Raw genomic sequence first — 55,875 nt, 5'->3', positions numbered from 1 at the left:
AAGTCGTCCTCGCTGACCCAAGTGGTCGAGCCCCAAGGGTTGTACACCTGAAGCATGTCGCCCTCCTGAGCGATGATGGTCATCGCGTGGGCGCCCTTCTCGCTGGAGACGTCGACCGGCACCGGCCGTCCCTGCGCCACCGACTTCTCGACTTCGGTGAGGACCGCCCTGCGGTCGGCGGCGCTGTCCAGATCCCGGCGCTCGTAGTCACTGCCGGTGGCACTGCCGACGGCGTCGTCGTTGATCCGTTCCTGCCCCTCCGGCCCCATGCCGCCCCAGTTCTCGCCGCCGTCCCCTTCGGTGTGCAGCCGGTGCTGTTCGGCCACCAGCCGCTGCTCGAAGGCGTCCGGGTCGTCCTGCTGACCGTCGGGGCCACCGGTGAGACCGAGCGCGTACAGGGGGTCGACCATGGCGCGGGACGTGACGGTGGACGAGGCCACGCAGGTGCCCTCGGAGCCGTCGCCGCCCTGGATCCACGCCTGGCCGTCGAACATGGCGTAGTCCTTGTTGTTGTTCGAGCCGTCCGGCGCCAGGCCCTCGTCCTTCATGCTGTCCGCGGCGGTGACCACCGGAGTGAGGTGCCTGCGCAGCCAATCGGGGTCCTTGCCATGGATCTTGTCCTGGAACTCTCCGATCTCGGCGACGCTGTGACCGGCGGCCAGGGCCTTCATCAGATAGGCCCGCTCCTGCGGGTTGTCCGACTTCGCCAGCATCCGCTCCATGGCCGTCTCGTCGTCGAGGCCCAGCAGGTCCATACGCGCCGACGCCCGCTCCAGGTCACCGGCCTTGAGGATCTCGTTCAGCTCGGGGTCGGCGCCCGCGACGCCGGTGTCGGCGAGCATCAGCTTGTCGACGGCGGTGAGTTCGCTGGTCTCCATCTTCCCGGCCCGTGCCTCGGCGGCCCACTTGTTCAGGTCCCGGGCCGCGACGCGGGTGGCCTCCTGCGCGTCGGAGACGGCGGCGTGCATCAAGTCGACCGCGTAGGAGCCGAAATGGGCGGCGTTCTTGCGGTCCCACTCCTCCTCGTCGTTCTCGTGCAGGTTGTCGAAGAACCCGTCCTTGCCGCCGAGTATCTTTTTCTGCTCCAGCAGCTGTCCGCGACCCTGCTCGTCCTTGCGCCGTGCGGCGCCGATCGCGTCGGCCAGCGTCAGCAGCACCGTCGCGCCGCCATGGAACGCCTCGGTCATCCGGGTCGCGGCCCGCCCGGCGGCGTTCACCGCGTCGGAGGCGAGGACGCTCGTGTCGCCGGCCCATACCTCCGGAAGGCTTTTGCGGCCCACCCGGTCGACCTGGCCGAAGACGCTGTCGACGGGGCCGACCTGGCCGCGGTAGAGCCGTGCCAGGCCCTCCAGCACGCCCTGGTCGCCGCCTGGTTCGGGCACCGAGAGGGCGTTGTCCATCAGGTCGATGAGCTCGTTCTTGCTCCCGGCGCCGAGCATCTTCTTGGACAGACCGGCGAGCCACGAGAGGCGGAAGGAGGGGGAATCGAGAGGAGACGAGAAGAACGACAACGGCCCGGCCTCAGTAGCTCGACAGGGCGGAGCTGCGACCGCCCTGCGCCGATGTGCCGGTGATGCCGCTCATGCGGCCGACGGAGACGCCGTCCACTTGCGTCTCCACCAGGCCGTCGGTGCCGTGGTAGATCTTCTCGGCCAACTGCACCTTGCCGCCCAGCTCGTGCAACGCCGACGCCAGTGTCCTGGCCTCCGCCTCCCACGCCTCGGCGAACGCGTTCAGCGCCGACGCGGCGTCATCGCCGCCGACCTCGTGGTACGAGTATTTCGTGCGGGAGTTGACGGCCGAACCGACACGGTCCATATCCGTTCCGGCGGCGTCGAGTTGCTGGGCCTGGCCGGTCATACCTGCCGTGATCTGGTAGCCGTCGAAGCCCACCGCGTCTCCCCCGTATGTGTTCGATTATGACCGCAGGCACGCTAACACTCACGGCACGTCACAAGGTCACCCGTCACCTGCCGCGCACATCTCCTCGACATCACCCACCCACGGCACGCCCGGGCACTCGTCCCGGCATGGCGATCGGGCTCAACACACCGCAGGCGTACGGCGCGTACGAGCTGACGCAGCCGCCCACCCGGCTCTTCCCCGAACCCCGCGCCGGCGTCTCCACGGTGCGGCTCAGTCACCCAGGACGAGCCGTTCCAGAGCGCTGCGCGCCCGCGCGTCCGAGCGGGCGCGCAGCGCGACGGCCGCCGCCAGCTTCCGCGTCCACTCGTCCACCGGCACCGGCGTACGGGACAGCACGACGCCGCGTACCACCTTCGTGACCTCGGCGCGCGGCGATCCGTGCGCCAGGCTCAGGATCAACTGCTCGTCACCGAGCGAGACTTCGACCCGCTCGACCCGGCCCTCGCGCCCCGCGAGCCGGTCGCTCATGCTCCGCCTGCGTTCCAGCGCGACGGACCCGGGCGGCAGCGCCTCGGCGAGTGATCCGCCCAACACCTGCGCGTAGACCTCCAGATCGGCCGCGTCCCGGCGCAGCGCCGCCGCCAGCGCGTCGACCGACGCGACCGAACCGGCCTCCTCGTCCGCCGGCTCCAGCTCGCCGTCGCTCATCGGTGCTCACCCGTCCAGGCTGAGCACCATCGTCGGACGCTGGATCTCGTGGTCGGCGCGCAGCGGACGTACCGCTGTACCGATCGAGAAGAACTCCGTGGTGTGCGCGCCCCAGCGGTGGTTGTGCGCGTTCAGCTGCACACCGACGACGCCCTCCGCGTCCAGTTCCTCGGCCTCCGACTGCATCCGGGCCATGGCCAGTTCACGTGCGTCGTAGAGCGCCTGCGTGAACTGCTCGATCTCCACGTTCTTGCCGAAGTTCGAGAGCGAGGCGCCCATCCGCTGATGCGCGATGTGGTAGACGCAGTTGCCCATGACCATGCCGAGCGGCGCGTACCCCGCCCGGATCAGCGTCCAGAAGTCCTGCCCCGACAGGTCCGACGTGAACGGCTGGCCCTTGTTGTTGCGCCAGCCCGTGCCGCCGGGCGCCGGATGGTCGGCCTTCACCGCCGTGCCGATGGCGATGAACTCGGCGATGTCGTTGCCGAACTCCCGCGCCTCCACGCTCAGTCGTACGCCGACGATGCCGTCCCCGCCCAGCTGCGCCGCCTCGGCCTCCATCCGGGTCATCGCCAGCTCGCGGGCGTGGTACATCGCCTGGCTGAGCGTGTCGAGCTCCTGGTTCTTGTTCCAGCGGCCGATCTGGATGCCGACGTGATAGATCGAGGTGCCGAGCACCAGCCCGATGGGCCGGAAGCCGGCCTCCTTGACCAGCAGGAACTCGTTCACCGACAGATCGCTGGTGAAGATCGAACCGGTCCTGCCCGGTTGAAGCTCCGTCAGCCGCTGCATGGCGTCGGCGGGAACTCCCTCGTCGGCGGGCACTCCGTCGTCGTTCGGCACTTCCGCGTCACCGTTCACGTCGCCACCTCCGCTTGCGCTGCCTGGAATGCCTGCGGTGTCTGCCCCGGGTGCCCGCCGTATCCGCCGTGCCCGCGCCCGGACGCATCGGGGAGATCTGAACCCGGGCTCACCCCTGGTCGCCCAGTTCGGCCAGCTCCTCGGCGACCTTGCGGCGCTCCGCCGGGTCTCCGTACGGACTGGAATCCATCGCCGCGAGCCGGGTACGAAGCCGCTCGCCGCGTTTGCCCAGCGGCAGGACGGCGAGCGTGGGCGGGCGCCGGGAGCGGGTCGCGAAGCGGGCGATCGTCGTGCCCACCATCGTCGCCTCGGACACGTGGTCCTCGCCCTCCGCGGCCAGCCGGGACGCCCGCATGCACGGCTCCCGCCAGATCCGCAGATCGCCGCTGGCCAGGATCACCCCGTCGCCGCCCCTGCGCTGCCCCTGGAGCTCCAGCTGGTGGCGGGCGTCCGCCCGGACGTCCCCGACCAGCTCGCTCCACGCCTCGACCTCCGTATTGCCCCAGGACAGCGCCTGCGAACGGGTGCCGAAGTCGTCGTGCCGTACGCCGATCGACATGCCGACCAGCAGTTCCACCGGCACCCACCCGGCCGAGACGAGCTTGGCGAACCCCTGGCCGTCCAGATGGCAGGTGAACGGCTGCGGCGCCCGTACGTCTCCACGGGCCCGCACCGCCGTGCCGATCACCCGGAACTCCAGGCAGTTCGGCTGCGAGGGAAAGGGCGCCATGGTCAGCTGCGCCGCCACTACCCCGTCGCCGCCCAGCGCCGAGCACTCGGCGGCCAGCCGGGAGAGCGCGGTACGGCGTGCGTCATCGAATACCTGTACGAGACCGGCCGAGGGTGCGTCCTCGCCGGAGAGTGCGACCGGGCCCGGCGCGCTGGAGAAGGTGAAACCCGCGCCCAGGTAGAGGCAGTCGTAATAGCCCCAGTACCTGCCCACGCGCCCCACGTGATAGACGGCGGAGCCCATCGCCTGGCCGACCGGCTCGAAGCCCACCGAGCGGATCGCCGCGAACTCGCCGGTCGACAGCGCCGACGACCACGTGCCGTGCCGCTGCGCGTCCGCGATGCGCTGCTCCGCGGCGGGCGGCAGACCGCTGCCACTCCACAGCACCGACACCGGTCCCACCCCCTGTCACGAGGATCGTCCGAAAACCTTCCTTTCGTACCCTAATCGACCTGTGTCGGACCCGCGCTTCAGCGCCGTGGCCGCGCTTCAGCGCCTGGGCCGCGCGTAGTGCTTCGCCACGGCGAGTGTGATGGCGAGAGAGACGAGTGAGCTGACGATGCCGTACGTGTTGCCCTGCCCGATCCAGAAGATCGTGAGCCCGGCCAGCAGGTACGCCCCGAGCAGGGCGGGGTTCTCGAAGGCCGATTCCGAGGCGGAGGTGAAGCCGTGGCGGACCCGGTCGAGGAACGTGACGTGTTCGGTGTCCATACCCCCATTCTCCTCCTCGGAGCCGAGAACGAGCCTGGTCCGCGCCTGTTTCATCCGGAGCCCGGGGCATCCTTCCCTCCGAGCCCGGAGAAAGGTGCGTAATACTCTCCGTATGACTTCGCGCGTTACGGCGCTGCCCGCGGTCGCCATCAGGCGGGCCACCGCCCGCGACGCCAGGCGGCTCACCAGGATCGTGCGGCGCTCCGGTGCCTACGAGGGCCCGTACGCGCCGATGGTCGACGGCTACCGGATGGGGCCCGACTACATCGAGGCCCACGAGGTCCACCTCGCCGAAGGCGCCGACCAGCGGGTCCTCGGCTTCTACGCCCTGGTGCTCGCCCCGCCGGAACTCGACCTCATGTTCGTCGCCGACGACCTCCAGGGCCGCGGCATCGGCCGCCTGCTCGTCGCGCACATGGCGGACCGGGCGCGCGCGGCCGGGCTCGACAGCGTCCCGGTGATCGCGCATCCGCCCGCGGAGGGCTTCTACCGCAGCGTCGGCGCCCACCGCACCGGCACCAGGGCCGCGAACCCGCCGGCCGTGATGTGGGACCGCCCGGAGATGGTCATCCCCGTCGCCTAGCGGGTGTACATCGCCGGACCGCGCGTACGACGAAGGCCCCGGCGAGGTCAGGTCACGAACCCCGCCGGGGCCTCCGGCGCACAGCGGCCTCAAACGCTCATGCTCAGCCGCGCGGTGCCAGAACCTGCTTCAGCACCTCGTGCACGTACGTGTTGGGGTGCTCTCCCGAGAAGCTCTCCGCCAGCGGGCCGCTCGCCGTCACCGGCACGTTCACGCTGGTGTGGCCGCCCGTCGTCCAGTCGATGTAGAACTTCTTGTCGCTGCCGCGCACGGTGAAGGGGCCGTCCTCGGCGGAGACACCGTCGCCGGACTCGTCCGTCGCGTCCTCCTCCTCGACCGCGAGACCACCGGTCTCGTGGTCACCGGTGACGACCAGCAGGGTGTCGGGGTGCGACGCGACGAACGCGCGCGCGACCGCGACGGTCTTCTCCAGCTGCTGCATGGACTGAAGGACCCGGGTGCCGTTGTTCGCGTGGGCGAACTCGTCGACGCCTTCTTCCTCGACCATGAGGAAGAAGCCCTTCTTGTTCTGCTCCAGGGTGCTGAGCGCCTTCGTGGTCATGGTGGCCAGGTCGACGACCGGGTCGTAGATGTCGCCCTCGCCCTCACCGCGCTGCTGGAACATCTCCTCGTTGGCGAAGAGACCGAGGAGCTTGCCGTCCTTGGCCTTGTCGAGCTGCTTCGCGTTGGAGACGTACGTGTAACCGGCCTGCTTGGCCTTGTTGATCAGGTTGCCCTTGGTGCCGACGCTGCCCTCGGACGGGTCCTCGGCGGGCTGGTCGGGGAAGGCGCCCGGCTTGCCCTTGGGCAGCCACCAGTCCTCGCCGCCGCCCAGGATCACGTCGGGCTTGCTGACCTCGAGGTACTGACGGGCGATGTCGTCCTGCTTGGTCCGCTCGGCGGAGTTGGCGAAGAACGCCGCCGGGGACGCGTCGGTGACCTGAGCGGTCGTCACCAGACCGGTGGCCTTGCCCGCGGCCTTGGCCTGCTGGCCCAGGGTCGCCAGCGGGTTGCCGTCGACGTCGACGCTGACCGCGCCGTTGTACGTCCTCTCACCCGTGGCCCACGCGGTGGCCGCGGCGGCGGAGTCCGTGATGATGGACTTCGGGTCGTGCGGGCTCGTGGTGAGCTGGCCGGAAGCGTCGAGCTTGTCCATGGCCAGCTGGCCGTCGGGGCCCGCCAGGTTCAGCCGGGCGGCCTCGCGAGCGGCCGCGCCCATGCCGTCACCGTTGATGAAGATGACGTTCTTCGCGGTGGGGGCCTTCGCCTTGGCGGCGGCCTCCGGGGCACTCGCGGAGGCGCCGAGCGTCGGGTTGATCACCATCGTCGCCACGGCGGCGGCAGCGGCGGCCGCAACGGGCGCCGCCCACTTGCGAGTTGTGCCCATGCGTCGGTTCACAGACTGCTCCTAGTGAGTCTTTGCCAAGCCTTCGCCCGGACCATAGGTGACCGTGGGGTCCGATCTGTGAACGGAAAATGACCAGCGCCGTAACCGTGTGGCTGCCGAGCGCGGAGGGGCGTATACGGGAAGGTGGCCAGGGTCCGGCAGGCCGCTGCCCGCGGCAGTCCCGTACGAGAAGAGGCCCCCTTGACCCAGCGGACGTCACGGAGACAGTGGCCGGCGATCGTCACCGGCTTCGCCCTCGCGGCAGGGTGCCTCACGCTCCTGCCCCAGCCCGCGCGCGCACTCACGCCCGCCGCCGCGCGCGCACTCACGCCCGCCGTCCTGTCGTACGGGAGCGCCACGGCACGGCAGTCCGACTTCGAGGCCGCGGCGGCCGAGTTCCACGTCCCCCTCCCGGTGCTGCTCGGCGTCGCCCATCAGGAATCCCTGTGGGACGCGCACGCCGGCGCGTACAACACCGGCGGCGGCTACGGCCCGATGAACCTCACCGACGTGACCCCGGAGATGGTGGCCGACGGCGCGCCGGGCGCGGCCGGCCGCGGCGATCTCGGCGCGCTGGCCGCCGATCCCGCACTGCACACCCTGACCGCCGCCGCGAAGCTCGCCGGGGCCCCCGCGTCCCGGCTGCGCGAGGGCGGACGGGACAACATCCGGGGCGGGGCCGCGCTGCTCGCCTCCTACCAGCAGGCGCTGACCGGCGGCCGTACGCCGGAGGACCCGGCACACTGGTATGGCGCGGTCGCCCGCTACAGCGGCTCGCCGGACGAGAAGGCGGCCGGGATCTTCGCCGACGGGGTGTACGCCACGCTGCGGAGCGGCGCCGACCGCCGGACCGCCGACGGGCAGCGCGTGCGCCTGGCCGCCGAGCCGGCCGTACGCCCGGACACCGCGCAGCTGAGCCGGCTGGGCCTGCGGACGGCGGTGGCCGCGCAGACGGAGTGCCCGGCCACGGTCGACTGCGTGTTCCTCGCGGCGGCGGCCTCGAACGGGCAGGTCGCGAACCGTCCCACCGACGGCATGGACGTCGACTACCTCGTCATCCACGACACGGAGTCGTCGTACGAATCCGCCATCGCCACCTTCCAGAAGGCCGGCGGCTCCGCCGCGCACTACGTGATGCGCGCGTCCGACGGCGCGGTGACGCAGATGCTGCCCGGCAAGGACATCGGATTCCACGCGGGCAACTACTGGTTCAACATGCACTCCATCGGCATCGAGCACGAGGGCTTCGCCGCCCAGGGCGCGGGCTGGTACACGGAGACGCAGTACCGGGCGACCGCCGACCTGGTGCGGTACCTGGCGGAGCGCTACGACATTCCGCTCGACCGGCAGCACGTGCTCGGCCACGACAACGTGCCCGGCCCGCAGAGCAGTTCGGTCTCCGGCATGCACTGGGACCCTGGCCCCTACTGGGACTGGTCGCACTTCATGGAGATGCTCAACTCCGCTACTCCTCAAGGCCCTAGCGGGGGCGGCCAGGTCGGCCCGGTCGGCTCCGCGGTGACGATCACGCCCACTTTCGCGGACAACAGCCAGACGGTCGGCGTCTGCCCGTCCGACGACCCGACCGGCGACACCACCGCCTGCACGGACAAGACCGCGCCGTCGAACTTCCTCTACGTACGAACCGAACCCCGCGCGGACGCCCCGCTCTTCGGCGACCAGGCACTGCACCCGGGCGCGGCCGGCACCGACCGGGTCAACGACTGGGGCAGCAAGGTCTCGGCGGGACAGCAGTTCGTGGTGGCGGGGAGCAGCGGCGACTGGACGGCGATCTGGTTCAGCGGCCAGAAGGTGTGGTTCCTGAACCCCGGCGGCAAGAACACCACTCCCGCCACCGGTGTGCAGGTGATCAAACCGGCGGGCACGTCGGCCGCGCCCGTCTTCGGTCAGGGCTACCCACAGCCGTCGGAATACCCGTCAGGCCTCAATCCGTCGAGGCAGGCACCCCTGGACATCTATTCGCTCCCGGCGGGCCAGGCGTACGTGTCCACCCAACCCCCGGTCCACACGGACGACTTCTTCGTCACCGGCGACACGGTGGTGAAGGGCGCGGGCTCGGTCTACACGATCCAGTACAACTACCGGGTGGCGCTGGTGAACGCCTCGGACGTCACCTGAACGAACGACCGGCGGCGGCGCGGTATCGGGCCGAACGGCTCTGATGTGAAAGCAAGTTGATGGGCGCGGCGCGGAGGGATAGTTGACCGGATGTCCGAGCTGCCGGTAATCCTGGCCGGTCCGGTGAGCGCGTGCAGCCGGGCGAGCGATTCGGCCGGTGAGTCCACGATGCCGTTATGCCAGACGATCCACTCGTCGTCCTCGCCGAGGACTCCGGCGGATCGACGGTAGCGGAGCAGTGAGTTCGGCTCAGTTTCCAGAGGCAACCACGTCATCGTCGTCGCTCCGAACTCCGGAGCAGATAGACCTCCAGCGCGACCATTCCTCCTCTGGTTCCAGCACTTGGGCCGGAAGCTACGCCGGAAGCAAGAAATGGGAGTAGCAGGCTCTGACGTGTTCACATCGAAGGGCATTTTCCGGGGCCGGACAACCGCTCCATCGTTGTCCGGGAGACTTCGCGCAATGACGAAATCGCCTCTGAACCTGGTGAGGTCGAGCAGATGCGCCGTCGATTCGATGAATTGGCGGCGGCCGCCTGCGACCCGGAGACGTCCATGCGATTCGTAGAAGAGATACGGAGGGAACTGGAACATGCCAGTCCAGACCTCCGGCGTAGTCTCGCCCCGGGCATGTGCCGGCCGCCGCACGGGTCGACCGGCCGGACGAGCGCACTCGGTCGATGTCCCGGGGCACCTCCAAGGCCACGTTCCGTCACAGTCCGGTCCGCTGGGGGCGCTCGTCGTAAACGGACGAGCGCCCCCGTAGTGTCACGGGCCCCCTGTCTCCGGGTGTGACGGCAGAGTCAGTTCGGGAGCCGCTCCATGATCCAGTCGCACAGTTCGGCGGTGATCTGCGTGTGCCCGGTGGTGGTGGAGGAGCAAAGGAACTCGTCCAGCTCGCTCTCGTCCGGGCTCAGTACGTCGATCTTGGTGTAGAGGTCGTCCTGGTTACCGATGTCGCGGATGGCCACGGCGCTGACCGAAGGGACGAAGCAGACCGTGGGGTGCCGCAGGTCGGTCTTGCCGCCCTTGTCCTCCAGGGCCTTGGCGATGATTCCGTAGGAGTCGAGGGTGCCGCCGGGGGCGCCGTCGAACTCGGGAAGACCGTCCGTCTTGACGGTCTTCGAGGCGGGCGGCAGCAGCCGCCGCAACTCGGCGACCGTGACGCCGTCGCCCGTGGCCTGGGTGTGGAAGGTGGAGCCTGGGAAGGCGATCGCGCCGGTGGACTTCAGAGCCATCTGGCCGGGGGCGACATTGAGGCCGGTACCGTCACCGGTGCCGTTGGCCACAGCGATCAGGCGAGGGATCCGGGGCCAGCCGCCGAGCTCTTCCAGCTTGCGCAGGAACTCCGTACGCAGCAGGTCCTCTCCGACGGAGCCGTCTTCGCTGCCGTAGTGCCGGTAGAGCATCTGCCGTGCCGCGGGGCTGTCGATCTGGCGGGCGAAGTCGTTCTCCTTGCCCGGCAGGGTGGGGATGAAGTGGGCGAACGCCTGGATCCCGATGGGGATCACGGCGCCGCGGTGCGGCGTGTCGTAGGAGAAGTAGAGCGCGGTCTGATGGTCCACGCGCTGCGTTTCCAGCTCGGCGAGGGCATAGCGGGTTACCAGGCCGCCCATGCTGAAACCGCCGACAGCCAGCAGGCTGTCGTCGGCTCGCTCGTCGACAGTCCGCAGGATCGCCTCTTTCGCGGCCGCGGCGTTGTCGTAGATGGAGGCGGTGCGCTCCTGGAAGCCGAGCAGGATGACGGTCCTGCCCTGCTGACGCAGCTTGGTGATCAGCGGGTAGTCCCGGTCGAGGCCCGCGTAGAGCACGGACAGGTCGCTCTTGCCGAGATTGAACCCGTCGGCCATGACGACCGGACGTTCGATGCCGCTTGAGCCTTCGCCGTAGTAGATCCACGCGAAACCGTTCCGCAGGTCCCACTTCCGGTCCGGTTCCGGCACCGGATACGGCAGGGGAGTGGGGGACGTGACCGGAGCCGCGAGCGTGAGGCCGCCGATCTGCTGTTCGGTGTTCTGCTCTGTAGTCAAAGGGACTCCTGCGTTCGCGCGCGTATGTGGGCTGGGAGTGTGTGACCCCGCCCTGATCCTTCGCGGTGCGCGGCGAGACGCGGGCAGTTCGCCGCGCCTTTCACCTGTACGGATGATTTCAGTTTGTTTGCGGTGATATCTACCTATCCGGGGCGCATGCCTACGGTGTCGCGTTGGCCGGCCGCCCTCCGACTCACCGAGCCGGATCACCGGCTCCAACAGCGTTCCCCATCGGCGGCGTTCGCCGTCGGGATCGGGGACAGAGCGCCCCGGCCGCATGCCGGCGGCCGGGGCGCTCTGGTTCTGTCAGCCCTCCGCGCCGGGGGACGCCTCGACGGTGACCGTGGCCCTCCGGGTGAACGTGGCGTCGGGCATGACTAAAGGCCCAGGGCCTGGGCGGCCAGCTCGGTGCCCCGAAGGCGGGCCTCGATCTTGGCGAAGGCCAACTCCCGTGAGGTGGAGGTGTCGTCGGCGAAGGGGGCGAAGCCGGCATCGTCGCAGGTGCCCAGCTGGTCGACCGGGATGTGGCGGGCGGCCTCAAGGACGCGGTCGCGTACCTCCTCGGGGCTTTCGACTCTCGGGTCGATCGGGTCGATGACGCCGACGAACACCCGGATTCCGGGACGCAGTTGGTCGGCAATGATCCGCAGGACCCGCTCGCGGTCGGGCTCGCCGGCCAGCTGGAGACAGAAGTTGCCGACCGTCAACTGGAACAGCTTGGGCAGCAGCTCGGCATAGTCGACATCGAGGCTGTGGGTGGAGTCCTGGTCGGCCCCGGGGTCGGTGTGCACGCCGAGGCGGGCCCGTTCGTCTTCGGTGAACCGGCCAAGAACCGTGTTGTTGAAGGCGATGAACTCGTTGAGTACACCGCCGGACGGGTCGAGCTTCAACGCCAGCCGGCCTTCCGTGAAGTCCAACTGCACGCGGTGCGCGCCGGCGTCGAGACATCCTCGGATGTCCGCCTCGGCCTCGTCGGCGAGGTCGCTCAGGAATGTCTCACGGGAGTATCCGTCGATTCCGCCGGCCGGGTAGAGCAGCGTCAGGGCCGAGGGGGCGACCACGGCCTGTTTGACGGGGAGGGCAGTGCGGCCGCGGGCGGCGCGGACGTAGCTCTCGGCCCGGACCTGGTAGCGGAACGGGCCGGCGGTCAGGGCGGGCAGCTGTCGGACGTGTCCGTCGGCGAAAGGGATGACGGCGCCCTCGGTCGAAAGCCCCTGGAGGCCGGTGAGGGGGTAGGTGAGGGAGCTGGGCTTGCTCTGGTCACCGTCGACCAGGACCGGGCTGCCCAGCTTCTCCAGCAGGGCGAGGGTGTCGGCGACCGCCTCGCCCTGGACACGCGCCAGCTCCGCGTCGTCCAGTCGGCCTGCGGCGTGCTCGGCAAATGCCTGTCGCAGCGCGGGGGAACGGGGAAGGCTGCCGATCGGCTCGGTAGGGATGCTCATGATCCGCACCCTAGAAGTCACCGGCACACCCCCGGATTGGGGGTGAAGCCTGCCCGATGGGGCCACTCCCGCTATTCACGGGCCCTTCAGCGGAACGTCACCGCAGATCATGACCGAGAGATTCACCCGATCGAGCTTCTGGCGGAGCGCTGTGACGCCGCGCAGCCGGCGGTGGACGCGGGCACTTGACCGCCGGGGGCGTCGAGTTCGGCCCTGCTCGACAACTGGCCTTCTCAGCCGGGTGCGAGAGAAGCCGCTCCCGCCGTCCTTCGGCGTCGGCGAGGGGTGCTTACGCGTGCGTGTCGGCGTGCGGGACCGCGCACGCGCCGTCCGCGCAGACTTCGGCGTCGTTCGCGGATGCGGTGACCGGCAGGAGCTGGGTGACCGTGCGGCTCTGCCAGGCCTGTTCCAGCGCCTGGGTGAACACCTCTGCGGGCTGGCCGCCCGAGACGCCGTAGCGCCGGTCGAGGACGAAGAACGGCACGCCGTTCGCGCCCAGTTCGGCGGCCTCGCGCTCCTCCGACCGTACGTCGTCGGCGTAGGCGTCCTCGTCGGCGAGCACGCGGCGGACCTCCGCCTCGTCCAGGCCGGCCTCCACCGCCAGGGTGACGAGCGTTTCCGGGTCGAAGACGGACCGCTCCTCGGCGAAGTTGGCGCGGTAGGCGCGGTTCAGCAGTTCGCCTTCCACGCCGTGGGTCCGTGCGAGGTGGAGCAGCCGGTGGATGTCGAAGGTGCTGCCGGAGTCGCGGCCCTCAGTCCGGTAGTCGAGCCCTTCGGAACGCGCGTTGGCGGCAATGTTCTCCTCGGCGTCGCGCGCCTGCTCGGGGGTGAGACCGTACTTGCCCGCGAGCAGCTCGGCGACCGGGGTGACGATGCCCTTCGGCTGCCTCGGGTCCAGCTCGAACGACTTGTACACGACCTCGATCTCGTCCCGGTGGGCGAAGGCTTCGAGCCCCTTCTCGAACCGGGCCTTTCCGACATAACACCAGGGGCAGGCGATGTCGCTCCAGATCTCGACGCGCATGTGTTTCTCTCCATGGTCGTGTAAACGGAGCACACCTCCGCTCACCCGACAACGCCTCCGCTCCGGCCTCCATTCCCCGGCCGTGCACGGTCGTGCGCGCGAGGGAACACGAACCGATGTCCTTGTGCGCGGAAAGTGCCTTCCGCCTGGGCCGGCAGAACCTCTCGACAAGGTTTATCGCCTCAGTACGGGAAGGCACTTTCTCGCTACCGCGCAGAACCCGCCTCCACGGCAAGCGAAACGGGTCGGTGGGTCAGTCCTTGTAGCCGCACTGCCCCCGCCTGGCGGAATGAGCACTGAAGCCGAAGTCGTTCACGGTCTCGCCCCGGTTGACCTCGCGCACCTGGCCTCGGTTGTCGAAGAACGGCCGCTCGTAGAAGCACCAGGTCTGGAAGTCCTGGTTCCTCGCGCTCCGTACGGGCGGCGCGATGAAGGGCTCCTCGTCGAAGAGGATCCGCAGGTCACTCTCGAAGTTCGGCTCCGTCCACGTACAGACCCCGATGACCGGCGGACAGATCGGCTGGGCTGCGGCATGAGCCGATGCTGCCGGCAGCACGGCCGTACCGAGGCCCGCCACGGCCACCGCGGAAAACATTCCTACCTTCTGCATGAAGCGCTTCATTTTCTCCCTTTCGAATGCGTAGTGCCTTTGTGTGGCCTCCGATTGATGAATATCGCCGTGGATGGGCGCGTTAAACCGGAATCAAAAAAGAGGAATGATTCGGAAATCGTAATTACCTAACGGCGATGGCCCTCTGGCGCCAGATATTCCGAACACGCACGCCGTGTCGCGGAACGTCCTGCGCTGACCGTCATGCCTCTCTCGTGACCGATCAGCGACGGCGCGGGCGCGGCCGGTGCCTCGCTCCTGCTGGCCGTACGAGGCCGCCTCCCGCGCGCCGGTCTGGTGCAACAGGGCTGCCTGTTCCTCGGCGCGGTGGGGATCGGCGCGCTCGCCTTCGCGCCCACACTGCCTGTCGCCGCCGGGGTCGGCGCCGCCGTCGGGCTGGCTGCCGGGCTCAGCGGCGCGCTGTGTGCGGCGCTCCTGCAAACGACCGCCGAACCCGCGTACTTGGGCCGGGTCACCGCCGTGTCCGCCCTGTTCTCGCTCGGGCTCGCGCCACTGACGTACCCTCTCGCCGGCGCGGCCGTCGCCGCTTGGGGAACGCGACCGGTGTTCGTCGCCAGCGCCGCGCTCGTGGCACTCGGATCCGTCACCGGAATGTGCGCCCGTTCCCTGCGTCGCGCCGAACTGCCGCGCTAGCAAAGGGCTGCGGCCCCTTCCGCCGGCATCCGTAGCGGCCTTCGACGGCCGGATGGCCGCGACATGGCCCCGCCGCGCCCTCGCCGCTGCCGGGCGGACAGCCCGTCCGCCCTCAGTGCTCGTCGAGCCAGACCACGAGCCCCTGACGGTCGTTGAGCACGGCCGCGACGCCCGCCCTGATCGCCGCCGCGCAGCGCTCGGCGGTGAACGAGGACGCGTCGTACGTCGAGGACATGCCGAGGCCCTCGCCGCGGAACGACGCGCCCGACCAGTCGACCGCCGTGACGTTCTCGGTGGGTTCGGCCAGTTCCGCGCCCACGACGAGGAACGGCTGCGACAGGTGGTGTGCGGTGACCGTCGCGAGCGGGTCGATGAGGTCGTTGCCCGCGCTGACGATGAGGTCCGGCTTCATGTCGAGCGCCCGGGAGATGCCGGGAATGTAGTCGGACGGGGAGTCGGGGACGACCGTTCTGAGGTCGACCTTCTCAGCGTCGGCCCACTCCTTGACCGCCTTCACCAAAGCCTTGGTCGGACGGTCGTTCCCCGCGGTGACCAGCACCACGCGATAGCCCTTCGACGGGCGGACCTCGCTCCAGGAGCCGGGCTTCGGCGTGAAGGTCGACTCCGGGGCGGGCGTCGTGGCGGGGTCTATGAACTCCGGGCCGATAGTGCCGATGGCGGACGGTTTGGGGTGCGGCCGCGACCAGTCGTCGCCGGATCCGCATCCGGTGACCAGCACGGCGGCCGCGGCCAGCGTGGCGAGGGCCGGAAGTTGGGGGCGCAAGGCGATCTTCCTCCGAGGAGAGACAGATGGAGAGACGGATGGTGCGACTACATCCTCCTATCTCATCTCCTGAGTTCTTTACCCAGAGGTGTCGTTCTTGCGGTTGTTCTTCCGGGGTTCGCCGGGGGGCCGGAATCTGTTCACTCACGGCGTGCACGGTGCACTGGCAACCTTAAGGAGAACAATGTCCACTCGTGTCCGCTGCATCCTCGTCGGCGCTGTCGCAGCGGTGATCGCATTCCTGAGTTTCGGCCAGCCGGCCGCCGCTCACGGCTTCTCGTCGGTCGTGTACGCCAACGTCACCGCAGGCGACGACGGTCATATACGTACGACCCTGGAGCTCGAGTACGACCTGTTCGTCGTGTCCGCCGCCGACAGCGCGCGGGACGACTCCCTCTTCAAGGAGGGAAACGGCGCGTTCGAGGACGGCGACACGGCCAAGCAGGCAGCGGCGCTCAACGGGCATGCGGAATCGGCCGTCAAGTACGCCACCGACCGTTTCTCGGTCACCTCGGACGGCAAGGCCTGTGCGCCGACCAGGGCCGGCGACTTCACGATGGGGCAGCGGGAAGGCGTCCCGTACGCACGTCTGCTGCTCGACTGGGCCTGCGCCGAGGGTGACGACCACGAGGTGCGGAGCGGACTGTTCCCGGACTCCGAGACCTTCGTGTCCGGCACCAAGACGATCGTCACCTATGACATCGACGGCCTCTCCGGCAGCGCCGCGCTCGACTCCGAGCACCCGTCCTTCTCGATCGGTCAGTCCTGGTACGAGCGGTTCTGGGAGTTCTTCCGGCTCGGCGGTGAGCACCTGTTGGGCGGGATCGACCACATCCTGTTCCTGCTCGCGCTGATCGCCGGTTCGCGGCGCCTGCGCGAGATCGTGCTCGCGGCCACGAGCTTCACCCTCGCGCACTCCGTGACGTTCATGCTCGCCGCCCTGGGTCTTGTGGACGTGTCCGCCGACATCGTGGAGCCGATCATCGCGCTGTCGATCTCGGTGGTCGCGGGCTGGCATCTGTGGCGGGTCTGGCGGCGCGGCGGCGACGCCACCGAGTTGGAGGCGGCGGGAAGCGGTCACCTCAGCCTGGACCGTGCGGGCTGGGCCCGGCTCGGGGTCGTGTTCGCCTTCGGCCTCGTGCACGGCCTGGGCTTCGCGGGCGCGCTGGGGATTCAGGAGGCGTGGTCCTGGACGCTGCTGTGGTCCCTGCTGGTGTTCAACGTCGGCATCGAGACGGTGCAGTTGGCGCTCATCGCCCTGCTCTTCCCGCTGCTGACGGTGCTGCGCCACCGCGCACCGAAGGCCGGTCTCTGGGTGACCGGCGGTATTTCTGCTGGTGTGGCCGTTATGGGGCTTGTGTGGTTCATCCAGCGCCTCTTCGGCTTCTGAGTGGTTCTCAGGTCACTTGGGATGTTCAGCCCTTCCAAAGGTTGCATTTGCGGTCAGTTAACCCTGGGACGAGAAGTTACTAACCTCCATTCCATGCACTTCGGTGCACAAAAGGAACGAAAACCGATGAACTTGAGACAGTCGCAGGCCTCCGGGCCTGTGCGGCGCCGCGTGGCCACCGGGGTCACCGCGACGGTTATGGGCCTGGCCGTAGCCCTCGGCAGCGGAATGGCTTCTCCCGCCAGCGCCGCCGAGACCGCCACGCCGACCGGCATCATCCTCGGTGTGGGTGCGAACGAGACCCAGCGCACCGTGACGTGGTACTCCACCGTCGACACCGCGCAGAAGCTCCAGGTCGTCCCGACCTCGCAGCTCGTCGACGGTCAGTTCCCCGCCGGGGCCACCACCATCGACGCCATCGGCGCCAAGAACATCACGACGGGTGGCGGCTACAACCGCCACGCGACGATCACCGGCCTGAAGGAGAACACGGCGTACTCCTACCGCGCCGGCGCCGAGGGCGACTGGTCCCCGGTGTACTCCTTCAAGACGCAGGACTTCGAAGGCGACTACGACTTCCTGTTCCTGGGCGACCCCCAGATCGGCTCCTCCGGCGACCTCGCCAAGGACCAGGCCGGCTGGGACGACACCCTGAAGGTCGCCACCGCGGCCAACCCGAACGCCGAACTGCTGGTGTCCGGTGGTGACCAGACCGAGAGCGCGAACAACGAGTCGCACTGGAACGCGTTCCTCGCGCCCGACACGCTCCGTCAGTACCCGTGGGCCGCGACCATCGGTAACCACGATGTCGGTGGCAAGGCGTACGAGCAGCATCTCTTCACGCCGAACACCGACCGTTCCGGCAGCTACTACTCCAACGGCAAGCCGGAGTCGGACACGTCGGGCGGTGACTACTGGTACATCTACAAGGATGTCCTGTTCATCGACCTGAACAGCAACAGCTACCAGACTTCGCAGGGTGGCGGCGGTGACGCGGCGCACATCAACTACGTGAGCGACGTCATCAAGCAGCACGGTGCCGAAGCCAAGTGGACCGCGCTCGTCTACCACCACGCGATCTACTCGCCGGCGGACCACGCGAAGGACTCGGACAACAAGGTCCGTCGTACGGACTTCCCGACCGCGTTCTCCAAGCTCGGTGTCGACCTGGTCCTCCAGGGCCACGACCACAGCTACTCGCGCAGCTACCTGGTCAAGAACGGCGAGAAGGCGGACCCGGCCGAGAAGCCCGGTGCCGCTGACGTGTACCCCGGTCCCGGCGGCGTCCTCTACGTGACGGCCAACTCCGCTTCGGGCTCGAAGTACTACGACATCACGAAGCCGGACAGCAGCGGCACGAGCGGTGCCGGTAACGGCGCCGACCCCCTGAACCCGACCAACTACTGGTACAACTCGGTTCAGAACCAGGAGCACGTCCGCACCTACGTCAAGGTGCAGGTGCGCAACGACAAGCTCGTCGTGGAGAACGTCCGCAGTGGCACCTGTGCCGCTCCGAACGCCGCCGTCGAGCGTGGTCTCTCGTGCAGCAACACGCCCGAGGGCCAGCCGGTCGGCTCGCTCGTCGACAAGGTCACCATCCACCCCCACCACGGCTCGGGCCAGGACCTTCAGGTCAACGTTCCCAACGCCGCGCCGGGTGAGTTCGGCTGGACGATCGACGGTTACAACGGCCTGGTGGACCTCGGTACCGCCAAGGACAACAACGGTGACTTCTTCGCCGCGACCGGCAAGATCAACCCGATCAAGGTCTCGGACAGCCGCCGCTCCCTCGCTCCCTGGTCGATCTCGGCCAACGTGGGCGACTTCAAGGACGGCGACAAGACGTTCTCCGGCGCCAACCTCGGTTGGACTCCGCAGGTCATCGAGGCCGGCGCGGGCGCCAAGGCCGCCGGTGCCGTCGGCTCCGGCTACGACGACGGTGGCCCGGGTCTCTCGGTCTCCCGTGGTCTCGGCTGGGCCGACCAGGGTCACGCCAAGGGCACGGCCAAGCTCGGTGCCGACCTGGATCTGAAGATCCCGGGCAGCGTCGAGAAGGGTGGCTACCGCGCCACCCTGACGATCACCGCGCTCAGCAGCTGATCGAACTCGTTCCACCGGGCGGGGCAGGCACCTTCGGGTGCCCGCCCCGCCTCCCGTTCTAGGAGACCCACTGACATGCACGCGCTCGTTACGCGCCGGACAAGCACCACCGCCGCCCTCATACGTACCGTCGTCCTGGCCCTGTTCGCCGCACTCGCGGTCGCCGGCCTGTCCGCCGGCCCCGCTCAGGCAGAGGACGGCGACGTCGCCTGGACGGTCAGGACGGCCGCGAACAGCTACGGCGACGACCGCTCCAGCTTCAGCCACGGCGTGAACCCCGGCGGACAGATCAAGGACGCCATGGTTGTCGCCAACCGCAGCAAGACCCCGCTCGAACTCGCCGTCTACGCCGCCGACGGTTACACCACCGACATGGGCCAGCTCGACCTGCTCACCAAGGACAAGAAGTCCGTCGGAGTCGGCGCCTGGCTCAAGGCCGGCAAGGACCACATCACGATCAAGCCCGGCAAGACCGTCGAGGTGCCCTTCACGGTCGAGGTTCCGGACAACGCCACCCCCGGTGACTACACGGGCGGCATCCTCACCTCCCTCAAGCAGGCCGACGATGCCGAGGGCATCAACGTCGACCGCCGACTCGGCATCCGCGTCAAGCTGCGGGTCAGCGGCGAGCTCAAGCCGGCCCTCGCGATCGAGAAGCTCCACGTGGGCTACGACGGTTCGTTCAACCCGTTCGCCAAGGGCGACGCCACCGTCACGTACACGATCCACAACACCGGCAACGCCGTCCTGTCGGCCCGCCAGGCGGTCTCCGTCTCGGGCCCGTTCGGCTGGCTGAGTGCCAAGGCCGCCGACATCGCCGCACCGCCGGAGCTGCTTCCCGGTGAGAGCTGGAAGGTGAAGGTGCCCGTTCACGGTGTGGCGCCCGGAGTCAGCCTGAAGGCGACCGCGACCCTCACGCCGCTGCTCACCGACGCGTCCGGCTCCATCAGCTCGCTCAAGGCCGTCGAGGCCACGACCCACGGCTGGGCCGTCCCGTGGACGCTGCTCGTGCTGATCGTCGTCATCGTCGTACTGATCGTGCTCGCCCGCCGCCGCCACGTACGGCGCAAGCAGCGCGAGGAGAACCGTGTGCAGGCCGCGGTCGAGCAGGCGCTCAACGACCGGACCACGCAGACGGGCTGACCACCGTTCGCGGTCCGCAGTGCGCAGTACCGCAGTCCGTCGCCTTTCGTCCGCCGCCTGCCGCCGGCACCATCGGCCGGCCCGGGCACCGGGGCAGTGGGGGAACCTGCCTCGGAAAGCCGGGCGGCGAACCGCGACGAGCGGAGCACGACCACACCGGACCCCCGCCAGGTGGCGGGGGTCCGGTGCCTCTGCCGTGAGTCAGGCCGCCGCTCAGGCCACGCGCAGGTCCGCGATCCTGTCCTCGTCCCAGTCGATCCCGAGCCCCGGTGTCTCCGGCGGTACGACGACGCCGTCCTCGATCACCAGCCCGCCGCGTGTGATCGCGCCGAGCTGCGGGATGTGTTCCACGTACATACCGGCCGGGACCGCGCAGGCCAGGCTCGCGTGCAGTTCCATCAGGAAGTGCGGGGCGACCTTCACGTTGAACGCCTCGGCCGCGTGCGCGACCTTCAGCCACGGCGTGATCCCGCCGACGCGCGCCACGTCCACCTGCACGATGCCGGCCGCGCCCGCCGACAGGTACTCGGCGAAGTGCCCGACGCTGTAGACCGATTCGCCCACGGCGACCGGCACACTGGTCGAACGGGCCAGACGCGTGTGGCCCGCCACGTCCTCCGCGGGCAGCGGCTCCTCGAACCAGGCGATGTCCAGCGGTTCGAAGGTGCGCGCACGGCGGATCGCCTCCGCGCCGGTCAGCGACTGGTTCGCGTCCACCATGAGTTCGAAGGCGGGGCCCACCGCCTCCCGTACCGCCGCGAGGCGTTCCGCGTCCTCCACCGCCGTCGGCTTGCCCACTTTCAGCTTCGCGCCGCGCAGCCCGGCCGCCTTCGCGGCCGAGACGTTCTCGACCAGGTCCTCGGTCGACAGATGCAGCCAGCCGCCCTCGGTGTCGTACACCGGCAGCCGGTCGTGCGCGCCGCCCGCCAGCCGCCACAGCGGTTCGTCCGCGCGCAGGCAGCGCAGGTCCCACAGCGCCGTGTCGACGGCGGCGAGCGCGAGCGAGGTCAGCACGCCGAAGGCGGTCGCGCGGGTCGAGGCGAGCATCCGCGCCCAGATCGCCTCGACGTTACGGGCGTCGGCGCCCAGCAGCGTCCGGGCGAGGTGGTCGCGCAGCATCGCCAGCACGGAACTGCCGCCCGACCCGATCGTGTACGAGTAACCGGTGCCGCGCAGCCCGTCGTCCGTCTCGATGGTGACGAGGATCGTCTCCTGGCGCACGAAGGTCTGCGTGGCGTCGGTCCGCAGCGTCTCCGGCTCGATGTTGACGAGCCGGCAGTCGACTCCGGTGATCGCGGGCCCGGACACGTGAGGTCTGGTCATGTGAGGCGTCACTGCCTTCCGTTGCTGTGGTGACGTCGGAACGTCACCACACCGGCATGCCGATTTCCTATAGGAAACCCGGAACCCTTGGAGGGTAGCCACGGTGTCCGAAGCGACGTCAAGAGTCTGTTCCCGGCGGGGTTCTCCGTTCGTTCCTTTTCCTATAGGTTCGGCTGAACCCAGCGATCGGGAGGACGACGGAGTGCGGCGTATCGCGCAGGTGATCAGGGTGCGGCCCGAAAAGCTGTACGAATACCGGGAGTTGCACCGCGCGGTGCCCGAGCCCGTACTCGCCCGGCTGCGCGAGAGTCATATCGCCAACTACTCGATCCACCTGCTGGGCGACCGGCTGTTCAGTTACTTCGAGTACCACGGCGACGACTTCGCGGCCGACTCCGCCGCGATGGCGGCCGACGAGGCGACCAAGGAGTGGTGGAAGCTGACGGACCCCTGCCAGGACCGGGTGCCGGAGGCGGGGCCCGACGACTGGTGGACACCCATGGAGCAGGTCTTCCTCATGGAGTGAGCCTTGCGCCGGTGTTCCGTGCCGGTGGCCGCGTCAGGGTTCCTGCTGCGGGCGGTTCTCTACGATGTGGGGTACGACGGGCAGAGGAGGCCGTACCGTGCCGGACACCTTTCCCGATCGTTCCCAGGACCCGGGCCGCTCTCGGGGACCGTCCCAGGGCCCGTCCCACGAACCGCCCCGGCAGGTACTCGCCGACAGCGTCTACGAGGCCGTCAAGGCGATGGTCATGGACCACGAGATCGAGCCGGGCGCCCGCGTCGGCATCGAGGCGCTGGCCCGCACGCTCGGCGTCTCGCCGACCCCCGTACGTGAAGCCCTCGCGCGGCTGGAGTCCGACGGGCTGGTCACCAAACGCTCGCTGGCGGGCTACCGGGCCACCGAACTGCTCACCCCGCAGGGCCTCGAAGAACTCTTCGAGATGCGCCTGCTGCTGGAGCCGCAGGCCGCCGCCCTCGCGGCGGTGAACGCCGACGACGCCGGGCTCGACCGCATGGAGAGCCTGGCCGAGGAGATGCGCGGACGCCCGGAAGCGGGCGAACGGTACGTCGTGTACCGCGAGTTCGCCGCCGCCGACCAGCGTTTCCACGACGCGATCGCCGCCGCGGCGGGCCGTCGGCTGCTCGCGGACGCGGTCGGCCGCCTCCACGCGCACCTGCACCTCTTCCGGCTGAACAACATCCCGGGCGCGGGCCCTCTCACGCTCACCGAGCACGACCGGATCCTGCGCGCCGTACTGCGCCGCAGCCCGGAGCGCGCCGCCGAGGCGATGACGGACCATCTGCGGCGCAGCCTCGACCGCCAGCGAAACCGTCCCGGGGCCGGCTGAAACATAACCGGCGCCCGATCGCGTCAGTGAGGTGGAGGGCCGGAGGGAACCGGGGGACCGGGGACGGCCGGGCGGAGCGGGTGGGTGGGGGAGACCATGGGGCTGGGACAGTGGCGCACCGGGGTGGCGCGCGGGCGAAGATCCCGCGCGGACGAGTTCAGGGAGTTCGCGGTCGGCCGTACGAACCAGCTCTACCGGTCCGCCTGCCTGCTGACCAGCGGTGACACCCATCTCGCCGAGGACCTGGTGCAGGAGACCCTGGGCCGGATGTACGCGCTGTGGGGGCGGATCCCGCGGATCGACAACCCGGCCGCCTACGCGCAGACCGTCCTCGTCCGTACGTATCTCACACACAAACGGCGGCGCTCCGCCGGAGAATGGCCGGTCGGGGACGTACCGGAACCGTCCGAGCGCGCCTCGTACGCCCCGCACGCCTCGGACTCCGGCGGCGATCCAGCGCTGCGCGTGGCGCTCCTCGACGCGCTCGGGCGGCTCGCGGCCAAGGACCGCGCGGTGGTGGTGCTGCGGTACTGGGAGGACCGCAGCGTCGAGGAGACGGCCCGGGCGATGAACGTCAGCTCCGCCGCCGTACGCACCCGATCCGTGCGGGCGCTCGCGAAGCTGCGGGAGCAACTGGGCGGCCATTTCGCGGAGTTCGCCGACCACTGAGCCCGGGCGCTGGGCCCTCAGACAACGAAGTGTCCGTAATCGAGAGCGGAAGCGGTATGTGGCATGCCCTCTGAAGACCCTGAAGACACCTTGGCAGAGACCTACGACGACGGACTGGCCGTGGCGCTGCGGCAGACCGGCGGCACGTTCGAGCCCGCGGACCGGTCCGCCCTGGTCGACGGCGCCCTCGCGCGCGGCCGGCGCCGACTGGCCGCTCGGCGTACGGCCGCGGCGGCGGGCGGCCTGCTCGCGCTGGCCGCCGTGGGGTTCGGCGGCGCCTGGACGGGAGGGCTGCTGGGAGGGGGCGACGGCGGGAACGGCCAGGCAAGCGTGGCGTCCCGGGACGTGGCACCGACCGGCCCTGTCACGCGGAAGGAACTCTTCGACGACCTCGCGCGGTTGCTCGCTCCCGCCAGACTGACCGATGTGTCGGAAGGCCCCGATGGCTCGGTGCGGAGCACGACGGTCTCGGCCGTGTACGACGACGGCAAGGGCAAGGCGGCCGTGATCTTCTCTCTGGACCAAGTAGCCGCGGTGTCCGGCCGGTTCACGCCCACGACCTGCTCGGACGAGTCTGAGCGGGACGAGCACTGCACCACGACGAAGCTGCCGGGCGGCGACCAGCTCATGGTGTACCAGGGCTACGAATACCCTGACCGGCGCGTGGAAACGAAGCGGTGGCGGGCCGTGCTGTTCACGGCGGACGGCTACCAGGTCGAAGCGGCCGAGTGGAACGCCCCGGCGGAGAAGGGTGCCGAGATCTCCCGTACCGATCCTCCGCTGGGCCCGGCGGCGCTGCGGAAACTGGTCACGTCGGACGTCTGGCGGGACGCGCTGAAACGACTGCCCCGACCGGTCCAGGGCGCGGACAGTACCGTCCGGCCGGGCTCGGACGGCGCCGGCGGTACGGACGGTGTCGATGTCGGCAAGACCTTCCTTTCGCTGCTCCCCGGCGGACTGAAGATCATCGACCGTGGCTCCCAGGAAAACGCCTACGCCTTCGCGGTGGTGGACGACGGCAAGGGGCCGACCCGGGTGGAGATCAATGTGCAGCCCCGGATGCAGGACGTCGAGGGCGAACTGTTCACTGCCGGAACGGTCGTCCTGCCGGACGGCACGAAGCTCCTCACGAGCAGGAAGCCGGGGGAGAAGGGCGGTGCGGGCATGGTGAGGTGGATCGCCGACACCATCCGGCCGGACGGGCTGCGCGTGTCGGTCTCCGAAACCAATGGCGCCTTCCAACAGGGCCCGGCGACCCGCGTGAAGCCCGCGCTCTCCCTGGAGCAACTGAACGCGATCGCGACCAGCGAGAAATGGCTCGTCCACGGCCGCCCGGCCGACCCGGCCGAAGCCGGAGCGGGCGATACGTCCCCGGTCGGTTGACGGCGGCCACGGACACGGCGTCGTCCACTCGCGTCGTCACTTCACGTCGTCACTTCGCTCGTCACTTCGCGTCGGAGTACCGCTCCACCGTCGCCGTCGTGAACGGAAACCGCACCGGCGTCCGCCCGAAGGCGATCCGCCCGGCCAGCTCTCCGGCCGCACGGATCGCTTCCGTCACCTCCTCGGCCTCCTCGCGCGGGCAGTGCACGATCACCTCGTCGTGCTGGAAGAAGACCAACTGCGCCCGCATCCCGGAGAGCGCCCGCCGCAGCGCCGCCAGCATCAGCAGTGCCCAGTCTGCCGCGCTGCCCTGCACCACGAAGTTGCGCGTGAAGCGGCCACGGGCGCGGGCGCCGGACGACGAGCCGTACCCGGCGGAAGACCGGTCGTCGTCCGAAGGCGAGCCGTCCGCTCCACCCGATCCGTCGGCTCCCTGCGGAATGCCGGCCTCCCCTTCTTCCTCGGCCCCGGTCGCGCGCGGGCTGGTACGGCCCAGCCAGGTCCGTACGATCCGGCCCTCCTCGCCGGCCCGCGCCGCGTCGTCCACGTACGCCACGGCCAGCGGGAACCTCCGGCGCAGCGCCGCCAGATTCTTCAGCCCGTCGCCGGACGTCTGGCCGTAGATCGCGCCGAGGAGCGCGAGCTTGGCGTGTTCGCGGTCGCCCGCGAACGCGCGGTCGGAGAGCGCCGTGTACAGATCGTCGCCCTGTCCCGCCGCCTCCATCAGCCCCGGATCACGGGAGATCGCGGCCAGCACCCGGGGCTCCATCTGCGCGGCGTCCGCCACCACCAGACGCCAGCCCTCGTCGGCGACGACCGCACGCCGGATCACCCGGGGGATCTGCAGCGCGCCGCCGCCGTTGGTCGTCCAGCGGCCCGAGACCGTGCCGCCCGGCTGGTACTCCGGTCTGAAGCGGCCGTCGCGCACCCAGTCCTGGAGCCACGTCCAGCCGTTCGCCGTCCAGATGCGGTAGAGCTTCTTGTACTCGATCAGCGGCTCCACCGCCGGATGGTCGATCTCGGCCAGCTCCCAGCGCCTGGTCGACCTCACCCTGATCCCGGCACCGGCGAACGCCTTCACGACATCGGCCGGCAGGTCGGGCCGCACCCGCCGCCCGAACGCCTCCGACACCTCGTCGGCCAGCTCCGCCAGTCTTCGGGGCTCGCCCCCGCCCGCGTACCGCTCGCCCAACAGCTCGTGCAGCACCTCGCGGTGCACGTCCGCGCGCCACGGCAGTCCGTCGCGGTGCATCTCGGCGGCCACCAGCATGCCCGCCGACTCGGAGGCCGTGAGCAGCCGCATCCGCTCCGGATGCTCGGCCGCCGCATGGCGGCGCTGCTGTTCCGCGTACACGTCGAGCAGCGCCTCGAACGAGATCTCGGCCCCCGCCGGCGGTTCGAACAGCGAGGACTGCGAGCCGGGCGCGGCGGACCTCGCCGGCGGATCGGGCGGCACCGGCGCGTTCCGCAGCCTGGCCCAGGCAGCGGCGGCGGAACGGGGCTCGCCGAGCCGGCCCTCGTGCCCGAGCAGCAACAGCTCCGCCACCTCGATGTCGTAACACCGCTCGATCCGCACCCCGGCCGCCAGCAGCCGCGGGTAGATCTCGCCGGTGACCCGCCACACCCACCGCGCGACCTCGGGCAGCCGCGACCTGACCGCCGCCACGAGATCGGGCTCCCGCAGCACGGGCCCGGCGCGACGCCCGTCCGCGTCCAGCGGAGCGAGCAGCGCGCCTCCGCCCTCCGCCGCCGCGAGGGCCCATCGTCCGGTCATGTGAGCGAGTCTCGCAGGCGGGTCTGACATCGGGCGGGACCCGGCGGAATCCGTGCGCCACCGGTATCACCAGCCCGTCCGGCCCAGCCGAACGGCGGACGGGACCGCATGGGGGGAAAGTTGATTCCGGCGTGCCCCGCGGCGCGCGACCCGTATCCCGTCCCCAATTCCGTCCCGCACCCGGTCTCGCGTTCCTTCCCGCATCCCGTCCCGCGCCCCGTCCCCTGTGGAGGCTGATATGCAAGCGGTCGTTTTCGACGAGTTCGGCGCTGCCGACGTACTGCACCTCACGGACATCGAAGAGCCGCATCCGGGCCCGGGGCAGGTCCGGGTCGTGGTGCGGGCGGCGGGCGTCAACCCGCTGGACACCAAGATCCGCCACGGATGGATGGAAGAGGTCTTCCCCACGCCGCTGCCCGCCGTACCCGGCATCGAGCTGGCCGGAATCATCGACGAGATCGGCGAGGGAGTCACCGATCTCACCGTCGGCGACGAAGTGCTCGGCTGGTCCACCACCGGCGCGTACGCGCAGTACTCCCTGGCCGAGGTCGTCGTGCAGAAGCCCGAGAACCTCGAATGGGCCGAGGCCACGGCCCTCCCGACCGCCGGCGAGACCTCCCTGCGCGTCCTCGAACTGCTCGGACTGCGCGAGGGCGAGACGCTGCTGCTGCACGGCGCGGCGGGCGTGGTCGGAGCCGTGGCCACGCAGCTCGCGGTGGCCAGGGGCGTCACTGTCATCGGTACGGCCTCCGAGGTCAACCACGACTACCTGCGCTCCCTCGGCGCGATTCCCGTGACGTACGGGACCGGTCTCGTCGCGCGCGTGCGTGCGGCGGCTCCGCAGGGCGTGGACGCCGTCTTCGACGCGGCGGGCCAGGGCGCGCTGCCCGACTCCATCGAGCTGCGCGGCGGCACCACCGACCGGGTCGTCACCATCGCCGACATGAGTGCACCCCAGCTCGGGGTGACATTCACCAGCGGTGCGCCGACGCCCGAGGTGCGCAGGAAGAGGCTGGCCGAGAGCCTCGGATTCGTCCGGGACGGAACCCTCAAACTGCGCGTCGCCGGGACGTTTTCGCTGGCAGAGGCCGCCAAGGCGCAGGAAACGAGCGAGGCGGGACACGCGCCGGGCAAGCTGGTGATCCTGGTCTGAGGCGGACGCGGCGACCGGCTGAACGGGCGTCGGACCCGTTTGATGGTGTAGCACGGCAACACTCCTCTCGGGCACCATGGTTGCTTTCGGTGACCTACGAATGTCCGAGAGTAATGATGCTCACTGACAATGGACTTGTGCACGACGCGTACGACCCGCGCCGTCGTCCCTGGCTGCCCCTCACCCGACTCCCGCTCCCGCACAAACCGGAGGCGGCCTCCAGGGCCCGTCGCCGTACCCGCGAGGTGCTGGCCATGTGGCGCGTGGGGGCTGGGCTGACGGCGGCCGTGGAGCTGGCGGTCAGCGAACTCGTCACCAACGCGGTCCGGCACGGCGTGTGCCTCTGCGGCTGCACCCGCGGCGCGGTCTCCCTCGCCCTGCTGGGCGCCGGAGACCGGCTGCGCGTAGAGGTCGGCGACCCCTCGCGTACGCCGCCGAGGTGGCCGACCGGTATCGAGTCCGTGGACATGGAGGCCGAAGAGGGCCGCGGCCTGCTGCTGGTCACGGCCCTGGCGACGGACTGGGGCGACCACGCGCGCCCGCTGCGCGGCAAGGTCGTCTGGTGCGAGTTCGCCTGCCGCGCCACCCTGGACTGACCACCGGAAAGGATCTAGAGGTGCCGGATGACCCGGGCCGGGTTTCCGACCGCGAGAACGCCGGCCGGGAGGTCCTTCGTGACGACGGATCCGGCGCCGACCACGGTGTTCTCGCCGATCGTCACCCCCGGGCAGACGATCACTCCGCCACCCAGCCAGACGTTGTCGCCGATGGTCACCGGCTCGGCCTTCTCCCAGCCGGCCCGGCGGCGCTCGGTGTCGAGTTCATGGGTGGGCGTCAGGAGCTGGACGTTCGGACCGATCTGCGCGGCGGCGCCGATGGTGATCGGCGCCGAGTCCAGGAACACCGCGTTGAAGTTGATGAACGTGCCGTCGCCGATGGTGATGTGGCTGCCGTAGTCGCAGAAGAACGGCGGCCGGACATGGACGCCCTTGCCCACGGAACCGAGCAGTTCCGTCAGGATCTTGGCGCGCTCGGCGTGCGAGGTGCCGTCGTTCGCGTTGTACGCCGCGCAGAGCGCGAAACGGCGCTGGTTGTCGGCGTCCAGCTCGGCGTCGTCCGGGAGGTACCACTTGCCGGCCAGCAGGCGTCGCTTGTTCTCACCCATTGATGCCCTCTCATCCCTTTTCGTCGTCGTCGCGCCAACATATATCCACAGCCTGTGGACAGTGCGGCGTTTTCCGGCCCACTGTTTTCCGACCCCGGCGGCGACCTGGGATCATCGGTGTATGAGCGACACCGAGGCAGTGGCATGAGCGGCGAGACCACCGTTGACCGGGCCATAGCCGCCGCGCTCGCCATGGGCGCCGGCACCGGCAAAGGCGCGAAGCGCGACAGCGGCCAGGGCCTCGACACGGGCGCCTCGCTGCTCGCCGCCGACCCCGCGGCCGACCCCGAACTGCGCGCGCGGGGCGAGCGGTACGTCCGCCTTGCCTGGGAGCGTGGCTGGCAGCCCGCCGACGTCGTACGGCTCGTCAGGCGCGACCTCGAAGAGGCGCACGTACGGCTCCTCGCCGAGCTGATCAGCGCCGAGGCACGGTCGTACGAACGGCTCGCTCCGCGCTGGGCCGCGCAGCTGGCCGAGCTTGCCGAGCCGGGTCAGGAGCCGGCGCCGTACCGCGCCGACCGCTTCTCGTACGCCACCGCCGTCCTGGAGCTGTACCGACTGCTCGCCAGGCTGCCCGCGATCGAGCCCGTGGGGCCGGTGCCGGGCACTCCCGTGCACCAGCCGGCCGCCGAGGGCGAGCCGCGCATGCTCACCCGGATCCGCGCGCTGCTCGCGAAGGCGGAGGCGACCGGCTATCCGCAGGAGGCGGAGGCGCTGACCGCCAAGGCGCAGGAACTGATGGCGCGGCACAGCATCGACGAGGCCCTGCTCGCCGACCGCACCCACCGCGGCGACGTGCCGGGCGCCTGCCGGATCGGGGTGGACGCGCCCTACGAGACGGCGAAGGCGATCCTGCTCGACGCCGTGGCCTCCGCGAACCGCTGCCGCGCCGTGCGGAACAGCGCGTACGGCTTCTCCACGGTCGTCGGATTCGAACCCGACCTGGAGGTGGTCGAACTGCTGCACACCTCACTGCTGGTGCAGGGCACTGCGGCGATGACTCGTGCGGAGGCGGCGCAGCGCGCGGCGGGCCGTAAGCGGACGAAGACGTTCCGGCAGTCCTTCCTGATGGCGTACGCGCACCGCCTCGGCGAACGCCTGGCGGCGGCGACCGACCAGGTCACGGCGGAGTCAGCCGGCTCCGCCGACGGCGGTGGCGGCCTGCTGCCGGTGCTCGCGGCGCGGGAGGTGGCGGTGGCGGACCGTACGGACCGGATGTTCCCGGAGACGGTGGCGACGCGGGTGCGCGGCGCGACCGACGCCGAGGGCTGGACGCACGGCACTTCGGCGGCGGACAACGCTCACGTGCCGGGCGCCAGGCCGCCGATCGACCGCCGCTGAGGCGCGGGTGCCGCCGGTCCGGCCGCGGTTGAACCGGGCGTTGCGGAGCCGACCGCGGTTGAGCTGACCGCAGTTGGTCCGGGCGCTGTTGAACCGGAGGGCGGCCGGTCGTCGGGGCGCCGGTCGTCGGGGCGCCGGTCGTCAGGGTGACGGGAAGTTCGTCGGCAGTCCGCCGGGCAGCTTGGCGGGATCGGCCTTCTTCAGGGTGTCCTTCTTGGCGCCCCACGAGAGCACGAGCGTCTTGCCGTCGTTGGACTCGATGGCGCCCATGGCGCGGTCGGTGTTGCCGTCCGAGCAGGTCAGGACGAGCATCGGCTCACCCATGTCCTGTACGGAGCCCGAGCAGACATGCTGGTCGGCGATGAGCACGGCCTTGCCCTCCAGGACGGAGAGCGCGACGGTTCCGCCGTCGGTCAGTCCCTTCCATGCGCCTTCGATACGTTTGGCCTCCGCGGTCTCGGAAACCGGGCCGGAACCGGAAGCCGGGGCGCCGGCGCTCGGGGTCGCGTCCGCCGCCGTACCCGGACTCGTATCGGCGGCGGCGCTGCTGCCGGCCTTGTCCGCGCCGTCGTTGCCGCTGTCGCCTCCGCCACATCCCGTGAGTGCGAGCGCGGCTGCCAGACCAGCCGCGGCCACGCTTGCCTTTACCGGCTTTCGCACGTCATGTCCCCCTCATTCCGATGTCCGACAGACCGCGCCAAGCTACCAGGATGATTACCCGTTCATGGCTGAAAAATGGTGGAGCCGAATCGTCGGGATATGCGTCCTTCTTCAAGGACGGGCTGGCACGGGGGGCCTGTAATCATAAGAACACCCCGCGTGCACGTGCATCTGCTCATGCAGTAGCACGAAAAAACACAGCTATGATCCGAGTCAGTTGAGACCTGCACTTTGCCTCTCGGGGAGCTACCTGTGCACCACGTTTACAACGGCATGGCGGCTGCGGAGCTTCACGATGCCGTCTGGCAGAAGAGCAGGCACAGCAACTCCCAGGGGTCCTGCGTGGAGTTCGCCAAGCTGCCCGGCGGAGAGGTGGCGGTACGCAACTCACGCCACCCCGACGGTCCCGCGCTCGTTTACACGCCGGCCGAGATAGAGGCCATGCTGCTGGGCGTCAAAGATGGCGAGTTCGACCATCTGGCGACCGTCCGCTGAACGCACTTCGACATGCTGCGACACGCTCCGGACGCGATTCCGCAGGAAGTGGCCGTCGCAATCCGGTCATCGCGGGAGCGGTCGTCGCTGAGGCCGGAACTGACCGATGCCGGAACTGACCGAGGCCGGAACTCACCGGGGCCGGAACTCACCGCGGCCGGATCTCGCTGAATTCGGAACTCAGTGAAGCCGGAACAGCGCCCAGACCACCTTCCCGTGCAGTGAACCCGCCAGTGGGTGCCAGCCCCAGGTGTCGCTGTAGGACTCCACCAGCAGCAGGCCGCGCCCCGACTCCGCCGCGCACGTCTCGTCCGGCTGCCGCGTCTCGGGGCTCGCGTAACTGGGATCACGTACCGCGCACACCAGCCGGCCCGCCCACCACATCAAGTGCAGCCGTACCGGAGGGCTGGGGCGCTCGCGCGGGGTGTCGGCGGGCAGCGCGTGCCGCAGGGCGTTGGTGACGAGTTCGGAGACGACCAGTGAGACATCGTCGAAACACTCTCCGAGTTTCCACTGGTCGAGTGTCGTGCGGGTGAACTTCCGTGCCCCGCGCACCGCTTCGTAGCGGGCGGGCAGAGCGCACGATGCCGAACTGGAGGCAGCCGCGGGATCTATCGGTGGAAGCCCCTGCCTCAACGGCTCGAGCATGGTCGATCCATTCATCCCCATGCGAGGCACTCCCGGGATTCGCGGCCGTAGCGATACTGCGGTGGTTCAGAGCCACGTCACGTCACATCACGTCACATCACGTCACATCACGAACGAGCACGCAGGTGCGCGAGGGCTATGGTTCCGAATGCGCAGGGCAGATGCAAGGGCAGATGCACGTGCACGTGCCGGAATTAACCCTGAAGATACCGCTTCTTAAGCATTTATCCCTACCGCAACTTTCGCTCAATTCCTAAAGCCTTGTTATTTCCGTAATCGAACGAGTACGCGCTGAAGCGTTTTGGTGGCACAATCCGGCAGTCGGGGTTCGGGGGTGCTCCGTGTATGAGTCATGCGATGGGGAGGGTTGGAGACGTGACCGCAACCGAATCGGGCGGTTCCGTGGTGCGGCGCATCTTGCTGGGCTCACAGCTGCGGCGGCTGCGAGAGTCGCGCGGCATCACGCGCGAGGCCGCCGGATACTCGATCCGGGCGTCCGAGTCCAAGATCAGCCGTATGGAGTTGGGACGGGTGAGCTTCAAGTCCAGGGATGTCGAGGATCTGCTGACGCTGTACGGCGTGGTGGAAGAGGGTGAGCGCGACGCCCTCCTCGGACTCGCGCGTGAGGCCAATGTCGCTGGCTGGTGGCACAGTTACAGTGATGTGCTGCCCGGCTGGTTCCCCACCTACATCGGCCTCGAAGGCGCTGCCTCGCTGATCCGTATCTACGAAGTGCAGTTCGTGCACGGTCTGTTGCAGACCGAGGCGTACGCCCATGCCGTGGTCACCCGCGGCATGCGCGACCCCGACAAGCACTGCGCCGAGATCGAGCGAAGAGTCGCCCTGCGGCTCGAACGGCAGAAGGTTCTCGTCTCCGAGCGTGCGCCGCGCTTCCATGCGGTGCTCGACGAGGCCGCGTTGCGCCGGCCGTACGGCGACCGGGCCGTGATGCAGGGGCAGTTGAGGCACCTTCTCGACGTCTCCGAGGCGCCGAACGTCACGCTCCAGGTGATGCCCTTCGGCTACGGCGGCCACTCCGGTGAGGCGGGCGCGTTCGCGATGCTGAGCTTCCCCGAATCGGACCTCTCCGACATCGTCTACATGGAGCAGCTGACCAGCGCGCTCTACGTGGACAAACGCGAGGAGGTCGCCCAGTACGAACGCGTCATGAAGTGGCTGCACCAGGAGAGCGCGGGGCCGGAAGAGAGCCGGGATCTCCTGCGCGGGATCCTTCAAGCCCTTTGATAAATCAGTACGATGACGTGATCTCAGGAGCTTGTACCTGACAGTGAGGGATCGCATGTCCTACTTCACCGAGCTGGGCCACCAGTACATCGACGGCGAGTGGCGAACCGGCAGCGGATCGTGGGACATCATCGATTTCAACCCGTACAACGGCGAGAAGCTCGCCTCCATCACCGTCGCCACGACCGCTGAGGTCGACGAGGCGTACCGGGCGGCGGAGCGGGCGCAGCCCGGCTGGGCAGCGGCAGCACCCGCCACGCGCGCAGGGGTTTTCGGCCGCGCGGTCGCCCTGATCGAGGAGCGCGAGGACGACCTCGTCCTGGCGATCGCCGAGGAGTTGGGCGGCACGCGCTCGAAGGCGCTGCTGGAAATCAGTTCGGCGCAGGAGCAGTTGAGGCGGGCGGCGCTGCTCGCGGAGCTTCCCGACGGCCAGTTGGCGCCTCCCGTGTCGACGGTCTCTGCCGAGGGGTCCGGTTCCGGGGTCAGGGCGACCGGTGGCAACGAGACCGGGTTCATGGAGACCGGTGCCAAGGCGGCCGGTGGCAAGGAGAACCGCGTCTACCGGCAGCCGGTCGGTGTCGTCGGCGTCATCAACCCGTGCAGCTTCCCCTTCGCGATGGCCATCATGTCGGCGGCGCCCGCGCTCGCGCTCGGCAACGCCGTGGTGATCAAGCCCAATCAGAACTCCCCGCTCACCGGCGGCGGACTCGTCGCCAGGCTCTTCGAGGACGCGGGGCTGCCGCCCGGCCTGCTCAACATCGTCGTGACGGACATCGCGGAGATCGGCGACGCGCTGATCGAGCACCCGGTCCCCCGGGTGATCTCGTTCGCCGGTTCCGGCCGGGTGGGCCGCCACATCGGTACGGTCGCGGCACGCCATCTCAAGCGGACCGTCATGCAGTTGAGCGGCAACAGCACGTTCCTCGTCCTCGCCGACGTGGACGAGGCGGGGCTCGACCACGCCGTCGAGTCGGCGGTGGCCAGCCGCTTCGTCCACCAGGGGCAGATCTGCACGGCCGCCGGCCGGATCCTGGTGGACCGCGCTGTGGAGAGGGAGTTCACCGAACGGTTCGTGGCGAAGGTCGCGGCGCTGAAGACCGGCGATCCGCGCGAACCCGACACCCGGATCGGCCCCCTCATCAACAGTGCGCAGGCGGACGCCGTGGCGGCGGTCGTGGCGCAGGCGCTCGCCGAGGGCGCGACCGCGCTCGTGCGGGGCCGTACGCTCGGCAATCTCGTGGAGCCCACCGTACTGACCGGCCTGCCCGAGGACTCCGCGGTGCTGCGGCAGGAGATCTTCGGCCCGGTGGCGCTGCTGGTGCCGTTCGACGGCGACGACGAGGGCGTACGGCTGGCCAATGACAGCCCGCACGGAGGACCGAGCGCGGCCGTGCACACGGCCGATGTGGAGCGGGGCATACGCGTCGCCAGGCGCGTGGGCGCCGGCATCGTCCACATCAACGACTCCACTGTGCGGCCGGAACCGCTGGCGATCTTCGGTGCCGGGAAGAGGTCGGGGCTCGGCAGGCTCGACGGCGAGGACGTCGTCGAGGTCTTCACGACCCAGAAGTGGATATCCGTCCAGCACGGCCGCACGGCGTTCGCGCTCTGACTCGCTCCCGCCGCCCGCGCTCACTCGCTCCGACTCGTTCCGACTCGCTCTGAAATCGGCCGCCGGAGTGCGTAGCGTCGTACGGGTCGAGAAAAGCCGGCGGACGAGAGGCGGCACCCCATGGTCACGCACGCGCACACGGACGGCCCCGGAGACGAACGCGCCCTGCTCCTGTCCTCCCTCGAGGCCGAACGCGCCGGAATCCGCCGTACGCTCCTCGGGCTGACGGACGCGCAGGCCGCGACCACCCCCACCGCGAGCAGACTGTCCCTCTCCGGGCTGCTGAAGCACGCGGCGGAGGTCGAGCAGAACTGGCTCGCCAGGGCCCGGCAGGTACCGCCGGAGAGGCCACGGACGGAAGAGAACTGGGGCGAGAGCTTCCGGCTGGTCGGCGACGAGACGGTCGCGGGACAGCTCGCGTACTGGCGGAAGGTCGCGGACGCGACGGAGACGTTCATCCGCGGACTCGCGAGCCTGGACGAGACCTTCCCGCTGCCGGACGATCCGTGGCTGCCGCCGGACGACCGGGTGTCGATGCGCTGGCTGCTGCTGCGGCTGATCACGGAGATGTCGCGGCACGCGGGCCACGCCGACATCATCCGCGAGACGATCGACGGGAAGACGGCGTACGAGCTGGCGGCGCTGGAGCGGGCGGGCGGCCGGGGCTGACCGCGCGCGGCCGGGACTGACGGCCGGCGGCCGGGAACGGCCCACTCCGGCCGGGGGCGCGCTTCGCCGGACAGAACACCTGGCGCCCGGCGCGGGCCTTGGCCCCTGCCGAAGATCGGTCGAGCCGGTAGCGCGTCAGCCGCCGAAGGTCGCCAGGAGGAAGACGGGGTGGAGCACGCCGAGGCCGCCCGTGGCCAGGCCGACGGTGCACTGGCCACGGTTGAGCGGTTTCGACAGACCGAGAACCGCGAAGGTGACGGCGAGACTGCCACACAGCAGGGGAAGCGCGATACCGATGCAGCCGGCGAGCACCGCGCTGATCAGAGCGATCACGCCGAGAGCTGATGACACGACCCCGTAGAGGGACGCGGGACCGTCTGCCTGTTCGCGGCCTCCCGCGGGCGCTCCGAACGTGATGGAAAACTGAAGACGGGAGAAAGCGTGAAACGTCGTCCCGCAGTGGGTCCGCACCCGTTCAGGTCAGCGGCCCGGCCGGGAGATCGGGCACAGCAGGCGAGGGCGCGGACAGCGTGGCGGCTTCCTCGCGGCACCACGTGCACCGGCTGTCCTCGATCGCGTGGCCGGTCAGGGTGATCCGGCACCCGCACTCGCCGCAGGAACCGCGCGGCGGATGCTCCGGCTCACCGGGAATGACCGCTGGTCAGTGGTGAAAGGCGGTCGCCGCGGACCTGTCCCGGTCCAGCGGGTGTTGCTGGCGGCGGAGTTCGGGCAGCAGCTGTTCCAGGTCCGACACCAGCAGTTCGGCGAGATCGGCGGAGAACCCGTTCCGGCAGACGATCCGCAGCACGGACAGATCCTGCCGGTTGGCCGGGAAGGCGTACGCGGGCACCAGCCACCCCTGCTCGCGCAGCCGACGTGACACGTCGAAGACGTCGAAGTTCGTCACGTCGGGAGCGGTGGTGAAGGCGAACACGGGCAGCTGGTCGCCCCGGGTGATCAGCCGGAAGTCGCCCAACGCCCCGATCCGCTCCGAGAGTCTGCACGCGATGTCGCGTGCCGTCTGCTGGACGGCCCGGTAGCCCTCCCTGCCGAGCCGCAGCAGTGTGTAGTACTGGGCGACGACCTGAGCGCCGGGACGGGAGAAGTTCAGCGCGAAGGTGGGCATGTCGCCGCCCAGGTAGTTGACGCGGAACACCAACTCCTCGGGGAGTTCGGCGGGCGTACGCCACAGTGCCCAGCCCACACCGGGGTAGACGAGGCCGTATTTGTGCCCCGAGGTGTTGATCGAGGAGACACGCGGCAGCCGGAAGTCCCAGACGAGGTCCTTGTCGAGGAACGGCGCGACCATGGCCCCGGAGGCCCCGTCGACATGGACGGGCACATCGAGGCCCGTACGCTCCTGGAGGTCGTCCAGCGCCGCGCACAGCTCGGCGACGGGCTCGTAGGAACCGTCGAAGGTGGACCCCAGGATGGCCACCACTCCGATGGTGTTCTCGTCGCAGAGATCGGCGGCGGCCTGCGGGTCGATGTGGAAGCGGTCGCCCTCCATGGGCACCTGCCGCATCTCGACCTCCCAGAACGCGCAGAACTTGTCCCAGCAGACCTGCACATTGATACCCATGACGAGATTCGGCCGCGCGGTCGCCGGGTAGCGGCCGGCGTTGCGTTTGGCCCACCGGCGCTTGAGCGCCATCCCCGCGAGCATGCACGCCTCGCTGGACCCGGTGGTCGAGCAGCCGATGGTGGCCGACGGATCGGGCGCGTTCCACAGATCGGCGAGCATCACCACACAGCGCCGCTCCAGCTCGGCGGTACGGGGGTACTCGTCCTTGTCGATCACGTTCTTGTCCTGGCACTCCGCCATCAGCACCGCGGCCTGGGGCTCCATCCAGGTGGTGACGAACGTGGCGAGGTTGAGCCGGGAGTTGCCGTCGAGCATCAGCTCGTCATGGACCAGCTGATACGCGGTGGCGGGCGGGATCGGCCCGTCGGGAAGCCGGTGCGTGGGCGGCGCTGAGGTCATGCCGCTGACCGGATCGGCCTCTCCGTAGAACGGATTGAGCGACAGCCTGCTCAGCTCGGCGCCGGACTTCCCCGAGACCTTCGCGGACTCGTCCCTGCCTCGGTGGAGCGGCATCGGCGGATCTCCTCACGACGAACCCGTCCCCCTCCGCGAGAATACGAAGAATCCCGGCCCCCCGCCCGCCGGCGGCTCGGCCCCCGCCCGCCGGCGGTCTCCGGCCCGGCGCCGTTCAGACCTCGATCAGAGCGCGCAGACCGAGGTCGACGGGGAAGGGCACGCCGGTGACGAGCTTGTCGGTGTGGGTCGGCTGTTCGGGACTCGGGGCGTAGACACCGGTCTCGTGGTGGCGCCAGAACTCATGCACGACGGGGACGTCCAGTTCTCGCCCGTGGCAAGCGGGTGCCACTCGCTGTGCGCCTCTGCGGCCATGACTGCTCCCATGGGGAAGACCGTGGGGTGTGCCTGCACGCCGGGCGGCCGCGTCAGCGCAGAGCGGTGCCGTTCGGGCGGAGTTGCATCAGGGGGCGGCCCGTGACCAGGAGCCAGGCCGGGAGCGTGGCCACGCAGAGCAGCGGCAGTACGTTCGGGTCGGCGGCCAGGACCGCCGCCGTGAACAGGCTGAGCCAGCCCTGCCGGGTGACGGCGAGCAGGACGCCGAGCGCGCCGCACACCACCGCGAGCGTTGCCGGGACCGCCGGGACCAGCGCGTGGGCGCACAGGCCGAGGGAGACGCCCGCGAAGAGGGCGGGGAAGATCCGGCCGCCCCGGAAACCGCAGGCGGTGGCGATCGTCAGCGCGGCCAGTTTCACCACGGACATCAGCGCGAAGGAGCCGGCCGACCAGTCGCCGGGATGGGCCGCCAGGGTCTTGACCTCGTCCAGGCCCTTGAAGAGCGTCTGACGGCCGCCGAGCGCCCCCAGCAGGCCGAGCACGAGTCCGCCGGCGGTGAGGGCCAGGACGGGGTGGCGCAGGCGGGTGAAGGCGGTGTGGGCGAACGGGAGCGCGTAGACGGCAGCCATGCCCAGCGCGGCGGCGACCGGCGCGATCACCAGCGCGGCCAGGAGATCGCTCCAGGTGGTGCCCGGGTACGCCGGCAGGTCGAGGTCGAAGGCCGGGTGGTCGATCAGGACCCTGGTCAGGCCACCCGCCCCCGCCGCGACCAGCGGGCCGAACAGCTTGTCCCAGAGCGATCCCGGCCCGGGACGCCCGGCGAAGGTCTCGGTCAGGATCAGCGCGGCCGCCACGGGCGTACCGAACAGTGCTCCGATCGTGCCCGCCGCCGCGAGCGGGATCCACAGCGCCTCCGGCGCGGCGGGAGCGGCCTTGCGGCCCAGCCAGTAGGTGAGCGCGATGTTGGCCGCGGTGATCGGGTTCTCCGGGCCGAGGCTGACGCCGCCGGCCAGGGCGAGCGTGGTGACCACCAGCAGCCCGGGCAGCACGCCGGGGCTCATCGGCCGGTCGACGAGCCCGGTGGTGGCGGGATCGGGGCCCGCGTGCCCGTACACCTGGCGGACGACGAGCCCCGCCGCGAGCCCCGTGGCGGTGAGCATCACGATCATCCAGAGCGAGGAGTACGCGCCGATCCCGAGCGCGTGGGGCAGCGTTCCCCAGAGCACGTCCTGCAGCATCCTCGCGAGCGCGCTCACGCCCAGCAGGAGCAGGGCGGCGGCCACGCCGACCACCAGCGAGGGGATGACCAGCGGCAGCAGTGTGCGGGCGGAGGGAGCGGGCGCGGCCGACGGGGCGGGCTCGGGGGACGACGAGGCAGTGGGGGACGACGGGGCATCGGGGGACACGCGCTCACCGTAAGGTGCGAAAGGGAACAAAAGGCCCAGGCTTCGCGGTGCGTACGGATCCGGCCGGGCCGAGGTGTTCCGCTCATTGATGGTCACCGCTGTCCCACGCACCGTGTTCGAAGCGGGCGGAACGCGGGGGGCGAGGCAGGCGTTGATAACTTTAGGCGGCCGATAACGCCGAATTGACGATCGACCGACCATCGACACAGGAGTCCGAAACCCCGTGACCACCCTTGCGCTCGGACCCAATTGGCTGGACCCGGACTATCTGATCTCGACCTTCGGACTGATCGGCGTCCTGGTCGTCGTCTTCGCCGAGTCCGGCCTCCTGATCGGCTTCTTCCTGCCGGGCGACTCCCTGCTGTTCACCACCGGCCTGCTCGTCACCGCCGGCACCCTCGACAAGCCGCTCTGGCTGGTCTGCGTCCTGGTCGCGCTCGCGGCGATCGCCGGTGACCAGGTCGGCTACCTCTTCGGCCGGAAGGTCGGACCCTCGCTGTTCAAGCGGCCCGACTCGAAGCTCTTCAAGCAGGAGAACGTCGAGAAGGCGCACGAGTTCTTCGAGAAGTACGGCCCCAAGTCCCTGGTGCTGGCCCGCTTCGTGCCCGTCGTCCGTACGTTCACGCCGATCATCGCCGGCGTCAGCAGGATGAACTACCGCTCGTTCATCACCTTCAACATCATCGGCGGCACGCTCTGGGGCGTGGGAGTCACCCTGCTGGGCGCCGGGCTCGGCAAGATCGACTTCGTCAACCAGCACATCGAGCTGATCCTCGTCGCCATCGTGCTGGTCTCGGTCGTGCCGATCGCGATCGAGTACCTGCGCGCGCGTTCCAAGGCCAAGAAGGAAGCCGGGAAGCAGGGCGTCGGCACGTACGCGACGGAGACCCCGGGCACCCAGGCGGGCCCCGGCGACCCGGGCAGCGCAGGCCCTCGCGGACGCCACGCCAAGCGCTGACCGCCTGAGCCGGCAGGGGTGCGGGAGCCGTGCCCGTACCGGGACGGAGCGAAGCCGGGAGCCGTGCCCGTACCGGACGGAGCGAAGCCGGAAGCTAGAAGCCGCGCGTCCGCTTGGCCGCGCGGCGGCTTGATGCGCGGCCCGCTCCCGGCACCTTGAGGAACAGCCGGGAGATCTCGCCACCGAGGTTCACGCCGATCGCGATCGCCAGGGCCAGCGCCACCGCCTTGGAGAGCGAGGCGAGCCCCTTGTCCAGCTCGTTCTGCGCGATGCCGAGCAGACCGAAGTACGTCGCGGAACCCGGCAGCAGCGGTCCGATCGCGGCCGTGACGTACGGCAGCGCGGACGCGAACTGGTAGCGCGAGAACAACTGTCCGAACAGGCCGACAAGACCGGCGGCGACGGCCGTCGAGGCCACCGGTGAGATGTCGCCGGTGTCGTGCATCGCCCCGTAGACGATCCAGGCCACCCCGCCGTTCAGGGACACCATCAGCACCGTGGACCGGTCCTGCTGGAGCAGGACCGCGAAGGCCAGGCTCAGCGTCACCGACACGAGGATCTGGAGCGCCGGGCGTTCGTGGGTCAGCACCGCCGCGTCCGGAGTCAGCTGTACGTGGAGCTGGACCCCCAGGTACAGCACTATCAACACCCCGATGACGATCGCGATGAAGAAGTACATGACCTCGAGCAGCCGGGCCGCCGCGGTGATGTAGTAGCCCGTGAGGCCGTCCTGCACGCCCGCCACCAGCGCACGCCCCGGCAGCAGCGCGAAGAGACCACCGGTGATCACCGCGGAGGGCCGGCCGGTCCAGTCCAGGACCGGACCCAGCTCCGTCAGGGCCACGCCCATCCCGGCGGCCGGCATCGCGGCCACCACGAACTGGTAGAACTCCGGCAGCCCGCGACCCGCGGCCAGCCACGCCAGACGGTCACCGAGCATCGCGCCGATCGCGGCGGCCACGAACACCACCAGATCACCGCCGACGAGGATGGAGGCGGACCCCGCGAGGAGTCCGCTCGCCGCCGTCAGCACCCAGCCGGGATACGGGTGACGGTTACGGCGGATCTCCGCGAGGCGCCGGTACGCCTCCTCCAGCGTGACGTCCGTGTCCTCCGTCGTGATGTCGTCGACGAGGGTGAAGACGGCCGCCAGCCGGGTGTAGTCGGTGCCACGGCGGCGTACGGTCCGACTGGCCGTCACCGGGTCCTCCACCAGCGACGGCTGATAGGAGATCGACAGCAGGGTGAAGGTGACGGTCGGCTCGCAGCGGTCGAGTCCGTACGCCCGGCTCACGCCGAACATCGCGGCCTCGACGTCCTCCGCGCCCTCACCGCCCGCCAGCAGCAGTTCGCCGATACGCAGTGTCAGGTCCAGCACGCGCGGCACCGCGGGCCCCGCGTCGTCGTGCCGCTGCACCGGCTCCGGCACGGGACGGTCACCGACCGGCATCCGCAGCAGGGTCCGCATCCGGTCCTGCCAGGGCGCCTCCTTGGTCAGCCTGACCAGCGGAAATCCGGGCGGGGACGCGGGCGGCGACTGCCGCGTGCCGTACATGGCGGGTACCGAGTTGGGCAGGTCGAAGGCGGACCCTTCGGGCCCGTCCGGCGGATCCGTGCTCAGCCCCTCGGGGAGCGCGAACTCCGAAGTCGGCTGGTCGTCCTCGGGAACCGGCGGCTGCTCGACCCCGAACGGCGGAGTGAACGCGCTGTGTGCCTCGTCCGACTGAGGCTTACGGTCCTCGGGCCCGTCCGGCTCGGCCACCACTTCACTCCTCGATCCTTGTCCCGACCCGCGTCTGCCCAGTATGTGCGGGGCCATGGGTGGTCACATGCGAATGGGCGGCCCACCACTCGAGGGTGTGCCGCCCATCCGTGTCGTACGGGGTTGTGCGGGTCATGCGGGGTGGAAAAAGGTCAAGCCGGGTGGTGCGGGGGGCAAGCGCGGTGGCACGGGGTCAAGCGGGCTCAGGCCCTGTTCCCCGGGCCCGAGCGGAAGCGGTCGCGCACGTCAGTGCGCGCCGCCCTTCGCCTGGAGGCGCTTGTACGAGTTCTCGATCTCGGCCTCGGCCTCGGCGCGGCCGACCCAGTCGGCGCCCTCGACGGACTTGCCGGGCTCCAGGTCCTTGTAGACCTCGAAGAAGTGCTGGATCTCCAGGCGGTCGAACTCCGACACGTGCTGGATGTCGCGCAGGTGCGCCACGCGCGGGTCCGACGCCGGGACGCACAGCAGCTTGTCGTCGCCGCCGGCCTCGTCCGTCATCCGGAACATGCCGATCGCGCGGCACTTGATGACGCAGCCGGGGAAGGTCGGCTCGTCCAGGATGACCAGCGCGTCCAGCGGGTCGCCGTCCTCGCCGAGGGTGTTCTCGACGAAGCCGTAGTCGGCCGGGTAGCTGGTCGAGGTGAAGAGACGACGGTCGAGTCGGATCCGACCGGTCTCGTGGTCCACCTCGTACTTGTTCCGCGAACCCTTGGGGATCTCGATGGTGACGTCGAACTCCACGGCTGGCTCCTCCATGATCAACAAAAACTTGGGGTCGGTAACGCTGCGTCTTTACGGAGGAGGCCCCCGGGCCCCGGCCGGACAGGCCGGACCGGCTGGGGTGCCGTGCTCGTGGCAAGGCGCAGTGGTTAAGTGTCCCCCACGCAGCTGTGTGATCGCGAAAGGGGCTGTTCAGCCGTGCTTGAGCCGAAAGTGTGGCAGCTCACGGCGGGCGCCGCCGCCGTGGGGCTGGCTCTCGCGGCCGGGGCCGTCGCGCTCGCCGGTCCCTGGGATTCCGGTCAGCGCGCGGCCGAGCGCGAGTGGGCGGCCGCCCGCGGCCGTACGGCGCCGGACACCGGCGAGGCGGGCCCTCCGCGAGCGCCCGCGCCCGCGCCGAGCGCCCCCGGCGTGCTCGACGCGGTGGGCGCCCCGGACGCGGCCGCTGCGGACCTCGCGGCCGTCGACTTCGCCGGGGCCCTCGGGCCGCTGCTGGCGGACCCGGCGCTCGGCTCGGCGCGCACGGCGGCCGTCGTGGACGTCGCGACCGGCAAGCGGCTGTACGGCAAGGACGCGAGCCGCCCCATGACCCCCGCCTCCACGGTGAAACTCGCGACGATGACCGCCGCGCTCGCCGCGCTCGGCCCCGGCCACCGCGTCCCCACCACCGTCGTGGCCACTCCCGACGCCAGGACACTGACCCTCGTCGGCGGCGGGGACGCCACCCTCGACAAGAAGCGCCTGGGCGCCCTGGCCGACAGCACGGCCCGCGCGCTGCGCGGACGGCACGTCACCGACGTACGCGTCGGCTACGACACCTCCCTCTACCGGGGACCCGGCCGCCACCCGATCGGCCCCAACGACAACATCGCTCCGGTCAGCGCCCTGATGGTGGACGAGGGCCGCCTCGACGGCTCACGCAGGGGACCCGCGCCGCGCAGCGACGACCCGGCGCGCGACGCGGCCGAGGAGTTCGTACGGCTGCTCCATGACCGCGGTGTCGGCACCAAGGGCGCGCCGGGGCGGCAGAAGCCCGCCAAGGACGCGGCCGTCCTCTGCCGTACGTACTCCGCGCCCCTTTCCGACCTTGTGGAACGCGCTCTGACGGAGAGCGACAACGACATCGCGGAGTCCCTGGCCCGGCAGACCGCCCTCGCCAAGGACAGGCCCGCCAGCTTCACGGGCGCGGGCCAGGCCGTGCAGGGCGTGCTCAAGAAGCTCGGGCTGCCGCTCGGCGGCGCCCGGTTCGCCGACGGCAGCGGCCTCGACCGGCACGACAAGGTCAGCGCCTCGCTGCTGACCGGACTGCTCGCACGTGCCGCCGACCCCGGCCACCCCGAGCTGCGCCCGGTCCTCACCGGACTGCCCGTCGCCGGGTTCAGCGGCACGCTGGAGAGCCGGTACGCCAACGCCGCGCCGGCCGCGGGGCTCGTCCGCGCCAAGACCGGCACGCTCACCGGCGTGAACACCCTCGCGGGAACGGTCGTCGACGCCCGGGGACGGCTGCTGGCCTTCGCCTTCATGGCGGGCTCCACTCCGGAGCCGGACGCCGCGCAGAAGGCCCTGGACCGGCTCTCGGCAGCCCTCGTTCCCCCCGCGTGAGGGAGCGGCCGTGAGATGCGCGCGGGAGCGGTCATGACAAGGGCGCGGAAAAGAACCGGGACACCGACACCTCACCGCACTCCGGGCAGAGCACGTACGGTTGACGCATGACGAGCGTCGGTGGAACACAGATGGTCGACTGGAACCTCGCGGTCGCGACCGCGACCCGCCTCGTACGGCCGGGGCCCGAAGTGAGCCGGGACGAGGCACGCGAGATCGTCGCGGAGCTGCGGCGCCACGCGAAGGCGTCGGAGGAGCATGTCCGCGCCTATACGCGCATGATCCCCGACGGCCACGAGCCGACCGACACCCCGGTCCTGATCGTCGACCGGGCCGGCTGGGTGAAGGCGAACGTCGCGGGCTTCCGTGAATTGCTCAAACCTCTGTTCGAGAAGATGGAGGAGCGCCGCGCGAGCACTCCGGGCGGCGCCGTCCTCGGCGCGGTCGGCGGCAAGGTGACCGGCGTCGAGCTGGGCATGCTCCTGTCGTTCATGGCCTCCCGGGTGCTCGGCCAGTACGAGACCTTCGCGCCCGCGAGCCGTGACCTCCCGGCGGCGGAGAACGGCGGCGGCCGGCTCCTGCTCGTGGCGCCGAACATCGTGCACGTGGAACGCGAACTGGGCGTCGATCCTCACGACTTCAGGCTCTGGGTCGCCCTTCACGAGGAGACCCACCGCACCCAGTTCACCGCCGTGCCGTGGCTGCGGGACCACATCCAGGGCGAGATCCAGGCGTTCCTGACCGAGACGGACATCGACCCGATGACCATTCTCGAACGCCTCAGGGAGGCCGCTCAGTCGCTCACGGGCGGCCGCCCCGAGGGCGAGGAGGCCGAGGACAGTCCCAGCCTGGTCGAACTGGTGCAGACCCCGGCCCAGCGCGAGGTCCTCGCCCGGCTCACCGCGGTCATGTCGCTGCTCGAAGGCCACGCGGACTACGTCATGGACGGCGTCGGACCGCAGGTCGTGCCCTCCGTCGCCGAGATCCGCGAGAAGTTCCAGCAGCGCAGGGCCCAGGGCGCGGGCCGCCTCGACATGGCGCTGCGCAAGCTGCTCGGCCTCGACGCGAAGCTCCGTCAGTACCGCGACGGCGAGCGGTTCGTGCGCGCCGTGGTCGAGCAGGTCGGCATGGACGGCTTCAACCGCGTCTGGACTTCGCCGAACACACTTCCCACCAAGTCGGAGATCGCCAAACCGGCGGACTGGGTCGCGCGGGTGCACCGTAGGGCCGATTCCTGAGTTCACTCCGGCTCATGGCATAACAACGCCACAGCTATCACCCATCCGAGGGACCGTAGCGGAGGGGTAGGCGTGCGATGCTCGGGGAACGGCCCGGTTCTGTCACCATCGACGCACTCTCAGTGACCAACCCTGATGTGACTCCGACCGAGGCACCCCCGAAAACATCACGAAGGGCACCGGATATGGGTCCCCATCCTGCGGTCGCGGCGATACGCCTGGCGGTCCGCCGCGTACTCCACGACATCCTGACCGACCGTTCCGAGACATTCCGCACCGGCGCGGGCGAGCAGCCCCTGGTGCTCGTCGCCTGCTCCGGCGGCGCCGACTCCATGGCACTCGCCTCCGCTCTGGCCTTCGAGGCCCCCAAACTGTCCGTCAGGGCCGGTGCCGTGACCGTTGATCACGGTCTCCAGACCGGCTCCGACCTCCGCGCGGCCGAGGTTGTCACCCGGCTCTGCGCCATGCGGCTCGACCCCGTCGAATCCGTCACCGTGACCGTCGGCCGGGACGGAGGCCCCGAAGCGGCCGCCCGGGACGCCCGTTACGCCGCGCTGGACGCCGCCGCGGAGCGCCACGGCGCAGCGGCTGTCCTGCTCGGCCACACCAGGGACGACCAGGCGGAGACCGTTCTGCTCGGCCTCGCCCGCGGTTCCGGCACCCGTTCGCTGTCCGGCATGGCGGCCGTCTCGGGGGCGGCCGGCAGGTATCGCCGTCCCTTCCTCCAGCTCGACCGGCAGACAGCGCGCAAAGCCTGCCTCGTCCAGGCGATCCCGGTCTGGGACGACCCGCACAACACCGACCCCGCGTACACCCGCTCGCGGCTGCGCCAGGAAGGGCTGCCCGCTCTGGAGAAGGCGCTCGGCAAAGGCGTCGTCGAGGCGCTGGCCCGTACCGCGCAGCTGTCCCGTGACGACGCCGACGCCCTCGACGCCTGGGCGGCCGACGCGGACAGCTTCGTACGGGACGACGCCGGGCAGTTGGAGTGCGCCAAGCTCTACACGCTGCCGCCCGCCGTCCGGCGCCGGGTGCTGCGTACGGCGGCCATCACCGCGGGCGCTCCCGCGGGTTCGCTGTTCGCCCGGCACATCGAGGAGCTGGACCGGCTGATCACGGGCTGGCGGGGGCAGGGAGGCATCAACCTGCCCGGCCGCGTCGAGGCTCGTCGGCAGGGTGGCAGACTGGTCATCCGGCAGGGCTGAATCTCCGGGACACGCCGTCCCGGTGACTGCGGCTGTGTCACCTGGGCCGGACTGCGACCCTGGCGGACAACGAAAGTGATGCGGGTGGACGACAAGGACATGGGCGCCGACCTTCAGTCGGTGCTCATCACCAAGGAAGAGATCGACGCGAAGCTGGCCGAGCTGGCCGCGAAGATCGACGCGCGGTACGCGGGCAAGGACCTGCTTCTCGTCGGGGTGCTCAAGGGTGCGGTGATGGTGATGGCCGACCTGGCGCGCGCTCTGTCCACCCCCGTGACGATGGACTGGATGGCCGTCTCCTCGTACGGGGCGGGCACGCAGTCCTCCGGTGTCGTGCGGATCCTCAAGGACCTGGACACCGACATCAAGGGCAAGGACGTCCTGATCGTCGAGGACATCATCGACTCGGGCCTGACGCTGTCGTGGCTGCTGTCGAACCTCGGCTCGCGCGAGCCGGCCTCGCTGGAGGTCTGCACCCTGCTGCGTAAGCCGGATGCCGCAAAGGTCGCGATCGACGTGGAGTGGATCGGTTTCGACATTCCGAATGAGTTCGTCGTCGGATACGGGCTGGATTACTCGGAGAAGTACCGCAACATGCCTTTTGTCGGCACGCTCGCACCCCACGTGTACGGCGGCTGATCCATACGGGAACCCCCGCACTCCGCCCGCCGTTGGAGCAGGGGAAGACGGTTTTGTCGCCGGTCCCGTGCGGTCGCGGGTGACAATGCTGGGGTACCGTCCGAAGAACACTCTTTTCTCACAGCAGCATTTACCTACGGGCAGGAGGGACGGAGCGACTTCGCTCCGTATGGATGGACGTGAAGCGATACTTCCGTGGGCCGGTCATGTGGATCGTGCTGGCCGTCCTCGCCGTGGTCGTGTTGATGCAGGTCGTCGGCTCGTCGGGCGGCTATAAGACAGTGGACACCGGCCAGGTCGTTCAGGCGATCAATAAGGACCAGGTCAATCAGGCCAAGCTGACCACCGGCGACGAGCAGATCATCAAGGTCGATCTCAAGTCCGGTCAGAAGATCAAGGGCAGCGACAAGATCCAGGCCAGTTACATCGGTAACCAAGGCGTGGACCTGGCCAAGACCCTCCAGACCAAGTTCGACAGCGGCAAGATCGACAAGGGCTACACGGTTTCCCCGTCGAAGCAGAGTCCCTTCGTCTCGATCCTGTTCTCCCTGCTGCCCTTCGTACTGATCGTCGTGGTCTTCCTGTTCCTGATGAATCAGATGCAGGGCGGCGGCTCCCGGGTCATGCAGTTCGGGAAGTCCAAGGCCAAGCTCATCACCAAGGACACCCCGAAGACGACCTTCGCCGATGTGGCGGGGTCCGACGAGGCCGTCGAGGAGCTGGAGGAGATCAAGGAGTTCCTCCAGGAGCCGGCGAAGTTCCAGGCCGTGGGCGCCAAGATCCCGAAGGGCGTGCTGCTGTACGGCCCGCCCGGTACGGGCAAGACGCTGCTCGCCCGCGCTGTAGCGGGTGAGGCCGGAGTGCCGTTCTACTCGATCTCCGGTTCCGACTTCGTCGAGATGTTCGTCGGTGTCGGTGCCTCCCGTGTGCGCGACCTCTTCGAGCAGGCCAAGGCGAACGCCCCGGCGATCGTCTTCGTCGACGAGATCGACGCCGTCGGCCGGCACCGCGGTGCGGGCCTCGGCGGTGGACACGACGAGCGCGAGCAGACGCTGAACCAGCTGCTCGTCGAGATGGACGGCTTCGACGTGAAGGGCGGCGTGATCCTCATCGCCGCCACGAACCGGCCCGACATCCTGGACCCCGCGCTGCTGCGCCCGGGCCGTTTCGACCGGCAGATCGCGGTCGACCGCCCGGACATGCAGGGACGCCTGGAGATCCTGAAGGTCCACCAGAAGGGCAAGCCGGTCGCCCCGGACGTCGATCTGGGCGCGGTTGCCCGTCGTACGCCCGGCTTCACCGGTGCCGATCTGGCGAACGTGCTGAATGAAGCGGCGCTCCTGACGGCGCGCAGCGACAAGAAGCTGGTCGACAACCACTCGCTGGACGAGGCGATCGACCGTGTCGTGGCGGGCCCGCAGAAGCGGACCCGGATCATGTCCGAGAAGGAAAAGAAGATCACCGCGTATCACGAGGGCGGCCACGCCCTGGTCGCCGCGGCGTCTCCGAACTCCGACCCGGTCCACAAGATCACGATCCTGTCCCGCGGCCGGGCCCTGGGTTACACCATGGTCCTGCCCGACGAGGACAAGTACTCGACCACGCGCAACGAGATGCTGGACCAGCTGGCCTACATGATGGGCGGGCGCGCTGCCGAGGAACTGGTCTTCCACGACCCGACCACCGGCGCGGCCAACGACATCGAGAAGGCGTCGGCGACCGCCAGGGCGATGGTCACCCAGTACGGCATGACGGAGCGCCTCGGCGCCATCAAGTTCGGTGGCGACAACACCGAGCCGTTCGTCGGCCGTGAGATGGGACATCAGCGCGACTACTCGGAAGAGGTCGCCGCGCTGGTGGACGAAGAGGTCAAGAAGCTCATCGAGACAGCGCACAACGAGGCCTGGGAGATCCTGGTCGAGAACCGCGACGTTCTCGACAACCTGGTCCTTCAGCTGCTCGAGAAGGAGACGCTGAACAAGGAGCAGATCGCCGAGGTCTTCTCGACGATCGTGAAGCGCCCGGCCCGTCCGGCGTGGACCGGCTCCTCGCGACGCACTCCTTCGACGCGGCCTCCGGTGCTCTCTCCCAAGGAGCTGGCGCTGACCACCAACGGCGCTTCCGGCGCGAACGGCTCGCTGCCGTCCGGGACGAACGGTGAGACGCCGACCGAGGCGATCCCGCCCGAGGACCGTCCGGAGAGCTGACCCCCCGGCCCGACTGGCCCGGAATGGATGCCGCGTTGCCCAGGTTTTAGCCTGTGGGGACGCGGCATTCGTATGCTCGCCCGCGCGCTTGATGAGACCAGCACAGGAACGAGGCACCACATGACGGACCCGGTAACGCTCGACGGCGAAGGCCAGATCGGCGTATTCGACGAGAAGCGGGCCGAGAACGCCGTGCGTGAGCTGCTGATCGCGGTCGGGGAGGACCCGGACCGGGAGGGCCTGCGCGAGACACCGGGCCGGGTGGCACGGGCGTACCGGGAAATATTCGCGGGCCTGTGGCAGACGCCGGAGGACGTCCTGACGACGACCTTCGACCTCGGTCACGACGAGATGGTCCTGGTGAAGGACATCGAGGTGATGAGTTCCTGCGAGCATCACCTCGTCCCCTTCGTCGGGGTCGCCCACGTCGGCTACATCCCGTCCGCCGACGGCAAGATCACCGGACTGTCGAAGCTCGCCCGCCTCGTGGACGTCTACGCCCGCCGCCCGCAGGTGCAGGAGCGGCTGACGACGCAGATCGCGGAAGCGCTGATGAAGATCCTGGATCCGCGCGGGGTGATCGTCGTCATCGAGTGCGAGCACATGTGCATGACGATGCGCGGGGTACGCAAGCCGGGCGCCAAGACGATCACTTCGGCGGTACGCGGCCAGCTCCGCGACCCGGCGACCCGCTCCGAGGCCATGAGCCTGATCATGGCCCGGTGAGTTCCGTACGGTGACGGGCCGGCCCAGTACGAGTAAGCCCGGTGACGCGGCGGCCCGGTTACGCGGCAGGCCGCGAGCCGGGCTTGTCGTCGTCCCGGCCGTCCGGGAGCTTGCAGACCCGTTCCAGGAAGAAGGCCGCGGCGACCACGGCCGCGCCGGCCAGCACCGAGGCCCCCGCGTACACGGCCTGGTCGCGGCGGGCCGGGACATCGAGGAAGCTCAGCAGATAGACGCCCGTACCGCCGTAGATGCCGGAGACCAGGGCCGCGACGAGCGCGCTCGCCTGGCCGAAGACCACCGCGCGGGCCGCCATCAGCGGGTCCACGCCCTTCGCGCCCGGCCGCCGCTCGCGCTGGGCCCGCAGGCGGGTGCGCAGCGAGAGCGCCGTGGCCAGCAGGATCGCGGCGATCACCGCGAGGACGATCGGGGCGGCGAGCGGCACGCTCGGCAGTGAACTCACCGAATCCCAGAGGCGGGCACCGCCCCAGGAGAGCACTCCCGCCACCACGAAGAGGCCGGCCAGGACGCCGATCCGCAACTGCTTCACCTGGAAAGTCCGCCCTTCGCCCCGCTGTAGCCGCCTGTGCCGGTCCGTGACCGCCCCACAGAGCCTAACGACTATTCCGGGAGGCGAAGTTCCAGGTCGGCGCGAGCCGCTACGCCGTCCTGCCCGACCTCGGCGAGCAGCGCGGTGACAGCTCCGTGTCCCGGCACCTGCGCCTCCGGTTCCACGTCGTGCCACGGAACGAGCACGAAGGCCCGCTCGTGCGCGCGGGGATGCGGGAGGGTGAGCTGCGGGTCGTCCGAGACGACATCCGCGTACGCCAGGATGTCCACGTCGATCGTGCGCGGACCCCAGTGCTCGTCGCGGACCCGGTCGAACGCCTCCTCGATGGCCTGACCGCGCTCCAGCAGCGAGCCGGGCGGCAGGGTCGTCTTGATCAGGACCACGGCGTTGAAGTACGTCGGCTGCGAGCCGGGCTCGACACCCCACGGCTCGGTCTCGTAGACGGCGGACACCGCTTTGACCCGAAGGCCCGGAGTGTCCTCCAGGGCGTCGATAGCGCCCTGGAGGGTCTCCAGGCGGTTGCCCAGGTTGGACCCGAGGGCGAGCACCGCGCGCCGGGGATTGGAGAGAGTCACATCCGCCGCGTCCACCTGAGCCACCACGGAGGCGGGGACCGGCTGGACGGTCGGGTCGCTCTGCGCGTTCATCGGGGGCGTACTCATACTCGGCTCCGGGTGATGGTGATGGACACATCGTCGAAAGGCACGGTGATCGGGGCTTCCGGTTTGTGGACGACCACCTCGACCTCCTGGACGCCGTCGTGCTTCAGGCACTGCTGGGCGATGCGCTCGGCCAGCGTCTCGATCAGATCGACCGGCTCGCCCTGGACGACAGCGACGGTCTCCTCCGCCACGATTCCGTAGTGCACCGTCTTCGCCAGGTCGTCGTCGGCCGCGGCGGGGCGGGTGTCGAGGCCGAGCACCAGGTCCACGACGAAGGTCTGGCCGGCTTCCCGCTCCTCCGGGAAGACGCCATGGTGCCCACGGGCCTTGAGGCCGCGCAGCGCGACACGATCCACGCGAATCACTCCTGCTGTCTTCTGGTCGTCGGGGCACCGGACCGCGTACCGCGCACGGACGGCGTGGTGCCCTTCTTCGAATCTACCTGCGGACACCGACAGCGTTCGCTCGCGGGGGCCGTGGGCGGAACGCCGTACTGCTGGACCCCGCCCATACCCCGGAGGGCCCGGACCAACCCAGAACGGTCGGTCGGCCACTCAAGAGGATGGTTCCTCGTCCTCGTCCTCGTCGGTTTCGGCCAGTACCGGCGACCCGTGGTGCGACCAGAGCTTCCAGCCGCCGGAGGCGCGCCGGAAAACGTTGGTGGCGACGACGAGCTGGCCGACCAGTGGCCCCAGCTCTCCGCTCTCCTCGGCGGGGCCGCCGCTGAGGATGTTCTCCGTACAGGTCACCAGCGCGGTGTCGCCGGCGACCGAGACCGCGACGTCGGTCAGGAAGAACTGGATGTACTCGGTGCTCGCCATGATCAGGGCGTATGACCGCAGCACCTCGCCGCGTCCGGTGAGGACGGGCCAGCCGGGGTGGACGCAGGAGACCGCGTCGTCAGGGCCGTCCAGCCAGAGCCCGGAGAGCGTGTCGAGATCGCCTTGCTCCATGGCTTCGTAGAACGTGCTGTTGGCCTGCTCGACCTGTTCGCTGTCCGTACGCGGGGCCTCGCCTCCCTCGCTCACAGGGCGGCGCCCTCGACCGCGCGGGCCACGCGTACGGCGTCGGCCGTCGCCCGTACCTCATGGACGCGGACCGCCCAGGCGCCCTGGATCGCGGCGATCGCGGAGACCGCCGCGGTGGCCGCGTCCCGTTCGCGCGCGGGAGGAGGCGGGGATCCCTCACCGGCCAGTACGTGTCCCAGGAAGCGTTTGCGGGAGGCGGCGATCAGCAGCGGGCGGCCCAGCGCGCGCAGTTGTGCCTGGTGGGCGAGGAGCGCGAGGTCGTGCTCGGCCTGCTTGGCGAAGCCGAGGCCGGGATCGAGGACAAGACACTCGGGACGGATGCCGCCCGCGATCACCGCGTCCATCCGCGCGCGCAGTTCGGCGACGACCTCGGCGACGACATCGCCATAGACGGCGCGACTGGTCATGTCCTGGCTGAAGCCGCGCCAGTGCATGACCACGAACGGCACCCCCGCCGCCGCGACCACCGGCACCATGGCGGGATCGGCCAGTCCGCCGCTGACGTCGTTGACGAGTGAGGCCCCGGCCGCGACGGCCTGCTCGGCGACCGACGCGCGCATCGTGTCCACAGAAACCATGACGCCCTCGGCCGTCAGCTCCCGGACGACCGGCACCACACGCCGCAGCTCCTCGTCCTCCTCGACCCGGGAGGCTCCGGGCCTGGTGGACTCACCGCCGACGTCCACCAGATCCGCGCCCCCGGCGGCGAGGCCGAGACCGTGTTTGACGGCGGCGGTGGTGTCGAACCAGCGGCCGCCGTCGGAGAAGGAGTCGGGTGTCACATTGACGACTCCCATGACCGCGCAGCGGCCCCAGTCAGGCAGCCCCTCGACGGTGCCACGTGCGCACAACGTACTCATATGCCCACCCTAAGGGCTGCCTGTAATCCCCGGTGGGCACACGGCGTTCCCGGCCGGCGCACGACGCCTGCCGGGACGATCCGCCCGGCTCAGGGCTGGGCCACCTTGGAGATGGACTCCAGTTCCACCGCCGTACGCGGGATCGCGTGCGCGTCCGCGTCGATCGACCTGCGCAGCGCCTCGTGCAGCCTGGCCGGCGTCAGGACACCGAGGAAGCGTCCCGCCCCTTCCTCGTCGATGACAGCGATCCAGCCCGCGTCGTGCTGGAGCATCGTGGCGAACGCCTGCTTGAGGGAGGCGCCGACGGGCAGCCACGCCTCCATGCGGCGCGCGTGCTCGCGTACGGAGCCCGTCGCGTTGGTCTGCTCGGTGGAGATCCAGCCGTGCAGATTGTCGTCGGAGTCCAGGACGACGGCCCAGCGCGCGCCCCCCTTCGCGAGCTTCGCGGCGGCCGACTTCAGCGGGTCGTCGAGGTGGACGACGGGCGGCTGTTCGAGGTCGCCCTCCTCGATGGGCGTGACGGAGAGGCGCTTGAGGCCGCGGTCCGCGCCGACGAAGTCGGCGACGTACGGGGTGGCGGGGGCGCCGAGCACCGCGGCCGGCGGGTCGAACTGCTCGATCGTTCCCTGCCCGAAGACGGCGATACGGTCGCCGAGCCTGACGGCTTCCTCGATGTCGTGCGTGACGAAGAGCACGGTCTTGTGGACCGCCGCCTGGAGCCTCAGGAACTCGTTCTGCAGGTGCTCACGTACGACGGGGTCGACCGCGCCGAACGGCTCGTCCATCAGCAGAACGGGCGGATCGGCGGCCAACGCCCGTGCCACGCCCACCCGCTGGCGCTGGCCGCCGGACAACTGCTCGGGGTAGCGGTCGCCGTAGACGGACGGGTCGAGACCGACCAGGTCGAGGAGTTCGGCGGCGCGGGCCCGGCCCTTGGCGCGCTGCCAGCCGAGGAGATGGGGAACCGTCGCCGTGTTCTCCAGCACCGTCTTGTGCGGGAACAGGCCGACCTGCTGGATGACATAGCCGATGCGCCGGCGCAGTTCGACGGGGTCGATGGCGGATATGTCGTCGCCGTCGAGGAATATCTGTCCGCCGGTCGGCTCGATCAGCCGGTTGACCATCTTCATGGTCGTCGTCTTGCCGCAGCCGGAAGGTCCGACGAGCGTGACCAGCTCGCCCTGCGAGACCTCGAAGGAGAGGTCGTCCACAGCGGTCGTGCCGTCCGGGTACCGCTTGGTGACGTGCTCGAATCGGATCATGGTTCCCCATTGTGCGGCTCGTTGTGTGAAGGCCATGTTGCTGGAATGTGGCGGGCTTCCGCGAATGTCCGTGGTCAGGGATAGGGTCGCTCAGGCATAGGTGGGCACACATTCGTTCGGAGAGATGAGGGAGGCGGGGATGGATGAACGCGCAAGGATGCCTGGCGGCGAACGACTGGATCTGCGGGGAATATCTCCGCTCCCGTAGCCAAGACCTGATCGACGCCACGGTCCAGCATGTCTGGATCACAGCGGTCTCGGTCGCCATCGGACTGCTGGTGGCCTTTCCGCTCGCGCTGCTCGCGCGCAGCAGGCCGGCTTTCGCCGGACCCGTCCTCGGTCTGACGACCCTGCTCTACACGATTCCCTCGCTGGCGATGTTCTCGCTGCTGCTGCCCTTCTTCGGGCTCTCCGCGGGCCTGGTGATCACCGGGTTGGTGCTCTATTCACTGACCATTCTCGTGCGGAACATCATCGCCGGTCTCGATTCGGTACCGGAAGAGGCACGAGAAGCGGCACGCGGAATGGGCTACGGGCCCGCCCGGTTGCTCTGGGAGGTCGAGCTGCCGCTCGCGCTTCCCACCCTCATGGCGGGCCTGCGCATTGCGACGGTCTCGACGGTCGCCCTGACGACGATCGGCTCGATCGTGGGACGCGGCGGTCTCGGCAATCTCATCGCCGACGCGCTGCAGAGTTTCTTCAAGGCACAGGTGCTGACCGCGTCCGTGCTGTGTGTCCTGCTGGCGATTGTGGCCGATCTGCTGCTCCTCGGAGTGCAGCGGCTGCTGACCCCGTGGACACGCGTCCGTACGGCGAAGGCGGTGAGCTGATCATGGGCGTTGTGGGCGAAGCCTTCACCTGGCTCACCACCGGCTCCAACTGGCAAGGGGAGAACGGGGTGTGGAACCGCCTCGGGGAGCATGTCCTCGTCAGCAGCGTCGCGCTCCTGATCGCCTGCGCCATAGCCCTGCCGATCGCCCTGTATCTGGGGCACATCGGCAAGGGCGGCGCGCT

56 protein-coding genes and 1 pseudogene (2 of these 57 cut by a window edge) are annotated in these 55,875 nt (G+C 69.8%); 27 read left to right on the top strand and 30 right to left on the bottom strand.

The window, feature by feature from the left end; genetic code table 11:
• The 6 genes from ACIP6N_RS21215 to ACIP6N_RS21190 form a co-directional block, all read right to left on the bottom strand.
• A protein-coding gene (locus tag ACIP6N_RS21215; protein WP_401817557.1) for a peptidoglycan-binding protein crosses the window boundary here: on the bottom strand, positions 1 to 1,511 show its 5' portion. Its footprint begins 73 nt before the window's first position; the window shows 1,511 of its 1,584 coding nt (coding positions 1-1,511); the start codon lies at positions 1,509 to 1,511; its stop codon lies off the left edge, out of view.
• Positions 1,512 to 1,521: 10 nt separating this feature from the next.
• On the bottom strand, positions 1,522 to 1,893 hold the full coding sequence (locus tag ACIP6N_RS21210) for a hypothetical protein (protein ID WP_401817556.1): 372 nt from the start codon (positions 1,891 to 1,893) through the stop codon (positions 1,522 to 1,524).
• A 243-nt stretch (positions 1,894 to 2,136) separates the two neighbouring features.
• Positions 2,137 to 2,574, bottom strand: coding sequence for a hypothetical protein (locus ACIP6N_RS21205; RefSeq protein ID WP_401817555.1), 438 nt, complete (start codon positions 2,572 to 2,574; stop codon positions 2,137 to 2,139).
• A gap of 6 nt (positions 2,575 to 2,580) precedes the next feature.
• Positions 2,581 to 3,435, bottom strand: coding sequence for a heavy metal-binding domain-containing protein (locus ACIP6N_RS21200; protein WP_401817554.1), 855 nt, complete (start codon positions 3,433 to 3,435; stop codon positions 2,581 to 2,583).
• A gap of 109 nt (positions 3,436 to 3,544) precedes the next feature.
• Positions 3,545 to 4,558, bottom strand: coding sequence for a heavy metal-binding domain-containing protein (locus ACIP6N_RS21195; protein ID WP_401817553.1), 1,014 nt, complete (start codon positions 4,556 to 4,558; stop codon positions 3,545 to 3,547).
• Positions 4,559 to 4,654: 96 nt separating this feature from the next.
• Positions 4,655 to 4,876: a hypothetical protein gene (locus ACIP6N_RS21190; protein ID WP_401817551.1), complete on the bottom strand. Its 222-nt coding sequence runs from the start codon at positions 4,874 to 4,876 to the stop codon at positions 4,655 to 4,657.
• Between the two features lie 112 nt (positions 4,877 to 4,988).
• Between ACIP6N_RS21190 and ACIP6N_RS21185 the strand changes: the two genes are divergently transcribed.
• Positions 4,989 to 5,459 carry a GNAT family N-acetyltransferase gene (locus tag ACIP6N_RS21185; RefSeq protein WP_401817550.1) on the top strand — a complete coding sequence of 157 codons (471 nt, stop codon included), beginning with the start codon at positions 4,989 to 4,991 and terminating at the stop codon, positions 5,457 to 5,459.
• 103 nt (positions 5,460 to 5,562) lie between these two features.
• Here ACIP6N_RS21185 and ACIP6N_RS21180 read toward each other — a convergent pair whose 3' ends face one another.
• The gene (locus tag ACIP6N_RS21180; RefSeq protein WP_401817549.1) at positions 5,563 to 6,846 is read right to left on the bottom strand and encodes an alkaline phosphatase; all 1,284 of its coding nucleotides are present in this window, start codon (positions 6,844 to 6,846) and stop codon (positions 5,563 to 5,565) included.
• A gap of 201 nt (positions 6,847 to 7,047) precedes the next feature.
• On the opposite strand from ACIP6N_RS21180, the gene ACIP6N_RS21175 reads away from it, so the two are divergent.
• Positions 7,048 to 8,985 carry an N-acetylmuramoyl-L-alanine amidase gene (locus ACIP6N_RS21175; RefSeq protein ID WP_401817548.1) on the top strand — a complete coding sequence of 646 codons (1,938 nt, stop codon included), beginning with the start codon at positions 7,048 to 7,050 and terminating at the stop codon, positions 8,983 to 8,985.
• Here the strand turns inward: ACIP6N_RS21175 and ACIP6N_RS21170 are convergent.
• The gene (locus ACIP6N_RS21170) at positions 8,946 to 9,251 is read right to left on the bottom strand and encodes a hypothetical protein (RefSeq protein ID WP_401817547.1); all 306 of its coding nucleotides are present in this window, start codon (positions 9,249 to 9,251) and stop codon (positions 8,946 to 8,948) included. The genes ACIP6N_RS21175 and ACIP6N_RS21170 overlap by 40 nt on opposite strands.
• A 135-nt stretch (positions 9,252 to 9,386) precedes the next feature.
• Here ACIP6N_RS21170 and ACIP6N_RS21165 point away from each other — a divergent pair, with 135 nt between their 5' ends.
• Complete coding sequence (locus tag ACIP6N_RS21165) at positions 9,387 to 9,779, top strand: Scr1 family TA system antitoxin-like transcriptional regulator (RefSeq protein WP_401817881.1); 393 nt, start codon at positions 9,387 to 9,389, stop codon at positions 9,777 to 9,779.
• Positions 9,780 to 9,787: 8 nt separating this feature from the next.
• Here ACIP6N_RS21165 and ACIP6N_RS21160 read toward each other — a convergent pair whose 3' ends face one another.
• From ACIP6N_RS21160 to ACIP6N_RS21145, 4 genes are all read right to left on the bottom strand, one after another.
• The gene (locus tag ACIP6N_RS21160) at positions 9,788 to 11,014 is read right to left on the bottom strand and encodes a lipase family alpha/beta hydrolase (protein ID WP_401817546.1); all 1,227 of its coding nucleotides are present in this window, start codon (positions 11,012 to 11,014) and stop codon (positions 9,788 to 9,790) included.
• 377 nt (positions 11,015 to 11,391) lie between these two features.
• Positions 11,392 to 12,456: a cobalamin-independent methionine synthase II family protein gene (locus ACIP6N_RS21155; RefSeq protein WP_401817545.1), complete on the bottom strand. Its 1,065-nt coding sequence runs from the start codon at positions 12,454 to 12,456 to the stop codon at positions 11,392 to 11,394.
• 289 nt (positions 12,457 to 12,745) lie between these two features.
• Positions 12,746 to 13,480, bottom strand: a complete 735-nt coding sequence (locus ACIP6N_RS21150; RefSeq protein WP_401817543.1) for a DsbA family oxidoreductase — start codon at positions 13,478 to 13,480, stop codon at positions 12,746 to 12,748.
• A 253-nt stretch (positions 13,481 to 13,733) separates the two neighbouring features.
• Positions 13,734 to 14,090, bottom strand: coding sequence for a hypothetical protein (locus ACIP6N_RS21145; protein ID WP_401817541.1), 357 nt, complete (start codon positions 14,088 to 14,090; stop codon positions 13,734 to 13,736).
• Between the two features lie 231 nt (positions 14,091 to 14,321).
• Between ACIP6N_RS21145 and ACIP6N_RS21140 the strand changes: the two are divergent.
• Positions 14,322 to 14,744 (top strand): annotated as a pseudogene (locus ACIP6N_RS21140) (MFS transporter); the annotation flags it as partial.
• 112 nt (positions 14,745 to 14,856) lie between these two features.
• On the opposite strand, the gene ACIP6N_RS21135 reads toward ACIP6N_RS21140, so the two are convergent.
• The gene (locus ACIP6N_RS21135; protein ID WP_401817539.1) at positions 14,857 to 15,528 is read right to left on the bottom strand and encodes a hypothetical protein; all 672 of its coding nucleotides are present in this window, start codon (positions 15,526 to 15,528) and stop codon (positions 14,857 to 14,859) included.
• 184 nt (positions 15,529 to 15,712) lie between these two features.
• Here ACIP6N_RS21135 and ACIP6N_RS21130 point away from each other — a divergent pair, with 184 nt between their 5' ends.
• From ACIP6N_RS21130 to ACIP6N_RS21120, 3 genes are all read left to right on the top strand, one after another.
• Positions 15,713 to 16,918, top strand: coding sequence for a HupE/UreJ family protein (locus ACIP6N_RS21130; RefSeq protein WP_401817538.1), 1,206 nt, complete (start codon positions 15,713 to 15,715; stop codon positions 16,916 to 16,918).
• A gap of 126 nt (positions 16,919 to 17,044) precedes the next feature.
• Complete coding sequence (locus ACIP6N_RS21125; protein ID WP_401817536.1) at positions 17,045 to 19,018, top strand: fibronectin type III domain-containing protein; 1,974 nt, start codon at positions 17,045 to 17,047, stop codon at positions 19,016 to 19,018.
• A gap of 75 nt (positions 19,019 to 19,093) precedes the next feature.
• Positions 19,094 to 20,161, top strand: a complete 1,068-nt coding sequence (locus tag ACIP6N_RS21120) for a WxL protein peptidoglycan domain-containing protein (RefSeq protein ID WP_401817535.1) — start codon at positions 19,094 to 19,096, stop codon at positions 20,159 to 20,161.
• 213 nt (positions 20,162 to 20,374) lie between these two features.
• Here ACIP6N_RS21120 and ACIP6N_RS21115 read toward each other — a convergent pair whose 3' ends face one another.
• A complete protein-coding gene (locus ACIP6N_RS21115; RefSeq protein WP_401817534.1) occupies positions 20,375 to 21,484 on the bottom strand; it encodes a mandelate racemase/muconate lactonizing enzyme family protein in 1,110 nt (369 codons plus the stop codon).
• 202 nt (positions 21,485 to 21,686) lie between these two features.
• On the opposite strand from ACIP6N_RS21115, the gene ACIP6N_RS21110 reads away from it, so the two are divergent.
• The 4 genes from ACIP6N_RS21110 (at position 21,687) to ACIP6N_RS21095 (ending at position 24,888) form a co-directional block, all read left to right on the top strand.
• On the top strand, positions 21,687 to 22,010 hold the full coding sequence (locus ACIP6N_RS21110; protein ID WP_401817532.1) for an L-rhamnose mutarotase: 324 nt from the start codon (positions 21,687 to 21,689) through the stop codon (positions 22,008 to 22,010).
• A gap of 97 nt (positions 22,011 to 22,107) precedes the next feature.
• Positions 22,108 to 22,836, top strand: a complete 729-nt coding sequence (locus tag ACIP6N_RS21105) for a GntR family transcriptional regulator (RefSeq protein WP_401817531.1) — start codon at positions 22,108 to 22,110, stop codon at positions 22,834 to 22,836.
• A gap of 96 nt (positions 22,837 to 22,932) precedes the next feature.
• Positions 22,933 to 23,505, top strand: coding sequence for a SigE family RNA polymerase sigma factor (locus ACIP6N_RS21100; RefSeq protein ID WP_401817878.1), 573 nt, complete (start codon positions 22,933 to 22,935; stop codon positions 23,503 to 23,505).
• Positions 23,506 to 23,595: 90 nt separating this feature from the next.
• Complete coding sequence (locus ACIP6N_RS21095) at positions 23,596 to 24,888, top strand: hypothetical protein (RefSeq protein WP_401817529.1); 1,293 nt, start codon at positions 23,596 to 23,598, stop codon at positions 24,886 to 24,888.
• 61 nt (positions 24,889 to 24,949) lie between these two features.
• On the opposite strand, the gene ACIP6N_RS21090 is transcribed toward ACIP6N_RS21095, so the two are convergent.
• Positions 24,950 to 26,662: a bifunctional 3'-5' exonuclease/DNA polymerase gene (locus ACIP6N_RS21090; protein ID WP_401817527.1), complete on the bottom strand. Its 1,713-nt coding sequence runs from the start codon at positions 26,660 to 26,662 to the stop codon at positions 24,950 to 24,952.
• 238 nt (positions 26,663 to 26,900) lie between these two features.
• Here ACIP6N_RS21090 and ACIP6N_RS21085 point away from each other — a divergent pair, with 238 nt between their 5' ends.
• Together ACIP6N_RS21085 and ACIP6N_RS21080 are read left to right on the top strand one after the other, a co-directional pair.
• The gene (locus tag ACIP6N_RS21085; protein WP_401817526.1) at positions 26,901 to 27,815 is read left to right on the top strand and encodes an NADP-dependent oxidoreductase; all 915 of its coding nucleotides are present in this window, start codon (positions 26,901 to 26,903) and stop codon (positions 27,813 to 27,815) included.
• A 116-nt stretch (positions 27,816 to 27,931) separates the two neighbouring features.
• On the top strand, positions 27,932 to 28,411 hold the full coding sequence (locus ACIP6N_RS21080; protein ID WP_401817524.1) for an ATP-binding protein: 480 nt from the start codon (positions 27,932 to 27,934) through the stop codon (positions 28,409 to 28,411).
• A 14-nt stretch (positions 28,412 to 28,425) separates the two neighbouring features.
• On the opposite strand, the gene ACIP6N_RS21075 is transcribed toward ACIP6N_RS21080, so the two are convergent.
• Positions 28,426 to 28,980 (bottom strand): sugar O-acetyltransferase, encoded by a 555-nt coding sequence (locus ACIP6N_RS21075; protein ID WP_401817522.1) that lies wholly within the window; start codon positions 28,978 to 28,980, stop codon positions 28,426 to 28,428.
• A gap of 144 nt (positions 28,981 to 29,124) precedes the next feature.
• Here ACIP6N_RS21075 and ACIP6N_RS21070 point away from each other — a divergent pair, with 144 nt between their 5' ends.
• Positions 29,125 to 30,321: a DUF2786 domain-containing protein gene (locus ACIP6N_RS21070; protein ID WP_401817521.1), complete on the top strand. Its 1,197-nt coding sequence runs from the start codon at positions 29,125 to 29,127 to the stop codon at positions 30,319 to 30,321.
• A 141-nt stretch (positions 30,322 to 30,462) separates the two neighbouring features.
• On the opposite strand, the gene ACIP6N_RS21065 is transcribed toward ACIP6N_RS21070, so the two are convergent.
• A complete protein-coding gene (locus ACIP6N_RS21065) occupies positions 30,463 to 30,981 on the bottom strand; it encodes a hypothetical protein (protein ID WP_401817519.1) in 519 nt (172 codons plus the stop codon).
• Positions 30,982 to 31,233: 252 nt separating this feature from the next.
• Between ACIP6N_RS21065 and ACIP6N_RS21060 the strand changes: the two genes are divergently transcribed.
• Positions 31,234 to 31,476, top strand: a complete 243-nt coding sequence (locus ACIP6N_RS21060; RefSeq protein ID WP_401817518.1) for a DUF397 domain-containing protein — start codon at positions 31,234 to 31,236, stop codon at positions 31,474 to 31,476.
• Positions 31,477 to 31,656: 180 nt separating this feature from the next.
• On the opposite strand, the gene ACIP6N_RS21055 is transcribed toward ACIP6N_RS21060, so the two are convergent.
• Positions 31,657 to 32,145 carry an ATP-binding protein gene (locus ACIP6N_RS21055; protein WP_401817517.1) on the bottom strand — a complete coding sequence of 163 codons (489 nt, stop codon included), beginning with the start codon at positions 32,143 to 32,145 and terminating at the stop codon, positions 31,657 to 31,659.
• A gap of 354 nt (positions 32,146 to 32,499) precedes the next feature.
• Here ACIP6N_RS21055 and ACIP6N_RS21050 point away from each other — a divergent pair, with 354 nt between their 5' ends.
• From ACIP6N_RS21050 to ACIP6N_RS21040, 3 genes are all read left to right on the top strand, one after another.
• Complete coding sequence (locus tag ACIP6N_RS21050; RefSeq protein WP_401817515.1) at positions 32,500 to 33,369, top strand: helix-turn-helix domain-containing protein; 870 nt, start codon at positions 32,500 to 32,502, stop codon at positions 33,367 to 33,369.
• Positions 33,370 to 33,424: 55 nt separating this feature from the next.
• Positions 33,425 to 34,981 (top strand): aldehyde dehydrogenase family protein, encoded by a 1,557-nt coding sequence (locus tag ACIP6N_RS21045; protein WP_401817513.1) that lies wholly within the window; start codon positions 33,425 to 33,427, stop codon positions 34,979 to 34,981.
• A gap of 120 nt (positions 34,982 to 35,101) precedes the next feature.
• The gene (locus tag ACIP6N_RS21040; protein ID WP_401817511.1) at positions 35,102 to 35,650 is read left to right on the top strand and encodes a DinB family protein; all 549 of its coding nucleotides are present in this window, start codon (positions 35,102 to 35,104) and stop codon (positions 35,648 to 35,650) included.
• Positions 35,651 to 35,785: 135 nt separating this feature from the next.
• On the opposite strand, the gene ACIP6N_RS21035 is transcribed toward ACIP6N_RS21040, so the two are convergent.
• The 4 genes from ACIP6N_RS21035 to ACIP6N_RS21020 form a co-directional block, all read right to left on the bottom strand.
• The gene (locus ACIP6N_RS21035; protein ID WP_401817509.1) at positions 35,786 to 35,983 is read right to left on the bottom strand and encodes a hypothetical protein; all 198 of its coding nucleotides are present in this window, start codon (positions 35,981 to 35,983) and stop codon (positions 35,786 to 35,788) included.
• A 328-nt stretch (positions 35,984 to 36,311) separates the two neighbouring features.
• Positions 36,312 to 37,748 carry a glutamate decarboxylase gene (locus tag ACIP6N_RS21030; RefSeq protein WP_401817508.1) on the bottom strand — a complete coding sequence of 479 codons (1,437 nt, stop codon included), beginning with the start codon at positions 37,746 to 37,748 and terminating at the stop codon, positions 36,312 to 36,314.
• A 115-nt stretch (positions 37,749 to 37,863) separates the two neighbouring features.
• Entirely contained in the window at positions 37,864 to 38,040 is a 177-nt protein-coding gene (locus ACIP6N_RS21025) for a hypothetical protein (protein WP_401817506.1), read from the bottom strand.
• A gap of 76 nt (positions 38,041 to 38,116) precedes the next feature.
• Positions 38,117 to 39,430, bottom strand: coding sequence for an ion channel protein (locus ACIP6N_RS21020; protein WP_401817504.1), 1,314 nt, complete (start codon positions 39,428 to 39,430; stop codon positions 38,117 to 38,119).
• A gap of 223 nt (positions 39,431 to 39,653) precedes the next feature.
• On the opposite strand from ACIP6N_RS21020, the gene ACIP6N_RS21015 reads away from it, so the two are divergent.
• The gene (locus ACIP6N_RS21015; protein WP_401817503.1) at positions 39,654 to 40,388 is read left to right on the top strand and encodes a DedA family protein; all 735 of its coding nucleotides are present in this window, start codon (positions 39,654 to 39,656) and stop codon (positions 40,386 to 40,388) included.
• 94 nt (positions 40,389 to 40,482) lie between these two features.
• Here the strand turns inward: ACIP6N_RS21015 and ACIP6N_RS21010 are convergent, their stop codons facing one another.
• Both ACIP6N_RS21010 and ACIP6N_RS21005 read right to left on the bottom strand, forming a co-directional pair.
• Positions 40,483 to 42,153, bottom strand: coding sequence for a threonine/serine exporter family protein (locus tag ACIP6N_RS21010; protein WP_401817501.1), 1,671 nt, complete (start codon positions 42,151 to 42,153; stop codon positions 40,483 to 40,485).
• A 243-nt stretch (positions 42,154 to 42,396) separates the two neighbouring features.
• Positions 42,397 to 42,891 (bottom strand): inorganic diphosphatase, encoded by a 495-nt coding sequence (locus ACIP6N_RS21005; protein ID WP_401817499.1) that lies wholly within the window; start codon positions 42,889 to 42,891, stop codon positions 42,397 to 42,399.
• A 177-nt stretch (positions 42,892 to 43,068) separates the two neighbouring features.
• Here ACIP6N_RS21005 and dacB point away from each other — a divergent pair, with 177 nt between their 5' ends.
• The 6 genes from dacB to folE all read left to right on the top strand — a co-directional run bounded on the left by dacB (position 43,069) and on the right by folE (position 50,481).
• The gene (gene dacB / locus ACIP6N_RS21000) at positions 43,069 to 44,469 is read left to right on the top strand and encodes a D-alanyl-D-alanine carboxypeptidase/D-alanyl-D-alanine-endopeptidase (protein WP_401817497.1); all 1,401 of its coding nucleotides are present in this window, start codon (positions 43,069 to 43,071) and stop codon (positions 44,467 to 44,469) included.
• 107 nt (positions 44,470 to 44,576) lie between these two features.
• The gene (locus ACIP6N_RS20995; protein ID WP_401817496.1) at positions 44,577 to 45,707 is read left to right on the top strand and encodes a zinc-dependent metalloprotease; all 1,131 of its coding nucleotides are present in this window, start codon (positions 44,577 to 44,579) and stop codon (positions 45,705 to 45,707) included.
• A gap of 185 nt (positions 45,708 to 45,892) precedes the next feature.
• Positions 45,893 to 46,909 (top strand): tRNA lysidine(34) synthetase TilS, encoded by a 1,017-nt coding sequence (gene tilS / locus ACIP6N_RS20990; RefSeq protein WP_401817494.1) that lies wholly within the window; start codon positions 45,893 to 45,895, stop codon positions 46,907 to 46,909.
• Between the two features lie 78 nt (positions 46,910 to 46,987).
• Positions 46,988 to 47,548 (top strand): hypoxanthine phosphoribosyltransferase, encoded by a 561-nt coding sequence (gene hpt, locus ACIP6N_RS20985; protein WP_401817492.1) that lies wholly within the window; start codon positions 46,988 to 46,990, stop codon positions 47,546 to 47,548.
• A gap of 173 nt (positions 47,549 to 47,721) precedes the next feature.
• Entirely contained in the window at positions 47,722 to 49,755 is a 2,034-nt protein-coding gene (gene ftsH / locus ACIP6N_RS20980) for an ATP-dependent zinc metalloprotease FtsH (protein ID WP_401817490.1), read from the top strand.
• A gap of 120 nt (positions 49,756 to 49,875) precedes the next feature.
• Positions 49,876 to 50,481, top strand: coding sequence for a GTP cyclohydrolase I FolE (gene folE, locus ACIP6N_RS20975; protein WP_401817488.1), 606 nt, complete (start codon positions 49,876 to 49,878; stop codon positions 50,479 to 50,481).
• Positions 50,482 to 50,539: 58 nt separating this feature from the next.
• Here the strand turns inward: folE and ACIP6N_RS20970 are convergent, their stop codons facing one another.
• The 6 genes from ACIP6N_RS20970 to ACIP6N_RS20945 form a co-directional block, all read right to left on the bottom strand.
• Positions 50,540 to 51,028 (bottom strand): DUF3180 domain-containing protein, encoded by a 489-nt coding sequence (locus ACIP6N_RS20970; RefSeq protein ID WP_401817487.1) that lies wholly within the window; start codon positions 51,026 to 51,028, stop codon positions 50,540 to 50,542.
• A 71-nt stretch (positions 51,029 to 51,099) separates the two neighbouring features.
• Positions 51,100 to 51,711, bottom strand: coding sequence for a 2-amino-4-hydroxy-6-hydroxymethyldihydropteridine diphosphokinase (gene folK, locus ACIP6N_RS20965; protein WP_401817486.1), 612 nt, complete (start codon positions 51,709 to 51,711; stop codon positions 51,100 to 51,102).
• On the bottom strand, positions 51,708 to 52,067 hold the full coding sequence (folB, locus tag ACIP6N_RS20960; protein WP_401817485.1) for a dihydroneopterin aldolase: 360 nt from the start codon (positions 52,065 to 52,067) through the stop codon (positions 51,708 to 51,710). The genes folK and folB overlap by 4 nt, the downstream gene beginning before the upstream one ends.
• A 198-nt stretch (positions 52,068 to 52,265) precedes the next feature.
• A complete protein-coding gene (locus ACIP6N_RS20955) occupies positions 52,266 to 52,739 on the bottom strand; it encodes a nuclear transport factor 2 family protein (RefSeq protein WP_401817483.1) in 474 nt (157 codons plus the stop codon).
• On the bottom strand, positions 52,736 to 53,599 hold the full coding sequence (gene folP, locus ACIP6N_RS20950) for a dihydropteroate synthase (protein ID WP_401817482.1): 864 nt from the start codon (positions 53,597 to 53,599) through the stop codon (positions 52,736 to 52,738). Before folP ends, ACIP6N_RS20955 begins: the two co-directional genes overlap by 4 nt.
• A gap of 89 nt (positions 53,600 to 53,688) precedes the next feature.
• Complete coding sequence (locus ACIP6N_RS20945; RefSeq protein WP_401817480.1) at positions 53,689 to 54,861, bottom strand: ABC transporter ATP-binding protein; 1,173 nt, start codon at positions 54,859 to 54,861, stop codon at positions 53,689 to 53,691.
• 143 nt (positions 54,862 to 55,004) lie between these two features.
• Here ACIP6N_RS20945 and ACIP6N_RS20940 point away from each other — a divergent pair, with 143 nt between their 5' ends.
• Positions 55,005 to 55,691, top strand: coding sequence for an ABC transporter permease (locus ACIP6N_RS20940; protein ID WP_401817479.1), 687 nt, complete (start codon positions 55,005 to 55,007; stop codon positions 55,689 to 55,691).
• Between the two features lie 2 nt (positions 55,692 to 55,693).
• Positions 55,694 to 55,875, top strand: partial view of an ABC transporter permease gene (locus tag ACIP6N_RS20935; protein WP_401817876.1) — the beginning only. The gene runs 631 nt beyond the window's last position; only the first 182 of its 813 coding nucleotides appear in the window; it begins with the start codon at positions 55,694 to 55,696; its stop codon lies off the right edge, out of view.

This window comes from Streptomyces sp. NPDC088725 (genome assembly GCF_044751305.1).
GTDB lineage: Bacteria > Actinomycetota > Actinomycetes > Streptomycetales > Streptomycetaceae > Streptomyces.
Note: the sequence above shows the minus strand (reverse complement) of the source record. Positions and strands in the feature narration are given on the sequence as shown.

Bases quoted from the DNA above. Each gene is read 5' to 3' on its own strand.
- ACIP6N_RS21055 (WP_401817517.1), bottom strand. From the start codon at position 32,145: ATGGGGATGAATGGATCGACCATGCTCGAGCCGTTGAGGCAGGGGCTT.
- ACIP6N_RS21075 (WP_401817522.1), bottom strand. From the start codon at position 28,980: ATGGGTGAGAACAAGCGACGCCTGCTGGCCGGCAAGTGGTACCTCCCG.
- ACIP6N_RS21070 (WP_401817521.1), top strand. From the start codon at position 29,125: ATGAGCGGCGAGACCACCGTTGACCGGGCCATAGCCGCCGCGCTCGCC.
- ACIP6N_RS21130 (WP_401817538.1), top strand. From the start codon at position 15,713: ATGTCCACTCGTGTCCGCTGCATCCTCGTCGGCGCTGTCGCAGCGGTG.
- ACIP6N_RS21090 (WP_401817527.1), bottom strand. From the start codon at position 26,662: ATGACCGGACGATGGGCCCTCGCGGCGGCGGAGGGCGGAGGCGCGCTG.
- ACIP6N_RS21045 (WP_401817513.1), top strand. From the start codon at position 33,425: ATGTCCTACTTCACCGAGCTGGGCCACCAGTACATCGACGGCGAGTGG.
- hpt (WP_401817492.1), top strand. From the start codon at position 46,988: ATGCGGGTGGACGACAAGGACATGGGCGCCGACCTTCAGTCGGTGCTC.
- ACIP6N_RS21205 (WP_401817555.1), bottom strand. From the start codon at position 2,574: ATGAGCGACGGCGAGCTGGAGCCGGCGGACGAGGAGGCCGGTTCGGTC.
- ACIP6N_RS21030 (WP_401817508.1), bottom strand. From the start codon at position 37,748: ATGCCGCTCCACCGAGGCAGGGACGAGTCCGCGAAGGTCTCGGGGAAG.
- ACIP6N_RS21040 (WP_401817511.1), top strand. From the start codon at position 35,102: ATGGTCACGCACGCGCACACGGACGGCCCCGGAGACGAACGCGCCCTG.
- tilS (WP_401817494.1), top strand. From the start codon at position 45,893: ATGGGTCCCCATCCTGCGGTCGCGGCGATACGCCTGGCGGTCCGCCGC.
- ACIP6N_RS21190 (WP_401817551.1), bottom strand. From the start codon at position 4,876: ATGGACACCGAACACGTCACGTTCCTCGACCGGGTCCGCCACGGCTTC.
- ACIP6N_RS20940 (WP_401817479.1), top strand. From the start codon at position 55,005: ATGAACGCGCAAGGATGCCTGGCGGCGAACGACTGGATCTGCGGGGAA.
- ftsH (WP_401817490.1), top strand. From the start codon at position 47,722: ATGGACGTGAAGCGATACTTCCGTGGGCCGGTCATGTGGATCGTGCTG.
- ACIP6N_RS21150 (WP_401817543.1), bottom strand. From the start codon at position 13,480: ATGCGCGTCGAGATCTGGAGCGACATCGCCTGCCCCTGGTGTTATGTC.
- folP (WP_401817482.1), bottom strand. From the start codon at position 53,599: ATGAGTACGTTGTGCGCACGTGGCACCGTCGAGGGGCTGCCTGACTGG.
- ACIP6N_RS21115 (WP_401817534.1), bottom strand. From the start codon at position 21,484: ATGACCAGACCTCACGTGTCCGGGCCCGCGATCACCGGAGTCGACTGC.
- ACIP6N_RS21080 (WP_401817524.1), top strand. From the start codon at position 27,932: ATGCTCACTGACAATGGACTTGTGCACGACGCGTACGACCCGCGCCGT.
- ACIP6N_RS21120 (WP_401817535.1), top strand. From the start codon at position 19,094: ATGCACGCGCTCGTTACGCGCCGGACAAGCACCACCGCCGCCCTCATA.
- folE (WP_401817488.1), top strand. From the start codon at position 49,876: ATGACGGACCCGGTAACGCTCGACGGCGAAGGCCAGATCGGCGTATTC.
- ACIP6N_RS21145 (WP_401817541.1), bottom strand. From the start codon at position 14,090: ATGCAGAAGGTAGGAATGTTTTCCGCGGTGGCCGTGGCGGGCCTCGGT.
- ACIP6N_RS21085 (WP_401817526.1), top strand. From the start codon at position 26,901: ATGCAAGCGGTCGTTTTCGACGAGTTCGGCGCTGCCGACGTACTGCAC.
- folK (WP_401817486.1), bottom strand. From the start codon at position 51,711: ATGAGTACGCCCCCGATGAACGCGCAGAGCGACCCGACCGTCCAGCCG.
- ACIP6N_RS21155 (WP_401817545.1), bottom strand. From the start codon at position 12,456: ATGAGCATCCCTACCGAGCCGATCGGCAGCCTTCCCCGTTCCCCCGCG.
- ACIP6N_RS21125 (WP_401817536.1), top strand. From the start codon at position 17,045: ATGAACTTGAGACAGTCGCAGGCCTCCGGGCCTGTGCGGCGCCGCGTG.
- ACIP6N_RS20945 (WP_401817480.1), bottom strand. From the start codon at position 54,861: ATGATCCGATTCGAGCACGTCACCAAGCGGTACCCGGACGGCACGACC.
- ACIP6N_RS21180 (WP_401817549.1), bottom strand. From the start codon at position 6,846: ATGGGCACAACTCGCAAGTGGGCGGCGCCCGTTGCGGCCGCCGCTGCC.
- ACIP6N_RS21100 (WP_401817878.1), top strand. From the start codon at position 22,933: ATGGGGCTGGGACAGTGGCGCACCGGGGTGGCGCGCGGGCGAAGATCC.
- ACIP6N_RS20995 (WP_401817496.1), top strand. From the start codon at position 44,577: ATGACGAGCGTCGGTGGAACACAGATGGTCGACTGGAACCTCGCGGTC.
- ACIP6N_RS21185 (WP_401817550.1), top strand. From the start codon at position 4,989: ATGACTTCGCGCGTTACGGCGCTGCCCGCGGTCGCCATCAGGCGGGCC.